The 57,671-nt window shown below is 73.9% G+C and carries 45 protein-coding genes and 1 pseudogene (1 of these 46 running past the window's edge); 34 read left to right on the top strand and 12 right to left on the bottom strand.

Going from position 1 to position 57,671, the window contains the following annotated elements:
• Positions 1–542, top strand: the 3' end of a protein-coding gene (locus AB0D45_RS09990) for an acyltransferase domain-containing protein (protein WP_362456693.1). The gene continues 1,345 nt to the left of window position 1, outside the view; only the last 542 of its 1,887 coding nucleotides appear in the window; its start codon lies off the left edge, out of view; the stop codon is at positions 540–542.
• A gap of 220 nt (positions 543–762) precedes the next feature.
• On the opposite strand, the gene AB0D45_RS09985 is transcribed toward AB0D45_RS09990, so the two are convergent.
• From AB0D45_RS09985 to AB0D45_RS09975, 3 genes are all read right to left on the bottom strand, one after another.
• The gene (locus AB0D45_RS09985) at positions 763–945 is read right to left on the bottom strand and encodes a DUF5302 domain-containing protein (RefSeq protein WP_361601847.1); all 183 of its coding nucleotides are present in this window, start codon (positions 943–945) and stop codon (positions 763–765) included.
• Positions 946–1,155: 210 nt separating this feature from the next.
• Positions 1,156–1,854: an LmbU family transcriptional regulator gene (locus AB0D45_RS09980; protein ID WP_362456690.1), complete on the bottom strand. Its 699-nt coding sequence runs from the start codon at positions 1,852–1,854 to the stop codon at positions 1,156–1,158.
• Between the two features lie 165 nt (positions 1,855–2,019).
• Positions 2,020–2,703 (bottom strand): response regulator transcription factor, encoded by a 684-nt coding sequence (locus AB0D45_RS09975; RefSeq protein WP_362456687.1) that lies wholly within the window; start codon positions 2,701–2,703, stop codon positions 2,020–2,022.
• A gap of 196 nt (positions 2,704–2,899) precedes the next feature.
• Here AB0D45_RS09975 and AB0D45_RS09970 point away from each other — a divergent pair, with 196 nt between their 5' ends.
• The 14 genes and pseudogenes from AB0D45_RS09970 (at position 2,900) to AB0D45_RS09905 (ending at position 17,585) form a co-directional block, all read left to right on the top strand.
• Positions 2,900–3,136, top strand: a complete 237-nt coding sequence (locus AB0D45_RS09970) for a hypothetical protein (protein WP_361601838.1) — start codon at positions 2,900–2,902, stop codon at positions 3,134–3,136.
• A gap of 98 nt (positions 3,137–3,234) precedes the next feature.
• A pseudogene (locus AB0D45_RS09965) lies at positions 3,235–3,593 on the top strand (transposase); the annotation flags it as partial.
• A 464-nt stretch (positions 3,594–4,057) separates the two neighbouring features.
• Entirely contained in the window at positions 4,058–4,660 is a 603-nt protein-coding gene (locus AB0D45_RS09960) for an LmbU family transcriptional regulator (RefSeq protein WP_361601835.1), read from the top strand.
• Between the two features lie 61 nt (positions 4,661–4,721).
• Entirely contained in the window at positions 4,722–5,255 is a 534-nt protein-coding gene (locus AB0D45_RS09955) for a PH domain-containing protein (protein WP_362456683.1), read from the top strand.
• Positions 5,252–6,826, top strand: coding sequence for a PH domain-containing protein (locus AB0D45_RS09950; protein WP_362456680.1), 1,575 nt, complete (start codon positions 5,252–5,254; stop codon positions 6,824–6,826). The genes AB0D45_RS09955 and AB0D45_RS09950 overlap by 4 nt, the downstream gene beginning before the upstream one ends.
• A 147-nt stretch (positions 6,827–6,973) precedes the next feature.
• Positions 6,974–7,996: an aldo/keto reductase gene (locus AB0D45_RS09945; protein WP_362456677.1), complete on the top strand. Its 1,023-nt coding sequence runs from the start codon at positions 6,974–6,976 to the stop codon at positions 7,994–7,996.
• 48 nt (positions 7,997–8,044) lie between these two features.
• Positions 8,045–8,644, top strand: coding sequence for a GNAT family protein (locus AB0D45_RS09940; RefSeq protein ID WP_362456675.1), 600 nt, complete (start codon positions 8,045–8,047; stop codon positions 8,642–8,644).
• Between the two features lie 55 nt (positions 8,645–8,699).
• Positions 8,700–9,728 (top strand): NAD-dependent epimerase/dehydratase, encoded by a 1,029-nt coding sequence (locus tag AB0D45_RS09935; protein ID WP_362456673.1) that lies wholly within the window; start codon positions 8,700–8,702, stop codon positions 9,726–9,728.
• 8 nt (positions 9,729–9,736) lie between these two features.
• Positions 9,737–11,032, top strand: coding sequence for an activator-dependent family glycosyltransferase (locus AB0D45_RS09930; protein ID WP_362456670.1), 1,296 nt, complete (start codon positions 9,737–9,739; stop codon positions 11,030–11,032).
• A gap of 9 nt (positions 11,033–11,041) precedes the next feature.
• Entirely contained in the window at positions 11,042–12,322 is a 1,281-nt protein-coding gene (locus AB0D45_RS09925) for an activator-dependent family glycosyltransferase (RefSeq protein WP_362456667.1), read from the top strand.
• Positions 12,323–12,344: 22 nt separating this feature from the next.
• Positions 12,345–13,649 (top strand): activator-dependent family glycosyltransferase, encoded by a 1,305-nt coding sequence (locus tag AB0D45_RS09920; RefSeq protein ID WP_362456664.1) that lies wholly within the window; start codon positions 12,345–12,347, stop codon positions 13,647–13,649.
• 3 nt (positions 13,650–13,652) lie between these two features.
• Positions 13,653–14,948, top strand: a complete 1,296-nt coding sequence (locus AB0D45_RS09915; protein WP_362456661.1) for an activator-dependent family glycosyltransferase — start codon at positions 13,653–13,655, stop codon at positions 14,946–14,948.
• A 53-nt stretch (positions 14,949–15,001) separates the two neighbouring features.
• Positions 15,002–16,279 (top strand): activator-dependent family glycosyltransferase, encoded by a 1,278-nt coding sequence (locus AB0D45_RS09910; protein ID WP_362456659.1) that lies wholly within the window; start codon positions 15,002–15,004, stop codon positions 16,277–16,279.
• A 31-nt stretch (positions 16,280–16,310) separates the two neighbouring features.
• Positions 16,311–17,585 (top strand): activator-dependent family glycosyltransferase, encoded by a 1,275-nt coding sequence (locus tag AB0D45_RS09905; RefSeq protein ID WP_362456656.1) that lies wholly within the window; start codon positions 16,311–16,313, stop codon positions 17,583–17,585.
• Between the two features lie 65 nt (positions 17,586–17,650).
• Here the strand turns inward: AB0D45_RS09905 and AB0D45_RS09900 are convergent, their stop codons facing one another.
• Together AB0D45_RS09900 and AB0D45_RS09895 are read right to left on the bottom strand one after the other, a co-directional pair.
• Positions 17,651–18,355, bottom strand: coding sequence for a hypothetical protein (locus tag AB0D45_RS09900; RefSeq protein WP_362456653.1), 705 nt, complete (start codon positions 18,353–18,355; stop codon positions 17,651–17,653).
• 103 nt (positions 18,356–18,458) lie between these two features.
• The gene (locus AB0D45_RS09895) at positions 18,459–19,544 is read right to left on the bottom strand and encodes a histidine kinase (RefSeq protein WP_362456650.1); all 1,086 of its coding nucleotides are present in this window, start codon (positions 19,542–19,544) and stop codon (positions 18,459–18,461) included.
• Between the two features lie 457 nt (positions 19,545–20,001).
• Here AB0D45_RS09895 and AB0D45_RS09890 point away from each other — a divergent pair, with 457 nt between their 5' ends.
• The 3 genes from AB0D45_RS09890 to sbnB all read left to right on the top strand — a co-directional run bounded on the left by AB0D45_RS09890 (position 20,002) and on the right by sbnB (position 23,759).
• Positions 20,002–21,513 carry a 4-hydroxyphenylacetate 3-hydroxylase N-terminal domain-containing protein gene (locus tag AB0D45_RS09890; protein ID WP_362456816.1) on the top strand — a complete coding sequence of 504 codons (1,512 nt, stop codon included), beginning with the start codon at positions 20,002–20,004 and terminating at the stop codon, positions 21,511–21,513.
• A gap of 106 nt (positions 21,514–21,619) precedes the next feature.
• Positions 21,620–22,660: a 2,3-diaminopropionate biosynthesis protein SbnA gene (gene sbnA, locus AB0D45_RS09885; RefSeq protein ID WP_362456647.1), complete on the top strand. Its 1,041-nt coding sequence runs from the start codon at positions 21,620–21,622 to the stop codon at positions 22,658–22,660.
• Between the two features lie 109 nt (positions 22,661–22,769).
• Positions 22,770–23,759, top strand: a complete 990-nt coding sequence (sbnB, locus tag AB0D45_RS09880; RefSeq protein WP_362456644.1) for a 2,3-diaminopropionate biosynthesis protein SbnB — start codon at positions 22,770–22,772, stop codon at positions 23,757–23,759.
• A gap of 75 nt (positions 23,760–23,834) precedes the next feature.
• Here sbnB and AB0D45_RS09875 read toward each other — a convergent pair whose 3' ends face one another.
• The 5 genes from AB0D45_RS09875 to AB0D45_RS09855 form a co-directional block, all read right to left on the bottom strand.
• Positions 23,835–24,827: a Gfo/Idh/MocA family oxidoreductase gene (locus AB0D45_RS09875; protein ID WP_362456641.1), complete on the bottom strand. Its 993-nt coding sequence runs from the start codon at positions 24,825–24,827 to the stop codon at positions 23,835–23,837.
• 69 nt (positions 24,828–24,896) lie between these two features.
• Positions 24,897–25,523 carry a dTDP-4-dehydrorhamnose 3,5-epimerase gene (rfbC, locus tag AB0D45_RS09870; RefSeq protein WP_361599464.1) on the bottom strand — a complete coding sequence of 209 codons (627 nt, stop codon included), beginning with the start codon at positions 25,521–25,523 and terminating at the stop codon, positions 24,897–24,899.
• Positions 25,524–25,596: 73 nt separating this feature from the next.
• Complete coding sequence (locus AB0D45_RS09865; RefSeq protein WP_362456638.1) at positions 25,597–26,949, bottom strand: NDP-hexose 2,3-dehydratase family protein; 1,353 nt, start codon at positions 26,947–26,949, stop codon at positions 25,597–25,599.
• A gap of 5 nt (positions 26,950–26,954) precedes the next feature.
• The gene (locus AB0D45_RS09860; protein ID WP_362456635.1) at positions 26,955–28,067 is read right to left on the bottom strand and encodes a DegT/DnrJ/EryC1/StrS family aminotransferase; all 1,113 of its coding nucleotides are present in this window, start codon (positions 28,065–28,067) and stop codon (positions 26,955–26,957) included.
• A gap of 78 nt (positions 28,068–28,145) precedes the next feature.
• Positions 28,146–28,679 (bottom strand): hypothetical protein, encoded by a 534-nt coding sequence (locus AB0D45_RS09855; protein ID WP_362456632.1) that lies wholly within the window; start codon positions 28,677–28,679, stop codon positions 28,146–28,148.
• A gap of 422 nt (positions 28,680–29,101) precedes the next feature.
• Here AB0D45_RS09855 and AB0D45_RS09850 point away from each other — a divergent pair, with 422 nt between their 5' ends.
• The 5 genes from AB0D45_RS09850 to AB0D45_RS09830 all read left to right on the top strand — a co-directional run bounded on the left by AB0D45_RS09850 (position 29,102) and on the right by AB0D45_RS09830 (position 42,461).
• Positions 29,102–29,437: a hypothetical protein gene (locus AB0D45_RS09850; RefSeq protein ID WP_361599452.1), complete on the top strand. Its 336-nt coding sequence runs from the start codon at positions 29,102–29,104 to the stop codon at positions 29,435–29,437.
• A gap of 61 nt (positions 29,438–29,498) precedes the next feature.
• A complete protein-coding gene (locus AB0D45_RS09845) occupies positions 29,499–29,714 on the top strand; it encodes an MbtH family NRPS accessory protein (protein ID WP_361599449.1) in 216 nt (71 codons plus the stop codon).
• Between the two features lie 62 nt (positions 29,715–29,776).
• Positions 29,777–34,909, top strand: coding sequence for an amino acid adenylation domain-containing protein (locus AB0D45_RS09840; protein WP_362456628.1), 5,133 nt, complete (start codon positions 29,777–29,779; stop codon positions 34,907–34,909).
• Positions 34,906–41,502 carry an amino acid adenylation domain-containing protein gene (locus tag AB0D45_RS09835; protein WP_362456625.1) on the top strand — a complete coding sequence of 2,199 codons (6,597 nt, stop codon included), beginning with the start codon at positions 34,906–34,908 and terminating at the stop codon, positions 41,500–41,502. Before AB0D45_RS09840 ends, AB0D45_RS09835 begins: the two co-directional genes overlap by 4 nt.
• Positions 41,503–41,507: 5 nt before the next feature.
• Complete coding sequence (locus tag AB0D45_RS09830; RefSeq protein ID WP_362456623.1) at positions 41,508–42,461, top strand: ornithine carbamoyltransferase; 954 nt, start codon at positions 41,508–41,510, stop codon at positions 42,459–42,461.
• Between the two features lie 59 nt (positions 42,462–42,520).
• Here AB0D45_RS09830 and AB0D45_RS09825 read toward each other — a convergent pair whose 3' ends face one another.
• The gene (locus AB0D45_RS09825) at positions 42,521–43,510 is read right to left on the bottom strand and encodes a TauD/TfdA family dioxygenase (protein ID WP_362456620.1); all 990 of its coding nucleotides are present in this window, start codon (positions 43,508–43,510) and stop codon (positions 42,521–42,523) included.
• A gap of 383 nt (positions 43,511–43,893) precedes the next feature.
• Here AB0D45_RS09825 and AB0D45_RS09820 point away from each other — a divergent pair, with 383 nt between their 5' ends.
• The 9 genes from AB0D45_RS09820 (at position 43,894) to rfbC (AB0D45_RS09780) (ending at position 54,432) form a co-directional block, all read left to right on the top strand.
• Positions 43,894–45,117 carry a class I SAM-dependent methyltransferase gene (locus AB0D45_RS09820; RefSeq protein ID WP_361599431.1) on the top strand — a complete coding sequence of 408 codons (1,224 nt, stop codon included), beginning with the start codon at positions 43,894–43,896 and terminating at the stop codon, positions 45,115–45,117.
• A gap of 43 nt (positions 45,118–45,160) precedes the next feature.
• Positions 45,161–46,033, top strand: a complete 873-nt coding sequence (gene rfbA, locus AB0D45_RS09815; protein WP_361599428.1) for a glucose-1-phosphate thymidylyltransferase RfbA — start codon at positions 45,161–45,163, stop codon at positions 46,031–46,033.
• 76 nt (positions 46,034–46,109) lie between these two features.
• The gene (locus tag AB0D45_RS09810; RefSeq protein WP_362456615.1) at positions 46,110–47,261 is read left to right on the top strand and encodes an AMP-binding protein; all 1,152 of its coding nucleotides are present in this window, start codon (positions 46,110–46,112) and stop codon (positions 47,259–47,261) included.
• Complete coding sequence (locus AB0D45_RS09805; RefSeq protein ID WP_362456612.1) at positions 47,258–48,826, top strand: aromatic amino acid ammonia-lyase; 1,569 nt, start codon at positions 47,258–47,260, stop codon at positions 48,824–48,826. Before AB0D45_RS09810 ends, AB0D45_RS09805 begins: the two co-directional genes overlap by 4 nt.
• A gap of 120 nt (positions 48,827–48,946) precedes the next feature.
• Positions 48,947–49,906 (top strand): LLM class F420-dependent oxidoreductase, encoded by a 960-nt coding sequence (locus AB0D45_RS09800; protein WP_362456610.1) that lies wholly within the window; start codon positions 48,947–48,949, stop codon positions 49,904–49,906.
• Between the two features lie 4 nt (positions 49,907–49,910).
• Positions 49,911–50,648 carry a 4'-phosphopantetheinyl transferase superfamily protein gene (locus tag AB0D45_RS09795; RefSeq protein WP_361599416.1) on the top strand — a complete coding sequence of 246 codons (738 nt, stop codon included), beginning with the start codon at positions 49,911–49,913 and terminating at the stop codon, positions 50,646–50,648.
• Positions 50,649–50,723: 75 nt separating this feature from the next.
• Positions 50,724–51,710, top strand: a complete 987-nt coding sequence (gene rfbB, locus AB0D45_RS09790; RefSeq protein ID WP_361599413.1) for a dTDP-glucose 4,6-dehydratase — start codon at positions 50,724–50,726, stop codon at positions 51,708–51,710.
• The gene (rfbD, locus tag AB0D45_RS09785; RefSeq protein ID WP_362456607.1) at positions 51,707–52,678 is read left to right on the top strand and encodes a dTDP-4-dehydrorhamnose reductase; all 972 of its coding nucleotides are present in this window, start codon (positions 51,707–51,709) and stop codon (positions 52,676–52,678) included. The genes rfbB and rfbD overlap by 4 nt, the downstream gene beginning before the upstream one ends.
• Positions 52,660–54,432: a dTDP-4-dehydrorhamnose 3,5-epimerase gene (gene rfbC / locus AB0D45_RS09780; protein WP_362456604.1), complete on the top strand. Its 1,773-nt coding sequence runs from the start codon at positions 52,660–52,662 to the stop codon at positions 54,430–54,432. The genes rfbD and rfbC (AB0D45_RS09780) overlap by 19 nt, the downstream gene beginning before the upstream one ends.
• A 208-nt stretch (positions 54,433–54,640) precedes the next feature.
• Here rfbC (AB0D45_RS09780) and AB0D45_RS09775 read toward each other — a convergent pair whose 3' ends face one another.
• Positions 54,641–55,789 carry an FAD-dependent monooxygenase gene (locus AB0D45_RS09775; protein WP_362456601.1) on the bottom strand — a complete coding sequence of 383 codons (1,149 nt, stop codon included), beginning with the start codon at positions 55,787–55,789 and terminating at the stop codon, positions 54,641–54,643.
• A 244-nt stretch (positions 55,790–56,033) separates the two neighbouring features.
• On the opposite strand from AB0D45_RS09775, the gene AB0D45_RS09770 reads away from it, so the two are divergent.
• Together AB0D45_RS09770 and AB0D45_RS09765 are read left to right on the top strand one after the other, a co-directional pair.
• Positions 56,034–57,080, top strand: a complete 1,047-nt coding sequence (locus tag AB0D45_RS09770; protein WP_362456598.1) for a methyltransferase — start codon at positions 56,034–56,036, stop codon at positions 57,078–57,080.
• Between the two features lie 21 nt (positions 57,081–57,101).
• On the top strand, positions 57,102–57,671 hold a 570-nt coding region (locus tag AB0D45_RS09765), incomplete at its 3' end, for an S-adenosylmethionine synthetase N-terminal domain-containing protein (protein ID WP_362456595.1).

Genomic DNA, 57,671 nt, shown 5'->3' with positions numbered 1-57,671 from the left:
TGACGGTGCTCGCGCACCCGGGCTTCGGGGGTGATCCGGTGCTGCCGCGCAGCCGGCAGGCCCTCGTACGGGCCCAGGCGGAGGCGGTGGCCGAGGCGGCGGGCGGGGCGCGGCCGGTGCTGCTGGGGCACTCCTCCGGCGGGTGGATCGCGCACGCGGTGGCCCGGGAGCTGCCGGAGGTCGGCGGGGAGGCGGCCGCCGTCGTCCTGCTCGACACGTACGCCCGGGACGCGGGCCTGCACGGCCTGGTGGCGTTGACGGAGCGTCTGCTGGACCCGGCGGGCCCGCTGGGCGTGCCCGAGGACGGACGGCTGCTCGCGATGGGCGGCCACCTGCGGGTGTTCGCGGACTGGACGCCCGAGCCGGCCGCGGCGCCCACGCTGCTGGTGCGCGCCTCGGCGTCCGCGGCCTCCGCGGCGGGCGGCTGGGAGTACGCGGACCACCTCGCGGAGGTGGACGGCGACCACTTCTCCCTGCTGGGCGCGGACGCGGGCGCCGTGGCGGACACCGTGGACGGCTGGCTGCGGGACGTCACCGGCTGACGGCGAACGGCCCCGGCCGGCCGGCTGCCGTTCGCGGGCCATTGTCGACGGCGGGGCCCCGGGCAGGGACCGAATGCCGGTGCGGGACGCCCGCTCGAGTGGGAATCCGGCGGAATTCCGTTCAGGTAGGGGCGGGGCGGCCGGCGGGAATACGGAGAAAGGCTGCCGCGATCCGATGGGGTATTCGGATGGCGGCAGCCCGGGCGGGGTGCGGGGTGATTCAGCCGGCCTTCCGGCGGAAGGTCCGGCTCTGGCCGTGGGGGCCGTTGTAGCCCTTGAGCTTCAGATGGCCCTCGCTGTTCGCCTGCCGGGAGCGGGAGATCCGGGCCTTGCGCTCCAGAGCCTCCCGGAACTCCGCCTTGCCGTCGCTCTCGGCGGCCTGGTTTTCCGGCGTATCGGTCACGGGTACCTCCTGCGTTCTTTTCCGGAGCGGTCTTATGGTGACATCCGCGTGCTCCCTCCGGCGACCCCGTTTCACGGTGGTCGGCGGAATTCCGGCGGAGAAAGCAGAAGGGCCCGGCCGCAACTCGGTGGGGAGTTGCGGCCGGGCCCTTCGATCAGGCGGTGCGGCCGGCGGGTTCCGCGGCGCCGTCAGTGCCGGACGGGTTCCGGCTCACCCGGCACGGGACGCGAGCACGGCCGGCTCGTGACGGGACACGGCGTGCGCGTCCTCCCCGTCCTCGAGGACCGCGGCGGCGGCGCGGTCGAGGATGGACATGGCCCAGCCCGGCAGGTCCTGCTCCATGTCCGCCGCCGCGCTGGCCCAGCGCTGGCGCCGGTCGCGGGAGACGTTCACCTGGATCCGCATGCCGATGGCGTTCCGGTCGTTCTGCTCGTCCGCCTCGCGCGCGGCCTTCACGCGGGCGCGCAGGAAGTTCCGGGACCAGTTGAGCCGCTCGGCCCGGTCCATCCAGTAGTCCTGTTCCTGCTCCGGCAGGCTCGCCAGTTCGGCGTGGTGCTGGAAGCTCAGCGCCGGCCGCCTGCGCACGGGCGCGAACCGCCGTGCCACCCAGGCGTAGTTCCTCAGCGTCTGGTAGTCGAGGTCGGTCTCCTCGACCGCCCGCCGGTAGCGGTCCGGGTAGGACGACTGGCCGTAGATGAGCCAGTCCCCGAGCCACCAGGCCGACGAGTCCGCAGCGGCGAACAATCGATGTCCAATCGTCCTCCAATCGTCCATGGATATCCCGGAAGGCATTTCCAGTACGGTTCGGCGCGCAGCGACCTGCTCGACGGCCCCGGCACGTCTCTCGACGGCCGCTTGCGCAGCCTGTCGAAAGACTCCGAACCGTTCCCTCGTTTTTACATCCCCCATGACGATCCTTCAGAGCTATCGATTCACTTGAGACAGTCCACACCACTGTACCCAGCCACGAGTGCGTCCCGTCCCGCCCGTCGGCGTCCTGTCGGGGATGAACTCGGGATTACGTGAAGATACGGCGAAGGAGATGTGTGAACCTGCGAACCGGGCCGCTCGGCGTCAAGACCGGTCCTCCGGGTTTCCGGCGTCGTGCACGAAGAGTGCGACCTGGACGCGGTTGTTGAGGCCGAGTTTGGTCAGGATGCTGGAAACATGGGTCTTCACCGTGGAGACGCCGAGATACAGCGCCTCGCCGATTTCCGCATTCGATTTCCCCTGGCCGATACCGAGGGCCACCGCCCGCTCCCGCTCGTTGAGGACCGCCAGCCGCTCCTCGGCGTCCCGCCTGCGGCTGCCGTCCGGCAGGGACACGACCCGGTCGATGAGCCGCCGCATGACGGGCGGCGACAGCACCGGCTGGCCCTGGGCCACCCGCCGGATGGCGGCGACGATCTCCGCCGGCGGGGTGTCCTTCAAGGCGAAGCCGGCGGCGCCCGCGCGCAGCGCACGGAGCACGTACTCGTCGGCGTCGAAGGTGGTCAGCACCAGCACTTCGGGGGCGTCGCTCATCGCGCGCAGCGCCTCGGTGGCCGCCAGCCCGTCCATGACCGGCATGCGGATGTCCATCAGCACCACGTCGGGACGGTGCCGGCGCGCCAGCTCGATCGCCTCGGCGCCGTCACCGGCCTGGGCGACGATGCGCAGGTCCTGGGCTCCGCCCAGCATCACCGACAGCCCCATGCGCACCAGCGGGTCGTCGTCGGCGATCAACACGTCGACCGTGGGCTGCTCGGCTGAGGTCATGCGGTGAGCATAACCGCAGCAGAACGGCCCCCGAGGCCCCCGCGCGGGGGGCGGGGCGGCGACGGCGCACGGCACGGAAGTCGAGGCGCGGAGGGCACTTTGGTCCCGTCCGGCGGCCGGACCGCGGTGCTTCGGTCGCGCCGGGATGTACCGGTGAGGGATCTGCGGCACGGACAGGTCTTCCTAGCCTGACGGCATGCCAAAATTCCTTCAGTTCGCGGGAGCCTTCCTCGTCGTCGCCGGGATCAGCGGCACCATCGACCAGTTGGCGGTACAGCCCTTCCTGAGCCCGGTGCTCAACTTCGTCAACCTGTACGTGGTCCCCCACATCTCCGCGCTCCACGGGTACGAAGTCATCTGCAACCTCTCCCTGTCGGTCCTGGGAGTCATCCTGGTCATCGTCGCCGACGGTGCCCGAAAGACCGCCGTCTGAGCCGTGCCGCACGCGTGCCACGAGTCCGGCGGACACCATCCGTAAGAACAGGACGACGGCCGCCGAACCGTGTCCTACGTGGTGAGGTGATCGCCGAGGTGGCCAGGGGCCAGGGCACGTGGAGCTGGGTGGTTCCGGACGGGCTGTGGGAGGCGGCGAAACCGCTGATCCCGCCGCCCAGGGTGCGGCCGCAGGGCGGCGGGACCCCGGACACGCCTGACGAGACCGTCTTCGCCGCGATCGTGTACGTGCTGGTCAGCGGGTGCGCCTGGCGGGCGCTGCCGCCCTGCTTCGGCATATCGAAGTCGACGGCGCACCGCCGGTTCCTGCTCTGGTCGCGGTCCGGGGTGTGGGGCCGCCTGTACGAGGCGACGGCCCCGCACGGCGACGGCTCGGACGTGTCGGTGCTGACGCGGGTGCTCCTGGACTCCGCGCGCGCCCGGTACGCCGGGGCGGGCCCCCCGTCCCGCGACGGACTCGGCCCGGGGCGCCGGATTCCGCGGTGCGCCCTGTGCCGGCACCGCCGGACCTGCCCTTCCTCCCCGGCCGGCCGGCCGGCGCACGGGGGCGGACCGCGGGTGCCGCGCGGCGGCTGACGGCTCCCGCGGCGGCCCGCGCGCGCCGCCACATGGGACACGGCCTTCGTGCGCGACTCCGGCCGCAGGGGGAACAGCGCCCGGCCCGCGCCGGGTTGTGACGCAGGGACGCCCGCGGCTGTCCCGCCGGCGGGACGCGCCGGCGGGAGGCGTCGGCGGGAGGCGTCGGCGAGCCGCACGAGCGGGACGCGAGCAGGTTCAGACCATCCTCATAGGACCGCGGATCACGATCGGACCCGCGGGTTCACAGCACCATTTACCACCCTTGCGAAAACTCGAACGCCGTACACATGGCAGCCGGGTTCAGTGAAAGGAGCAGAAAGACATGCTCGACCACGCCAAGGAGAATCCCGTCACCGTCAGCCCCTCTACGGCGTTTGGTCAGGCCATCCGAAGAAGAACGACGCTCTCCATCCCGCGTGGCATGTCGATGGAGGCCTGGAGCAGCCTCGGGCAGCAGATAGAGGCGATTTCCAATTCCTCTTCGTGGTGGCTCGGAGACTGGCTCATCTACGGTCAGAGCGAATTCCCGAACCGCTACAAGCACGCGATAGCGCAGACGTCGCTCGACTATCAGACCCTGCGGAACTACGCCTGGGTCGCCCGTAGTTTCGCACCGCACCAGCGGCTGGCCGAGCTGAGTTTCCAGCACCATGCCGAGGTGGCGGGCATGGATCCCGAGGAGCGGGGCCGGCTGCTGAGCCAGGCGGCGGAGCAGGGCTGGTCCCGCAACGAACTGAGGCGGCAGGTCCGGGCGCGCAAGTCACCGGTCGAGGAAGAGCGTCCCGTTCCGCTGAAGATCAAGCCGAACGACGATCAGCGAGAACGCTGGCAGGCCGCCGCGCAGCACACGAGGCAGGATCTCCTGACGTGGATTACCGCGGCTCTCGACGACGCCGTGGAGTCCATTCCGGCCGTCGGCAGCTGAGTTCTCGTATTCCGTGTTCCGCTCTTCTTACGAGGGCATATCGGCGGTGCACCATGACGGTATGACTGGAGCAGAGGCGCCTTCCCCGGCGCTGTCGATCGGAACGCCCCGCGACCGGATCCGCCCGCCCCGCCACCGCGTGGAGAGGCGGGCGGTCTGGTGGTGGACGATCCGGGTCGTCATCTCCACGGCCGTCGTCCTCGGGACACTGGGGCTCACGTACTGGCTCTGGGACGCGTCCCGGCCCTGGCTGGGGCCGGGGCTCGTCATCCTGGCGGCCGGCCACGCGGTCACCGCGGTGCTCATGCCGAGCCTGCGGTACCGCGTCCACCGCTGGGAGTGCACCGAGCACGCCGTGTACGACCTCAAGGGCTGGCTCGTGCGGGAGTGGCGCATCGTCCCCGTGTCCCGCATCCAGAGCGTGGACGTGGTCCGCGGCCCCGTGCAGCAGTGGCTGGGCCTGGCCACGCTCCGGGTGGTGACCGCTTCCCACGAGGGCCACGTCAAGATCGTCGGGCTCGACGCCGACGTGGTCGCGCGGACCGCCGCCGAACTCACCGCCCTCACCCAGGCCACGCCCGGAGACGCGACGTGAGCGCCCTGGACGCCGCCCGGACGGACGCGGCGGCGCCCGAGGACGACCTCGACGGGGCGCCCTGGCAGCGCCTGGACGGGCGGCTGATCTGGGTCAACCTGATGCGGCTCCTGCTGTCGCTGGCGCCGACCGTCCTGTCGGTCCTCTTCTTCGGCACCGGACGGCGCCTGTCGGACCTGTGGCCCGCGATGGCCGCCACCGGCGTCGGCGTCGTCATCAGCGTCGGCGACGTCGTGCGGTGGCTGCGCACGCGCTACCGGATCACCGGGGAGCTCGTCGAGATCAGGACCGGCCGCATCATGCGGGTCTACCGCCAGGTGCCGCGCGACCGCATCCGCGCCGTCGACCACAAGGCCCGGCTGCGCCACCGGCTCGCGGGTCTGCGCGTGGTGGTCATCAGCTCCGGCGGGGCCCGGCCGGCGCTGCGGCTCGACGCGGTCTCCAGGGAGAGCGCGCAGGCCCTGCGCCTGGAGCTGATGCGCGGCGTCCCCGACCCCGAGGCGGAGCAGACCGCGTCCTTCCGGGAGACCCCCATCGCGCGGGTGCGCTGGTACTGGATCTTCTACAACGTCATCAACATCTGGGGGATGCTGGTCGGGGCGCTGATGCTGTGGAGCCTGGACTCCATGGCGGAGCTGGTCGGCCTCGACCTCACCGGTGCGATCGGCGGCGTCGTCGACCGCCTCGCCCCCGGCCGCTGGGGCTCGTACGCGCTGTGGGGCGCCGTGGTCTTCCTGCTCGGCTTCCTCGCCCTGGCCACCGGCTTCGTGCAGGACAACTGGCACTTCACGCTGGTGCGCAGGTTCAAGGAGGACGGCAGCGAACTCATCACCCGGCAGGGGCTGATGTCCACCCGCGAGGTGCACCGCGACGACCGCCGGCTGCGCGGGGTGCAGCTCAGCGAACCGCTGTTCTGGCGCTGGATCGGTCTCACCGAGACGGCGGTCGTCTCCACCGGGCTCGCGAGCTGGTCGCTCACCGGGGAGCCCGCCAGCAGCATCCTGCCGCGCGGCCCCGTCCGCGAGGCCAGGAGGGTGGCGGCCCTGGTCCTGCCCGGCCCGGCGCGGCCCCTGGAGGCGCCGTTGCGCCGGCACCCCCGCGGCGCGCTGCTGCGCAGGCTGCTGTGGGCGGTGGCCTCCTGCACCGGGCTGTCGGGGCTGGCCGCCTGGCTGGGCGCCACGGGAGCGGTCCCCGGGTGGGTCTGGGCGGTGCCGCTGTGGGCGCTGCCGCTCGCCGCCGCCGGGGCCGTGGTCGCGTTCCGCGCCCTGGGGCACGCGTACGCGCAGCCGTACCTCGTGATGCGGCACGGCCTGTCCCGGCGTCAGACCTCGGCGCTGCGGCGGGAGGCGGTCCTCGGCCTGAGGATCCGCCAGTCCGTGGTGCAGCGGTGGCTGGGGCTGGTGAGCGTGGCCACGCCGACCGCTGCCGGACTGCGCATCTACCAGGCCCCGGACATGAGCGTCGAGCAGTTCGTGACACTGGCCGGCGAGGCCGTTCCCGAGCTGCTCGCGGAGTTTCTCGAAGGCGGCGCACGGGAGAATCGCCCCGCCCCCGCAAGTAATGCCCGGTGACAGCTCCCGGCTTTCCGGCCGATACGGAATGATCTGGGTCGGCGATCCGCCTCCCGAAGTGAATCCATGTGCCCTGCGGGCTTCCGCCCCGGCCTCTCCGCAGCAGCACGAGAGTTGTCACCACCGGATTTTATGGAGTACATAGAAATGTGGCGAACCAAGCTGACCGACGGGTTTTCCGTGAGTGCGCTCGGCCTTGGCTGCAGTTCGATGTCCCACGGCTACGGAGCCGGTCCGCGGGATGACGAGGAATCCACCCGCGTCATCCACCGGGCCCTGGAACTCGGCATCAACGTCTTCGACACGGCCGATGTGTACGGTCCGTTCAGCAATGAGGAACTCCTCGGCCGCGCGCTGGAACACCGCGGGGACGACGTCGTCATCGCGACCAAGTGCGGAATGATCGCCCAGCCCGACGGGAAGTTCGTCCGCGACGGCCGGCCCGAACACCTCCGCCGGGCCTGCGAGGCGTCCCTGCGCCGGCTTCGGACGGACACGATCGGCCTCTATCAGCTGCACCGGGTGGACCCGGCCGTGCCGATCGAGGAAACGTGGGGCGCCCTCGGCGAATTGGTCACCGAGGGAAAGGTGCGCGGCCTCGGAATTTCGCACGCCACCGGCGAGGAACTCGAGCGGATCCACGCGGTCTTCCCGATCACGGCGGTGCAGTACGAGCTGTCGGTGTGGTCGCAGCAGAACAAGCGGGACGTCCTGCCCTGGTGCCGGCGCAACGGCGTCGGGTTCCTCGCCTTCGCGCCCATCGGACGCGGCTACCTCTCCGGCCGGGTCGCGCACGAGCACCTGCACCCGGACGACTCACGGGTCCGGGACCCGCGGTTCGGGGCGGATGCCATGCGCGCCAACCGGGCCATCCTCGACGGCCTTCAGGAGATCGCCGCCCGCCACGAGGGCGCCACCGCCTCCCAGGTGGCGATCGCCTGGGCGCTGGCGCAGGGCCCGGACGTGGTCCCGATCCCGGGTACGCGGCACCTGCACTGGCTGGAGGAGAACGTGGCGGCCGCCGGCCTGCGGCTGACCGCGGCGGAGCTGAGCCTGCTCGACCAGCTGCCGACGGCGGTGGGCGACATGCGCTGGGACAGCCTCCGGGCCGGCCGCGCGCCCGCACCGCAGGCGCCGGACGCGGGGGGCGGCACGGCGGACGGGACCTGACGGCCGTCTTCCGCACGCCCACGCCTCCCCGACCGATTGGATCCCGACGTGCTCTTCCCGCACACCGCTTCCCGCCGCCTCGCGTTCCGCCCCGCCTCCACCCGCCACCACTCGGAACTCGTCCGCACCATGCTGCGCACCGGCATAGAGAGCGTCAGCCCTTCGGCGCGCGGGGAGGGCCGCGACCTGTCGAAGTGCGACGCCGCCTTCGTCGTCACCGCGCGGGGCAGCGGGGACGTCCTCGGGTTCAGCACGCTGCACGGGCTGAATCCCGCGGGGCACGTCAAGTCCGGGGTCTATCTGGACCCCCGGCGCGCCCGGCTCGGGGTCGGTTCCGAGGCGATCTACCTGACGATCAACTACGCCTTCGCGATGTTCGACGTCGACAAGGTCATCGCGCAGACCACGGAGGCCACCTTCGGCTCGGTCGGCCTGACCCCCGACAGCAGTCAGGCCACCGCGGTGCTGCGGGAGCACCTCTACTTCCGCGGGCGCCACTGGGACCTGCACACCTTCGAACTCGGGCGCGCCGAGTGGGAGCGCCACGTCGACGGCGCCCTGGGGGGCGTCCTCGGCCCCGGGCTGAGCTGGCGCCGGGCCCCCGCAGGGCCCGCCCCCGCGCCCTTGCGCCCCCGCCCCGCGGCCTGACGCCGCCGGGCGCGCCCGCGCCCGCCGCCCACCGGAACAGGATTAAGGAGAACCAGTGCCAGGTCACGCAACGGCACCGCTGATCACCGTGCTCGGTGCCTCAGGCCTGCTGGGTACGGCCGTCAGCAGGGAACTCGCACGCAGGCGCGTCCGGCTCCGGCTCGTCGGCCGCCGCCCCGTGGCGGTCCCGCCCCGGCCCGTCGCGCTGATCGAGGAACGCCGGGTCGACCTCACGCGGCCCGGCGCGGTGGCGGACGCCGTGGCGGGCTCCGACGCGGTGGTCCACCTCGTGGCGCACCTGTCCGGGAAGGGCACCTGGCGGGTCGCCGACGGCGACGCCCTCGCCGAGCGGGTGAACGTCGGGCTGGTGCACGAGGTGGTCGAGGCGGTCCGCGCCGAGCGCCGGCCGGAGCCGCCGGCGCTGCTGTTCTCCGGTTCGCTCTCCCAGTCGGCCAGCGTGCCGGCCGCCCCGGCGGACGGGGTCCCGCCGCAGTCGCTGCTGACCACCTACGACCGGCACAAGCTGGCCGCCGAGCAGGCGATCGCGGACGCCACGGCCGAGGGCGTGGTGCGCGGTGCGACGCTGCGCCTGTCGACCCTCTACAGCCTGGGCACGGACGCGACGGACCTCGACCGGGGTGTCGTCGCCGCCATGACCCGGCGTGCGGTCGCCGGGCAGCCGCTCACGGTGTGGCACGGCGGCAAGGCCAAGCGCGACCTGCTCGGCATCGACGACGCGGCCCGGGCCTTCACCGCCGCGCTCGACGCGCTCGACGCGGTCGTCGGCGGGGCGTGGGAGGTCGGCTCGGGCGAGCAGACCAGCGTCGCGGAGCTGTTCACGGCGATCGCGCGGGCCGTGTCCCGGCACACCGGGCTGCCGCCGGTGCCGGTGGTGGACACGGTGCCCGCCGAGTTCGCCCTGCCGACGGACCGGCTGGACTTCGTCCTGCGGTCCGCGCGGTTCCGGGAGCTGACCGGCTGGACGCCCCGCGTACCGCTCCGGGAAGGCCTGGACCGCCTCTGCGCCGCCGTGGCGGGAGCACAGCACGGTGTGACGGCCGCCCGCGCCGGTCGCGACTCCTAGGGGGAATCATGCGCGTACTGTTCACCTCCACCCCGGACAAGAGCCTCTTCCAGCAGATGGTGCCGCTGGCGTGGGCGCTGCGCACCGCCGGACACGAGGTCCGTGTGGCGGTCCCGCCGAAGTTCGCCGAGGTGGTCACCCAGGCGGGGCTCACCGCCGTCCCCGTCGGCAGCGACCGTCCCGTCTGGCGGCTGCCGCAACTCGATCCGGACCGGATGGAGGCGGACCGCAAGGGCCTGCCCGACCCCTACAGTGCGGCCGAGCTGGCGCCGGAGGACCTCGACTGGCAGACGATGCGGGCGGGTTACGCGCACGTCGTCGGCCAGTGGCACAAGACCGACAACTTCCCGATGACCGCCGACCTGGTGGAGTTCGCCCGGCACTGGCAGCCCGACCTGGTCCTGTGGGAGCCGCTCGCGTACGCCGGCGCGATCGCCGCCAAGGCGGTGGGCGCGGCCCACGCCCGCCTGCTGTGGAGCATCGACGTGCTCGGGCTGACGCGGGAGCGCTTCCTGCGCCTGAAGGCGTCGTGGCCGCGGGAGGAGCAGGGCGACCCGCTCGCCGAGTGGCTGGGCGGATACGCCCGCAAGTACGGCGGCCCGGGCGCGGAGTACACCGAGGACCTCGCCACCGGCCACTTCAGCATCGACCAGTTCCCCGCCTCCATGCGGATGGCCGCGGACCTGCGCTACGTGCCCATGCGGTACGTGCCCTACGGCGGGCCCGCGGTGGTTCCCCGGTGGCTGTGGGAGCAGCCCGCGAGGCCCCGGGTCGCCCTCACCCTGGGCATCGCCGCCACCAACCGCTTCGCCGGCCACGTCGCGGACGTGTCGGACATCCTCGAATCGCTGTCCGACCTCGACATCGAGGTCGTCACCACCCTCGCCGAGTCCGAGCAGCGCAAGCTGAAGCGGATCCCCGACAACGTCCGGGTCGTGTCGTACGTGCCGCTGCACGCCCTGCTGCCCACCTGCAGCGCGGTGATCAACCACGCGGGGCCGGGGACCTTCCTGACCACGGTGCTGAACCCGGTGCCCCAGATCGCGGTGCCCTGGGACTTCGACGAGCCGGAACTGGCCCGCCGGGCCGCCGCGGAAGGGGCCGTCCTGTCCGTCCGGGCCGACCGGGCCACGGGAGCGGTGGTGCGGGAGAGCCTGCTGCGGGTCCTCGGCGAGCCGTCGTTCCGGCAGGCGGCGGCGGAGCTGCGCGAGCGGTTCCTCGCCCTGCCGACGCCCAACGAACTGGTGCCCGTGCTGGAGGAGCTCACCGCCGAGTACCGCTCTCCCGTCCGTCGTTCCGAGTAAGGCGAAGTCATGCGTGTCCTGTTCGCGGCGAACCCGCACAAGAGCATCTTCCAGTACATGGCGCCGATGGCCTGGGCGCTGCGCACCGCCGGCCACGAGGTGCGCTTCGCGAGCCTGCCCCGGTTCGCCGACGTGATCACCCAGGCCGGTCTGACCGCCGTGCCCGTCGGGCGCCGCCAGAACCCGGCCCGGCTGCTGGAGCTGGTCGATCCCGCGCTGCTGGCGAAGTCGCGCGCCGGTCTGCCCGCACCCTGGGACGTCGCGGAGGACCCGTCCAAGGCGACCTGGGAGCACCTGTCCACCGGCTACGAGCTGGCGACGGGATCCCTGCGCGAGGACAACTTCCCGATGATCGGCGAGCTGGTGGAGTTCGCCCGGCACTGGAAGCCGGACCTGGTCGTCTGGGAGCCGTTCACCTACGCCGGCGCGATCGCCGCCAAGGCCGTCGGGGCGGCGCACGCCCGGCTGCTCTTCGGCATCGACGTCTTCGGCGTGGCCCGCGAGCACTTCCTGCGCGTCGGGGCGGAGCAGCCGCAGGGCGGGCGGAGCGACCCGCTCGCCGACTGGCTGGGCGGGTACGCGCGCAAGTTCGGGGGCGAGTACACGGAGGACATGGCGGTGGGCCACTTCACCATCGACCAGTTCCCCGCCAGCCTCCAGACCCGCGCTCCGGGCCTGCGGTACGAGCCGGTGCAGTTCATCCCGTACGGCGGCCCGGCCACCGTCCCGGCCTGGCTGTGGAAGGCCCCGGAGAAGCCCCGGGTCGCCCTCACGATGGGCCTGAGCGCCACCGAGGTGTACGACGGCTACACCATCGACACCCGCGACGTCCTCGACGCCCTGGCCGACCTCGACATCGAGCTGGTCGCCACCATCGCCGACAGCGAGAAGGCGGCGCTGGGCCCCGTACCCGGCAACGTCCGGCTGGTGCCCTACGCGCCCATCCACCACCTCGCGCCCACGTGCAGCGCGTTCATCCACCACGGCGGCGCCGCCACCCTGGCCACCGTCGCCCGGCACGCGGTGCCCCACCTGTCCCTGACCTACCACTGGGACCAGCCGATCCTGGGGCGCCTGATCACCGGACAGGGCGCCGGGCTCGACCTGCACACCAGCCGGGCCACGGGCGAGAACGTCCGTGCCGCGGTCCGGCGCCTGCTGGACGAGCCGCGGTTCACCGAGCGCGCCGCCGCACTGCGCGACGAGACCCTCGCCCTGCCCACCCCCAACCAGCTCGTCGCGCGGATCGAGGAACTCACCGCCCGCCACCGCGACACCACCCACGCCTGACGCACACCAGAAGGGCAGCACCATGCGCGTCCTGTTCACCACCTATCCGGAGCGAACGCACTTCCTGAGCATGGCCCCGCTGGCGTGGGCGCTGCGCACCGCCGGACACGAGGTCCGCTTCGCCAGCCAGCCCAAGTTCGCCGACGTGATCACCCAGGCCGGCCTCACCGCCGTGCCCGTCGGCCGCGACCGGGACCTGTGGCAGATCCTGTCCCGGGACCCCGACTGGCTCGGCCGCTCGGACCGGGGCGGGATGCCCCTGCCCTACGACGTCGCCGAGCGGCAGCCCGGCGACATCACCTGGGAGTACCTCAGCGAGGGGTACGCCACCCAGGTCGACCGCTGGCACAAGAGCAGCAACGTGCCCATGGTGACGGAGCTGGTCGAGTTCGCCCGGCACTGGAAGCCGGACCTGGTCGTCTGGGAGCCGCTCACCTACGCCGGCGCGATCGCGGCCCGGGCGGTCGGGGCGGCCCACGTCCGGCTGCTGTTCGGCACCGACATGTACGGCGTGGCCCGCGACCACTTCCTGCGTCTGCGGGCCGAGCGGCCGGAGCGCGGGCGCACCGACCCCTTCGCCGACTGGCTGGGCGGCTACGCCCGCCGGTACGGGGGCGAGTTCGGCGAGGACCTGATCACCGGCCAGGCGACCGTCGACCTGGTCCCTGAGTGCCTCCAGCACCGCGCGGACCTGGACTACCTCCCGCTGCGGTACGTGCCGTACGGCGGTCCGGCCGTGGTGCCCGGGTGGCTGCACGGCGCCCCGCGCAAGCCCCGGGTGGCCCTCACCCTGGGACTGAGCACCACCGGGCACGGTGGCGAGTACGTCGTCGGCGTGCAGGACGTCCTCGACGCGCTCGGCGAACTGGACATCGAACTCGTCGCCACCATCGCGGAGGCCGAGCAGCGCAAGCTGACCCGGATCCCGGCCAACGCCAAGGTGGCCTCCTTCCTGCCGCTGGACGCGCTCGCCGCCACCTGCGACGCCGTCATCCACCACGCCGGTTTCGGCACCCTCGCCACGACGGCGCTGCGCGGACTGCCGCAGCTGATCCTGCCGTGGGACAACGACGGCCCCGCGCTGGCCTCCGGCGTCGCCCGGACCGGTGCGGGGCTGGTGCTCAACCCGCGCGAGGCCTCCGGCGCGGACGTGCGCGACGGGCTGCGCGCGCTGCTGTCCGAGCCGGAGTTCCGCCGGGGCGCCGCCGGGCTCCGCGACCGGATGCTGGCGATGCCCGCGCCCAACGAGCTGGTGGGCGTGCTGGAGCGGTTCACGGCCGAGCGGCGTGAGCGCGCGACGGCGGCCACCGCCCCGCTCGGAGCGTGAGCCGTGCGCGTCCTGTTCGTCGCCAATCCCGAACGCGCGCACGTGCTGGCCATGGTGCCGCTCGCGTGGGCGCTGCGCACCGCCGGACACGAGGTGCGCTTCGCCGGCGCCCCCTGGTTCTCGGACGTGGTCACCCAGGCGGGGCTCACCGCCGTCCCCGTCGGCCGCGACTACGACCTGTGGGAGCTGCTGCGCCGCAGCATGCACACCGTCGAGGACTGGTCGTACCGGCCCGAGTTCGGCCTGCCCGCGCCGTACGACGTGGTGCAGGACCCGGAGCGGGCCGACTGGCGCCACCTGACGGAGGGGTACGCCGGGATCATCCACCAGTGGCACAAGCCGGCGACCTTCCCGATGACCGCGGCCCTGGTCCGCTTCGCCCGCGCCTGGCGTCCGGACCTCGTCCTGTGGGAACCCCTGGCGATGGCGGGTCCCCTCGCCGCCCAGGCCTGCGGCGCCGCCCACGGCCGGCTGCTGTGGAGCGTCGACGCCTTCGGCAGGACCCGGGAGGAGTTCCTGCGGCTGCGGGACGCGGGGCCCCCGGCCGAGCGGTCGGATCCGCTCGCGGAGTGGCTGGGCGGCCATGCCCGGCTGTACGGCGGCGACTGGTCCGAGGACCTGGCCACGGGGCACTTCACCATCGACCAGCTCCCCGCGTCCCTGCGGCCGGCGAGCGCGCTGCCCACCCTGCCCATGCGGTTCGTGCCCTACGGCGGGCCGGCGGTGGTGCCGCGCTGGCTGTGGGGCGCGCCGCAGCGGCCGCGGGTGGCGCTGACCATGGGGATCAGCTCCGCCGCGCACGGCGCGGGCCACGGGTTCGACGTCCAGGACGTCCTCGACTCGCTGGCCGACCTGGACGTCGAGGTCGTCGCCACCGTCGGCGAGGAGCAGCGCGAGGAGCTCTCCCGGGTGCCGGACAACGCCCGTCTGGTGTCCTACGTCCCCCTGCACGCCCTCGCGCCGACCTGCGACCTGGCCGTCCACCACGCCGGGTACGGCACGTTCCTGACGATGGCGCAGCACGCCGTCCCGCAGCTGCTGCTGCCCTGGGACTTCGACGGCCCCACGCTGGGCCGGCTCGCCGCCGCGCAGGGCGGCTCCCTGGCCATCGGGGCGGAGCGGGCGACCGCGGCGTCGGTGCGCGAGGCCGTGGTGCGGCTGCTGGGCGAGCCCGGCTTCCGCGAGCGGGCGGCGGCGCTGCGGGAGGAGTCCCTCGCGCAGCCGGCGCCCAACGAGCTGGTGCCCCGGCTGGAGGAGCTCACCGCCGCGTTCCGCTCCTCCGCCCGCCGCTCCGCCTGAGCCCGCGCGCCCCGCGGCGCCCCCTCCCGTCCCACACCCGGAAGGCAGCACTCATGCGCGTCCTCTTCACCGTCCTCCCCGAAAAAACGATCTTTCTGAGCATGGTCCCGCTGGCCTGGGCGCTGCGCACGGCCGGCCACGAGGTCCGGGTGGCCTGCCAGCCCAAGTTCGCCGACGCGGTCACCCAGGCGGGGCTCACGGCCGTCCCCGTGGGCCGCGACAGCGACCTGTTCCGGGTCGCGCGGCTGGACCCGGAGGAGCTCGAAGCGGCGCGGGCGGGGCTGCACGCGCCCTGGGACGCGGTCGAGGACCCGGCGAAGGCCGCGTGGGAGCCCATGCTGAACGGCTACTACGACGCGGTGGCCAAGGGCTTCAAGCCCGACAACTTCCCGCTGGTCTCCGGCCTGGTGGAGTTCGCCCGCCACTGGAAGCCCGACCTGGTGGTCTGGGACCCGCTGACCCAGGCCGGCGCGATCGCCGCGAAGGCCGTCGGTGCCGCCCACGCCCGCCTGATGTTCGGGCTGGACGTCTTCGGCGCGGCCCGCGAGCGGTTCCTGCGGCTGAAGGCGGAGCGGCCCGAAGGGGAGCGCACCGACCACCTCGCCGACTGGCTGGGCGGCTACGCCCGCAAGTACGGGGGCGAGTTCAGCGAGGACATGGCGACCGGGCACTTCACCATCGACCAGTTCCCGCGCAGCCTCCAGGTGGAGGCCGAGGACCTCGACTACCTGCGCATGCGCTTCGTCCCGTACAACGGCACGGCGACGGTCCCCAAGTGGCTGTGGGCCGGGCCCTCCAGGCCGCGGGTGGCCCTGACGATGGGGCTCACGGCCACCGACCACTACGACGGGTACACGATCAGCACCCAGGACGTCCTGGACTCGCTCGCCGACCTCGACATCGAGCTCGTCGCCACGCTCTCCGAGGCCGAGCGGGCCGGGCTGCGGCACGTGCCGGAGAACGCCCGGCTGGTGTCCTTCGTACCCCTGCACGCGCTGGCGCCGACCTGCTCCGCCGTGATCCACCACGCCGGAACCGGCACGGTCGCCACCATGGCCGGGCACGCCGTTCCGCACCTGTCGGTCCCGTACCACTTCGACGAGCCCCTCCTCGCCCGGAAGATCGTCGAGCAGGGGTCGGGGCTGGAGCTGGCGCACGACAGGGCGACGGGAGCGGCGGTCCGCGAGAACGTGCTCCGCCTGCTGGAGGAGCCGCGGTTCGCGGCGCGCGCCGTCGACCTGCGCGAGGAGATGGCGGCCCTGCCCGCCCCCAACGAGCTCGTCCCCCTGCTGGAGGAGCTCACCGACCGCCACCGCACACCCGCCCGCTGACGCCGCGCGGCCGCCGAACGAGAGACGAAGCATGCGCATCCTGTTCACGTGCTATCCCGAGCGCACCCACTTCCTGCTCATGGCCCCGCTCGCGTGGGCGCTGCGCACCGCCGGCCACGAGGTACGGGTGGCCTGCCAGCCGAAGCTGACCGACGCCGTCACCCGGGCCGGGCTGACGGCCGTGCCCGTCGGCAGCGACCGCGACCTGTGGCAGGTCGCCGGCCGGCTCAAGGGCAGCGGGGCGCGGCTGGCCCCGGGGCTGGCCGAGCCGTACGACGCGGCGGAACGCGCCGCCGGGGACATCACGCTGCCGTGGCTGCGCGAGGCGTACCGGGTGCGGATCGAGGCGGCGCACAAGATGACGAACGCGCCGCTGGCGCCGGGGCTCGTCGAGTTCGCCCGGCACTGGAAGCCGGACCTGGTGGTCTGGGAGCCGCTGACCTTCGCCGGTGCGATCGCGGCCGAGGCCGTCGGCGCCGCCCACGCCCGCATGCTGATCGGGGCGGACGTCTACGGGATCGCCCGGCAGCGCTTCCGGCGGCTGCGCGACGCCCTGCCGGAGGGCGAGCGGGGCGACGACCCGCTCGGCGCGTGGCTCGACGGCTACGCCCGGCGGTACGGGGGCGGGTTCACGGAGTCCATGGCCACCGGCCGGTTCTCCATCGACCTGCTGCCCCCCTCGCTCCAGGTGCACGCCCCCGGCCTCGACTACCGGTCGCTGCGCTTCACCCCGTACGGCGGGCCGGCGGTCGTGCCGCGCTGGCTGTGGGAGCCGCCGCGCCGCCCCCGCGTGGCCCTGACGCTCGGCCTGACGGTCAGCGACCACGGCCTCGCCTACCCGGTGGACGTCCAGGACATCCTCGACCACGTCGCCGACCTGGACATCGAGCTGGTGGCGACGGTGAGCGAGAAGGCCGCCAAGGAGCTGCGGCGGGTTCCCGGCAACGCCCGGCTGGTGCCCTACGTACCGATGCAGGCGCTGCTGCCGACCTGCGCGGCGGTGATCCACCACGCCGGGGTGGGCACGCTCACCACGGCGGCGTTCTACGGCGTGCCCCAGCTCGCCCTGCCCTGGGACGTGGACCAGCCGCTCCTGTCCGGCCGGCTGGCCGCGCACGGCGCGGGCCTCACCACGCACGCGACCCGGGCCACGGGGCCAGCCGTCCGCGCGGGCCTGCTCCGGCTCCTCGGGGACCCCGCCTTCGGCGCCCGCGCCCGCGACCTGCGCGAGGAGGTGCGGGCGGCGCCGCACGCGAACGCGGTGGCGCGGGAGCTGGAGGAGTGGGTGGCCGCCGGCGCCCGGTGAGCCCGGCGCCCGGTGAGCCGGCGCCCGGTGACCCCGGGCGGCCGTCCGGCCGGGGCCACCGCCGGTCAGCGCGCGAGCCGGCGCCAGTACTGGCGCTTGCTGCGGTCGCACACGACGAGGTCGAGGCGCTGGAGGTCGCGGCGCAGTTCCTCGAGTTCCTCCGCCGAGCCCGGCTTCTTCAGGAACTGCTGGCGGGCCTTGAACAGGGCGTGCGCCTGGGCGGGCAGGTGGGGGCTCTCCGGCACCCACAGCTGGAACTCCGCCTTGTGGGGGTCCTCCTCCGCCCAGGCGTAGCCGTGCCCGGTGAAGGCGTCGGCGAGCCGGCGCCGGTCCTGGTCGCAGTCCTCGCGCGCCAGTTCCTCGGTGCCGTGGCCGAGCAGGACGAGCTGCTTGCCGTCGCGGAAGGCCATGGCGATGTCGGAACCGGCGAATTCCCGCGACTCTCCCTTGCGGGTGAACAGCACCCGGGTGTCGGACACGGTGACGGACAGCTCGCTGAACTTGACGAGGAAGCCGGCGATCAGGCCGGCCAGGCCGCCGAGGACGATCGCCCCGATGGTCAGACCGGGTTCGGGGATCGCGGAGACCAGTTTCGCCGGGCCCTGCATGGGCGCCCAGGGCAGGGTCACCACCCACTTCGCGAGCGCCTTGGCCAGCCAGCAGATCCCGGCTCCGACCAGCCCGAAGACCAGGCAGACGAGCACTTGGCCCCAGAGCGGTTCCGAGACCTCGGTGGATTCGCCCGCCTTCGGATTCAACTCTTTCGCCACTGCTGGACTCTCCTGTTCGTTGATCGGTCACGCCGCGCTCGCGGCGTTCTGTTGCGGTGCGCGTTCGCTGCGGGGTGCCGTCCCGTACCGGGGGAGGCCGGCGCTACGGCCAGGGCAGCCGCGCCGTGATCCCCCAGCCGCCGTTGCCGGTGGGGCCGTACTCCAGCCGTCCGCCGGCGAGCGACACCCGCTCGGCGAGCCCCGCCAGCCCGTGTCCGGCGGGGCCGCGCGCGACGCCCGCGGGCCGGGTGCCGGGGGTCGGGTTGGTCACCTCGACGGTGAGGCCGTCGCCCTCTCCCCCGGTCACGTGGACGCTCGCGGGGGCTCCCGGCGCGTGCTTGCGCACGTTGGTCAGGGCCTCCTGCACGACCCGGTAGGCCGTGCGGCCGATGAGGTCCGGGACCGCCTGCGGGATCTCCTTGAGGAGGCGTACCCGCATCCCGGCCGTGCACGATTCCGCGACGAGCCGGTGCACGTCCCCCAGCGTGGGCTGGGGGCGTTCGCCGGTCTCCGGTGCGCGCAGCACCGTCAGGACCTCGCGCAGCTCCTGCAGCGCCTGGTGCGCGCTCTCCCGGATCACCCCGGCCGCCCGGGCGATGTCCTCGCTGGGGGCGTCGGGCCGGTATTCCAGCGCGCCGGCGTGCAGGGTGAGCAGCGACAGCCGGTGCCCGAGTACGTCGTGCATCTCCCGGGCCACCTCCTCGCGGGCCCGCATCTGTGCCTGCTCCGCCCTCAGCTGTGCCTCGGAGGCCACCCTGACGAGCAGTTGGCGCCGGTGGTGGACGAACAGCCCCCACCCGACGGCACACCCCTGGACGATGGTCCCGAAGACGGCGTAGTGGAACGCCGACATGGCGGGGTCCGGGCGCAGCAGGGAGTCGCCGACGACCGGCAGCAGGCTGGCCGCGTAGACGATCGCGGTGGTCCGCGGCTTGCGGTGCACCGCTACGGAGAACAATGCCGCGAGCATGGCGCCCGAGACCATCTCGAACGGCACCGAGAGCGCCATCAGTACGCAGGCGACCTCGACCGGCCTGCTGCGGCGCAGCCACAGCAGGACGCAGCCGAACGCGCCGGCCATCTGCTCGACGTGCATCCAGTTGAACCCGGGCTCCGGGGTCACCTGGGTGCGGCTCTTCGCGATCGCCACTCCGTAGGCCACCGCGAGCAGGAACAGGGCGGTGTCCACGATCCAGTCCCGTGGACTCCGCCGAACGGGCTGAGAAGCAGTCGTGGAGTGAGGCACGGTTCGGACTTTACCGTCGTGATCTCTTCCCGCCGGAGGTCCGGCCGGTGGACGATACCTTGGTCGGACTGTTGGAGACGTTCGTCTCGGACGAGGTCGCAGGACGGCGTCACACACGTCCTCCCCCCGTCTCGCCGGCGGGACGCGGAACGCGCCGGCGGGCCGTCGCGCCAGGCCGTTTCCCGCTCCCCGTTCCCGTCGCCGCGCCCCCGGAGTCCTCGGCCGGGGCGGCGGACGGGCCTGTCCGGCCACGCGGTCCGCACGGACCTCCCCCCGTCCGGACGGCTCCCGCGCAGCACCGGCGACGCAGCCCTTCAGGCCGGCCACTTTTTCCCGAGAGAAGGCCCAGTTGACGAACACACCAGGTCCGACGAGCGACGCGCCCAACGATGTCCGCCCGATGAACGGGGCGGAGTACCTGGAGTCCCTGCGGGACGGCCGCGAGGTGTACATCCACGGAGAGCGGGTGCGGGACGTCACCGCGCACCCGGCGTTCCGCAACAGCGCCAGGTCCGTGGCGCAGCTGTACGACGCGCTGCACGAGCCGGAGTCCAAGGGCGTGCTGAGCGTCCCGACCGACACCGGCAACGGCGGGTTCACGCACCCGTTCTTCAAGACCGCGAGGAGCTCCGGGGACCTGGTGGCCGCGCGGGACGCCATGGTCGCCTGGCAGCGGCGCGTGTACGGCTGGATGGGCCGTACCCCGGACTACAAGGCGGCCTTCTTCGGGACCCTCGACGCGAACGCGGACTTCTACGGGCCGTTCGCCGGCAACGCCCGGGCCTGGTACCGGCGGGCGCAGGAGCGGGTGCTCTACTTCAACCACGCGATCGTCCACCCGCCGGTGGACCGCGACCGGCCGGCCGACCGGACGGCCGACGTGTGCGTGCACGTGGAGGAGGAGACCGACGCCGGCCTGATCGTCTCGGGCGCCAAGGTCGTGGCCACCGCCTCGGCGATCACGAACGCGAACCTGATCGCCCACATGGGTCTGCCGCTGCGTGACAAGCGCTTCGCGCTCACCTTCACGATGCCGATGGACTCCCCCGGGCTGAAGCTGTTCTGCCGGACCTCCTACGAGATGCACGCGGCGCTGCTGGGCAGCCCGTTCGACTACCCGCTGTCGAGCCGGCTGGACGAGAACGACTCGATCATGGTGCTCGACCGGGTGCTGGTCCCGTGGGAGAACGTGTTCATGTACGACGCGGCCGCGGCCAACTCGTTCGCCACCCGGTCGGGGTTCCTGGAGCGGTTCACCTTCCACGGGGTCACCCGCCTCGCCGTCAAGATCGACTTCATCGCCGGCTGCCTGCTGAAGGCCGTCGAGGTGACCGGGACCTCCGGCTTCCGCGGCGTGCAGGCGCAGATCGGCGAGGTCCTCAACTGGCGCGACATGTTCTGGGGGATGTCGGACGCGATGGCGAAGTCGCCCACGGAGTGGGTGAACGGAGCCGTGCAGCCGAACCTCAACTACGGCCTCGCGTACCGGACGTTCATGGGCATCGGCTACCCGAGGATCCGGGAGATCATCCAGCAGGTCCTCGGCAGTGGTCTGATCTACCTCAACTCCCACTCCAGCGACTGGAAGAACCCCGAGATCCGGCCCTACCTGGACCGCTACCTGCGGGGCTCGCGCGGGGTGGAGGCCGTCGACCGGGTCAAGCTGCTCAAGCTGCTGTGGGACGCGGTCGGCACGGAGTTCGCCGGACGGCACGAGCTGTACGAGCGCAACTACGGCGGCGACCACGAGGGCATCCGCGTGCAGACCCTGCTGAGCTACCAGGCGCGCGGGCAGGCCGACGCCCTGAAGGGCTTCGCGGACCAGTGCATGGCGGACTACGACCTCGACGGATGGACGCGGCCCGACCTCCTCGGGCCCGAGGACCTGCCCCGCCCGGCCACCGGGTACTGACCGTGCCCGGTACCCGCGGGCGATCTCCCGGCAGGCGGTCCTCGCCCGCCGGGATCCCACGTACGGCACGACGTACAGCACGACGTTCTCAGGGCAGGGGGAGCCGGTGACCGCGCACACGCTCAAGGGGATCCTGGCGACGGTGGGGAACACGCCCCTGGTCGAGCTGGAGCGGATCTCCGCCGACCACGGACTGCGGGTCCACGCCAAGATGGAGCGCTTCAACCCCGGTGGCAGCATCAAGGACCGCTCCGCGCTGGCCATGCTGCTGGAGGGGCTGCGCACCGGTGAGGCCGTGCCCGGCAGGACCACGGTGATCGAGTCCAGTTCGGGGAACCTCGCGATCGGCCTCGCGCAGATCTGCTGCTACCACGGGCTGCGGTTCATCTGCGTGGTGGACCCGCGCACCACGGAGCAGAACCTCGCGATCCTGCGGGCCTACGGGGCCGAGGTGGAGGTCGTCGGCGTGCCCGACCCCGAGACCGGGGAGTTCCTGCCCCAGCGGCTGCGCCGGGTCTCCGAGCTGGCGGCGACCGTGCCGCACGCCTACGTGCCGGGCCAGTACTCCAACCCGCTCAACCCCCGGGCCCACCTGGAGACGATGCGCGAGATCGACCAGGCGCTGCGCGGCTCGGTGGACTACGTGTTCTGCGCGGCCGGCACCACGGGGACCCTGGGCGGATGCGCGGCGTACGTCCGCAGGCACGGCCTGGCCACCACGGTCGTCGCGGTCGACGCGGTGGGCAGCAGGCTGTTCGACTCGCCGGTGTCCTGCTCCCGTCTGATCCCGGGGCACGGCGCCGCCGTGGTGCCCGCCGTGTTCGATCCCACGGCCGCCGACCGCGTGGTGCACGTCAGCGACCTCGAGGCGGTGGCCGGCTGCCGGCGGCTGGTGCGGCGCGAGGCCGTCCTCGCCGGGGGGTCCTCCGGCGCCCTGGTCGCCGCGCTGGAGAAGCTGGCGCCGGAGATCCCGGCCGGCTCGACCTGCGTCCTGATCCTGCCGGACGGCGGGGACCGCTACCTGGACACCATCTACTCGGACCACTGGGTGCGCCGGCACTTCGGCGAGGTCCCGCTCCCGGCGCCGGCCGCGCACGACGCCGGCGACGCGTACGCGGCGCTGCGCGCGGCGACGGCTTCCGGCTGAGCGGGGGCCGCGCGGACGCCGCGCCCCCGCCCCGGTCACGCACGAGGCCCAGGTCCCGGCACGGGCCTGGGCCTCGCCCTCACATCCCCTCGGTACGAAGGAGACTCCCTTGCTGGTCATCGGTCATGGTGAAGTGCGCGACGTCATGCGGGGGCAGGAGGAACGGATCCTCTCGCTGGTCGGCGACACCTACCGCCTGCACGACGAGGGCCGCACCGCCCTGCCCCGCTCGGTGTTCCTGCGCTTCCCCGACAGCCCCCGCGACCGCATCATCGGCCTGCCCGCCTACCTGGGGGGTGAGGACGCGGTGGCCGGGATGAAGTGGATCGCGAGCTTCCCCGGCAACATCGCGGCCGGCCGGGAACGGGCGAGCGCGGCCATGATCCTCAACTCCACCGTCGACGGCCGCCCGGAGGCCCTGATCGAGGCCTCCCTGATCTCGGCCCGGCGCACCGCTGCCTCCGCGGCGCTCGCCGCCGCCCACCTGGTCACCGGCCCGGAGCCGCACGGGATCGCCCTGGTCGGCTGCGGCCCCATCAACCGCGAGGTGCTCCGCTTCGTGAAGGTCCGGCTGCCCATGCTGCGCGAGGCCGTGCTGTTCGACACGGACCGCGCCCGCGCCGAGGCCTTCGCCGCCGAGGCCGCCGCGGACGCGCCGGACCTCGCGTTCAAGGTGGTGGAGCAGGCGCGGGAGGCGCTCGGCTCCCACCGGCTGGTCTCCCTCGCGACCTCCGCCGGCGAGCCCCACCTGGACCTGTCCGCGTGCCGGCCGGGGGCGACGGTCCTGCACGTCTCGCTGCGCGACCTGACCGTCGAGGCGATCCTGGGAGCCCAGAACGTCGTCGACGACGCCGACCACGTGTGCCGGGAGCGGACCTCGCTGCACCTGGCCGAACTCGCCTCGGGCGGAAGGGAGTTCATCGACACGACGATCGGGTCGCTGCTGCGCGGCGGATCCGGCTTCCGCAGGGACCCGGGGCGGACCGCGGTGTTCTCCCCCTTCGGTCTGGGCGTGCTGGACCTCGCCCTGGCGCGCTGGGTGCGGGACGAGGCCCGCGCGCGGGGCGCGGGCACCCGCGTCGACGGCTTCCTGCCGTAGCGGGCCGTCCTTCCCGCACGCACGCGTACGGCCGGTGCCCCGCCCTTCCGGGCGGGGCACCGGCCGTCGTACGGCTCAGACCTCGACGACGAGCGCGTGCGCGCGGATCTCCTCGACCAGCGCGGCCTGGCGCAGGGAGCCCTCCTGGTGCTCGCGCACGTCGAGGCCCCTGAGGACGGCGCCCGCGAAGGTGTCGACGACGTTCGCGAACTGGTGGTCGGCCGGCAGGACGAACTGCTCCTGGTGGTCCTGGCGCTCGACGCGCATCACCGGCTGGTACGTCTCCGGCGGTGTGAAGGCGCGGTCGAGGACGATGCGCCCGGTGCTCCCCGAGAGGCTGTAGGTGTTGCGGTACGAGTGCTCCATCCCGAAGGTGAGCCGGGCGGGCACTCCCTCGGGCGTGCACAGCAGGACGCTGCCGGACAGCACCACGCCCCGGCTCCGGTCGTGCCGGAACACCGCGCCGACGACCTTCAGGTCGCTGCCGAGGAAGTACTGGGCCGCCCGCACCGGATAGCCCCCGAAGTCGAGGAAGGCGCCGCCACCGACCGCGCGCTGGTAGCGGATGTCGCCGGCGGGCTTCGGCGGGATGGTGAACGCGCTGGTGAACTCGCGCACCTCGCCGATGGCGCCGTCGGCCAGGGCCTTGCGCACCGCCGTGTGCTGGGAGTGGTAGAGGAACATGTAGTTCTCCAGCAGGACCAGCCCGCGCGCCCGCGCGTCGGCGACCAGCCGGACGGTGTCCTCGCGGCTCGCCGTCAGCGGCTTCTCCACCAGGACGTGCTTGCCCGCCTCCAGCGCCCGGGAGACCCACTCGGCGTGCAACCGTCCGGGCAGCGGTAGGTAGACGGCGTCGACGTCGTCGCGTTCGAGCAGCGCGTCGTACCCCTCGACCGGCACCCCACCGAACCGGTCGGTGAACCGGACGGCGGACTCCCGGCTCCGGCTGGCGATCGCCGCGACCTCCACGGCCGGGTTGCCCTCGACGGCCGGGAGCGTGCGCCGCCAGGCGATGTCCGCGCACCCCATGATCCCGATGCGCAGTCTGTCGCTCGTGCTTTTGAACATGTGGAAGAACTCCGCTCAGCATGGGGTGAGAAGACGGGCGCCCGGTGGGCCGGGACGCCCCGTGGGGCGTCAGCCCTTGATCGCGCGCTGCTTCAGCGCCTCGTAGTGGGCGAGGCACTCCTCGTAGGTCGGGAGCATGCCGAGGGACACCGCCTCCGCCAGGGTCGGCGCGGCGGCGTCCTTCTCCGACATGACGGGCGGTTCCTCGATCCCCCACGGGATCCCGATGTCCGGGTCCAGCGGGTTGACCTCGATCATCGTGCCGGGGATGTACGCCTCCGAGCACAGGTAGTTCATGCACGCGTCGTCGGTCAGGGACAGGAACGCGTGGCCGATGCCGTCGGCGAGGTAGACGGCGGTGCCGGACTCCTCGTCCTGCGGGGTCATCTCGTACATGCCGAAGGTGGGCGAGCCCACCCTCAGGTCCACGGCGACGTCGAGGACGGCGCCGCGCACGCAGGTGACCAGCTTCGCCTGGCCGGGCGCGAGCGAGGTGCTGTGGATGCCGCGCATGGTGTTGCGGCAGCTGACGGAGTAGTTCGCCTGCCCGACGGTGAACGGATAGCCGATGATCTCCGTCAGGATCTCGGCGCGGAAGGCCTCGTAGAAGGATCCGCGCCGGTCCGGGTACTTGTTGGGGACGATCCGGTAGGCCCCCTTGATCTTCGTTTCGGTTACTCGTGCCGCATCAAACATGGCCCCACCCGTCTCGGAGTTTCGCGCGCGTTCACATCACCCAGCCCGTCCGGCCCGCCCGGTCGGCGCCCGCTCAGCACAGGCTGAGCAGACAGGTGAGCAGGGACCGGGCCTCGATGTTGAGGTAGTGCCCGTGGCGGAGCAGGCCGGTCAGCTCACGGACCGTCATCCAGCACAGGTGGGGCGGTACGGCGGCCGGGAAGTCCTCGCCCACCTCGATGATCTGGTAGCGCGTGCCGGCGTGGTGGAAACGGCCGCCCTCCTCCGACAGGACGCGGTCGTAGCGCGTCGTGCCGCCGTCCGGGAGCAGGGCGTCGCGCAGGAAGGGCTCCTGGACGGCGTCCACGTCCTGGCCCGGGTGCAGGTGCACCGTCGGCGCCATCTCCACCTGGTCCATCAGGCCGTACTCGGGCCGGGCGCGCACCAGGAGCCGGAGCGTCCCGTCGACCGTCCTGGCGACGAACGCCGCCCGGCCCTCCCCGCGCGGGTGGAGCAGGGGCTGGGTCCACCGTGCGACCTCGCGGTTGCCGGCCGTGACCTCGACGGCGATGATGCGGAAGCTCTCGGCCGACTCGTCGGTGATCTCCCAGTCGTCGCGCTTCCAGCCGGCGACGTCGGCCAGCGGGATCAGCCGGGCGGTCCAGTCGACGCCGGTCTTCGCCTCGTTGAACCAGCTGAGGATCCTCTGCGCGCCGTCCGTGCCGAAGCGGCCGTCCGTCGCGGGCCCGTCCCGGTAGGAGCGCACCAGGGCGTCGCGGAAGGAGTCGCCAGTGGGTGTGCGGGCGTCCTCGGGGACCAGGAACGGCATGCAGGACAGCACGGTGCGGGCGTCCATGTTGACGAGGTGGTCCACCGCCATCAGTTCGCGGACGAGGTCCAGGGGGAGCCAGCGGAAGTCCTCGTGCTCCGGCACGTCCCCGGTCGCGAGCACCACCATGTTCCGGTTGCGCTTGCGCCAGAACCAGGCGCCCTGCTCGGACTGGAGCACGTCCACGAGCACCCGGCCGCGGTCCGGCCCCGTGAAGTGCTCCAGGTAGCGGGTGGAGGTCCCGCGGTGCACCTTCATGTAGTTGCTGCGGGTCGCCTGGACCGTCGGGGAGAGCTGGAGCGTGTTGGAGTTCCCCGGCTCCATCTTGGCCTGCATCAGGCAGTGCAGGACGCCGTCGAACTCCTTGACGAGGATGCCGAGGATGCCGATCTCGGGCTGGTGGATGACCGGCTGCGACCAGATCTCCGTGCCGCCGTCGCGGACCTGGAGCCCTTCGACCGTGAAGAACCGGCCGCTGGTGTGCCCGAGGTTGCCGGTCAGCGGGTCGAACTCCCACGCGTCCAGGGCTTCGAGGGGGATGCGACGGACCGAGAACGCACCGGCCCGGTGGCGTTCGGCCCACCAGGCGTGGAACTCGGCGGTGGACTTGAGGATCACCGGGCTCAGAGCCTTCCCAGGACGTCGGACACCGCGTCGATGACCCGCTCCTGCTCCTTGTCGGAGAGGGAGGGGTACATGGGCAGGGAGAAGATCTCGTCCGCCACGCGGGTCGTGACCGGCAGCGCGTCCGCGGCGTACCCGAGGTGGGCGAAGCCGGACTGGGTGTGCACCGGCCACGGGTAGCTGATGTTCAGCGCGATGTCGTGCTCCGCCTTCAGCTCCTCGATGATCCTGTCCCGCAGCGGATGGCGCACCACGTAGACGTAGTAGACGTGCTCGTTGCCCGGTGCGGTCTTCGGGGTGATCAGGGCGGTGCCCGCGAAGGCCTCCTCGTACCGCTGCGCGATGGCCCGGCGCCGGGCCGTGTAGGTGTCGAGGCGGGTCAGTTTGCGGCGCAGGATCTCGGCCTGCACCTCGTCGAGGCGGCTGTTGTAGCCGGGGGTCTCGACGACGTAGTAGCGGTTCTCCATGCCGTAGAAGCGCAGCCGGCGCAGGCGGGCGTCCACCTCCGGGTCGTCGGACACCGTGGCGCCGCCGTCCCCGTAGGCCCCGAGGACCTTGGTCGGGTAGAAGGAGAACGCGGCGGCGGCGCCCATCGTGCCCGCGAGCGTGCCGTGGTGGCGGGCGCCGTGCGCCTGCGCGCAGTCCTCCAGGATCACCAGGCCGTGGGCCTCGGCCAGCGCCCGCAGGGGCGCCATGTCCACGCACTGCCCGTACAGGTGGACGGGGAGCAGGCAGCGGGTCCGCTCGGTGATGACGCCGGCCACCTGGTCCACGTCCATCAGGTACGTGTCGGGGTCGATGTCGACGAAGACCGGCACGGCACCGACGGCGTCGATGGCGATGACGGTCGGCGCGGCGGTGTTCGACACCGTGATCACCTCGTCGCCGGGGCCGATGCCCAGGGCGCGCAGGCCGAGCACGATCGCGTTGGTCCCGTTGTCGACGCCGACGCAGTGGGCGAGGCCGTGGTAATCGGCGAACTCCCGCTCGAAGGCGCTGACGCTCTTCCCCAGCACCAGTTGCCCCGAGCTGAACACCGTGTCCACCGCGTCAAGAATGTCAGCGCGTTCTTCGTCGTACTCGGGCAGGTAACCCCATACATGCTGGGTCATCGCGGCACGTCACCTCCAACAGGGTGGTCGTCAGGATTGCAAGAGCCGGCCGTGGCAAGCACCCCGGCCTCCGGGGGTTCAGACGATTTTCTCCAGGAGAGCCACGCCGTGCGTATTCCAGTCGTCACGGTGAATTGCGAGGACGTGGACGTCCCACAGCCTTCCGTGGAAATACGTCTGCTCGGGCAGGATCGCCTCGGTCCGCACCATGGCTTCGTGGGCGTCGCCGAATCCGATGGCACGGATGTCCGGCGACGTGCGGTGAATGTACACCTTCCGGGTGCGCCACATGGAGAACGCGAAGTTCGCGGTCAGCGCGTGGACGTCGCCGCTGATTTCTCCGGCCGTGTCGCCGGTGAGGTGGACCTCGATCCGGAGGTGGCCCGCCGGATTGACCGCGGAGACGGTGCTGAGCCCGACGACCTCGTCCGTGTCCTTGTCACGGACGAGGAAGCACGCCGCCAGCCCCTGCCCGAAGGTCTGGGTGAAGACGTCGAGCACGGGCAGCCCGGCGGTTCCCAGCCGGAGCAGGACCTCGTACGCCGCGGCGGCGTCGTCGGCGCCGGCCGGGCGCAGCGCGACCCGCCGGGTCTCGGTGTGCGGGAAGAACATGGGGCACTCGCCTCTTTCGCGGTGGTCACCGTCGGCCGGTGTCCGGCCGCGTCCCTCGGGAATGCGTACCGCCGGAAAATGCGGTCGGCAATGCGGAAGCCCGCGGCGTCTCATCGGCCTGGGCGAGGGGAATCACCGGACCGTACGCACGCACGGCGACGGGGGTCAAGACTTCCCGGGAAGAGCCGGGCCGAAAGCGGACCGACCGGCCGCGGCAGCCGGGGGCGGGACGCCGAAACGGCCTGCGGTGTCTCGCCGGCGGGACGCCCGCGGGCAAAGCGGGGATCCGCGCATTGACCCTGTGGCGGGCCCCGAACTACGGTCGGACCCGGTCAGCGGCAGGCCTCGAATTCCGTCCGGCAGACGCCCGACCGACCTCGGACAGTTCATCCGCGTACACCCTTGAGGAGCGTAATCCGAACATGATCCTGGACAATGAGACCGTCGCGGAAGAAACCCCGACCTTCATCGAGGAATTCACGGAACTGATTCGCCGGACGGCCGCCACCATCTGCGCCGAGCAGCCCGACGTCCCCGAGCCGGAAGAGCTGCGCGACCTCGATTCCTTCTCGATGGTCCAGGTCCTGCTCGACCTGGAGAACGAGCTCGACCTGAAGGTGCTGGAGGGGCTGGAGGGGTTCGACGGACGGACCTTCCAGGAGATCGCGGAGCACATCACCGAGATCGCCCACCGTGCGGGCACCTACCCCGAGTTCGAGGCGAACGTGCGGCGGATCGTCCACGCGGACTCCGACTGACCCCGGGCGTCCGACCGCCTCCCGCCCCCATCCCTGTCCCGCCCGAGCCTGGGAAGACCACATGGACGACCAGAACAACGACCGCGCCTACCTCGTGGTCCACAACGACGAGGAGCAGTTCTCGATCTGGTGGGCCGACCGGCCGCTGCCGGCCGGCTGGTACGCCGAGGGGACGGAGGGCAGCCGGGAGGAGTGCCTCAGCCGCATCGAGGCGGTGTGGACCGACATGCGTCCGCTGAGCCTGCGCCGCCGGATGGAGCGCTCCGCCGCCGGCTGAGGAGTCCGCCGGCCTTCCCCCTGCCCGCCCCTGTCCGGGGCGATTTCGCCGAAGGAGCATCTGTGAACGACGGGACGCTGCCGGCCCCCGCGCACCGGTCGCCCGTGCGACCCGACCCGGCGGGCGCGCCGGACCCGCTCCCGCTGCTCGCCGAGCTGGTCGTGGCGCAGGCCGCCGCCACCCCCGACGCGCTCGCGGTCGACGGTGCGACCGCCGGCACGGGTTCCCTGACCTACCGGGAACTGGCCCGGCGGTCCGCCCGGCTGGCGGGGCGTCTGGCGGCCCTCGGCATCGGGCCGGGGAGCCTGGTCGGGGTGTCGCTGCGCCGGAGCCCCGATCTGGTGGTGGCCCTGCTGGCGGTGTGGCGGGCGGGCGCCGGCTACGTACCCATGGACCCGGACCACCCGGCCGAGCGCCTGTCCTGGACCCTCGCCGACACGCGGACGCCGCTGGTGCTGACCGAGCGTGCCGTCGCCGCGGCGTTCCCGCGCCGCGGGGGCACCCGCCTGCTGGTGCTCGACGAGCCCGGCGGGGCGGACGAAGTTGCGCAGCCGACAGGCGAGTTGCCCGGCGCCGCAGCCGCCGGCGACCCGGCCTACGTGCTCCACACCTCCGGCTCCACCGGCCGCCCCAAGGGGGTCGTCGTCCCGCACGGCGGGATCGCCAACCGGGTGCGCCACCTGGCCTCCCGGCACGGTCTGGGCCCCGGCGACCGGATGCTGCTGAAGACCACCGTCGGCTTCGACGCCGCCGGTCTGGAGCTGTTCGCCCCGCTCGTCAGCGGCGGCACCGTCGTCCTCGCGCCGCAGGGCGTCGAGCGCGACCCGGCCGCGATGCTCGACGCGGTGGCCGCCGGCCGCGTCACGGTCCTCCAGGCCGTGCCCTCGGTGTGGAACGCCCTGGCCAACGCCCCGGGCTGGGACGGCTGCCGTTCCCTGCGGCTGCTGTTCAGCGCCGGCGAGCCGCTCCACGCGGAGCTGTGCCACCGGCTGCTGGAGCGCGCGCCGCAGGCGGAGATCTGGAACACCTACGGGCCCACCGAGTGCTCCGTGGACATCACCGAGCACCGCTTCGATCCCGCCGTGACCGCGGGTCCGGTGCCCATCGGGCGCCCCATCGGGGGGCTGAGCGCGCTGGTGCTGGACCCGCAGGGCCGTCCCGTCGGACCGGGCGGCACCGGAGAGCTGTACGCCGGCGGGGCCGGCGTCGCCACCGGCTACCTCGGGCGGCCCGCGCTGACCGCCGAGCGCTTCGTCCCCGACCCCTTCGGCCCGCCCGGCGCCCGGCTGTACCGCACCGGCGACCTCGTGCGCCGCTCGGCCACCGGCGAGCTGGAGTACCTCGGCCGGCTGGACCGGCAGATCAAGGTCAACGGCGTACGGATCGAGCCCGGGGAGGTCGAGGCCGCGCTCCTCGCCCACCCGCGCGTGGACGCGGCCGTCGTCGACGCGGTGGCCGACCGCGACGGCGGGCACCGGCTCGTGGCCTGGATCCAGCCGCACGGCACCGCGCCCGACGCCGCCGAGCTGCGGGAGTTCGCCCGCCGCGTCCTGCCGGAGCAGCTGGTTCCGCGCGTGTTCACCGTCGTGGCCTCCTTCCCGCGGACCGCCAGCGGCAAGACCGACCGGGCCGCTCTGCCCGCGCCCGGCGCGGACGGCGCCGCACGGCCCCACGTGCCGCCGCGCACCCCCGCCGAGCAGGCCGTCGTCCAGGCCTGGGCGCAGACGCTGGACGTGCCCGCCGAGACCCTCGGCGCCCACGACGACTTCTTCGCGGCCGGCGGCTCCTCCCTGCTGCTGGGGCGGCTCGCGGGACGGCTGACCGCCGCCTCGGGCCGGCGGATCGAGCTGCGCGCCCTCTTCTCGGCCGTCACCGTGGCGGAGCAGGCCGCCCTCCTGGACGGTGCCGGGGACTCCCCCGCGCCGGACGGCTCCCCGGACCGGGGGCCCGCCCCGGTGGAGGAGGACGCCGTGGGGCGCGTCCCGCGCGGCGACGCGCTGCCGCTGTCGAGCGGGCAGCAGGGCCTGTGGCTGCTGGAGCGCATGCGGCCCGGCAGCCCTGAATGGGCCGAGCTGGTGTGGATCCGGCTGCCCGCCGCATGGACGGCGGGAACCATCGGAACCGCCCTCGGGCTGCTGGCGGACCGGCACGAGATCCTGCGCACCCGCTACGCGCTGCGCGACGGGCAGCCCGTACAGCTCGTGGACGGTCCCGGCCGGCCCGTGGACCTGCGCGTCGCCGACGCGGCCGACGCCGACGCCCTGCGCGGGCTCGCGGCCGGGGAGCTGGAACGGGGCTTCGACCTGGAGCACGGGCCGGTGTGGCGCGCGCTGCTGGTGCGCACCGACGACGGGGGCCAGGTCCTGTTGCTGGCCGTCCACCACATCGCCTGCGACGGCTGGTCCTCGGTGCTCCTGGACCGCGACCTGCGCGCCCTGGGCGAGGCCGTCCACACCGGCCGGCGGCCCGCGCTCCCCGAGGTCGGCGCGCAGTACGCGGACCATGCCGCCTGGCAGCGCCGCCGCCTTGACGCGGCCGCGGCCGGCGGCGCCGACCGCGACCTGGCGTACTGGAAGGCGGCCCTGGCCGGCGCCACGCCCCTGGAGCTGCCGGCGGACCGGCCGCGCCCCGCCGAGCGCGACGGGCGGGGGGCCCTGCGCACCTTCGTGGTGCCGGCCGCCCTGACGGGGCGGCTCGCCGACCTCGGCCGGGAGTCGGGCGCCACCCTCCACCAGACGCTGCTGGCCGGCTTCGCCGCGTTGCTCGCCCGGCTCACCGGCCGCGCGGACGTCACCCTCGGCATGCCCGTCGCCGGCCGGGACCGGCCCGAAGTCGCCGACACCGTCGGCTACTTCCTCAACACCCTGGTGCTCGACTGCCGGCTGGACGCCGGCCTGCCGGTCCGCGACGCGCTCGCCTCGGTCCGCGAGACCGTGCTGGACGCCCTCGCCCACCGGGACCTGCCCTTCGAGCGCCTCGTGCGGGAGCTGCGGCCGCCGCGCGACCCGTCCCGCACCCCCCTGTACCAGGTGATGTTCGACTTCCACGAGGAGGGACGCACCGGGACCGCGCTGCGCGCGGACGACCTGGACGCGTTCGCCGCGGCCTGGTGCTCCGCCCGCACCGACCTGACCTTCGTGGTGCAGCGGCAGGCGGACGGCACCCTGCTGGGCATGGTGGAGTACGCGACCGCCCTGTTCGACGCGGCCACCGTGGACCGGCTGGCGGCCTGCTGGGTCCGGCTCCTGGAGTCCTTCGCCGACTCCCCGTCGGCCCCGCTGGCCGCCGCCGAACTGCTGCCCGACGCCGAACGCGACCGCCTGCTCGCCCTCGGGGCGGCCGCGCCCGCGGCAGCCGGCGAGCCCGACGGCTGCGTCCACGCCGCGTTCACCGAGCGGGCGCGCAGGACCCCGGACGCCACCGCCGTCGTGTGCGGCGACGAGCGGTGGACCTACGCCCGCCTGCGGGAGCGTGCCGACTGGTTCGCCCGCCGGCTGCGCGCCCTGGGCGCCGGCCCGGAGACCGCGGTCGCCGTGATGCTGCCGCGGACCCCCGATCTGATCGCCGCCCTGCTCGGCGTCTGGCAGACCGGAGCGGCGTACGTGCCGCTGGACCGGACCGCGCCCGACGAGCGGCTGGCGTACGTGCTGGGCGACTGCCGGGCCGCCGTACTGGTGTCGGACGAGGCCGGCCGGGCGCGCCTGGCCCCCCGTCACCCGGGTGCGGTGCTCACCGTCGACGGCCCCCCGTCCCCGGCGGCCGCCGCTCCCGCCTCCCCGCCCCCGGGCGACCCCGGCGACCCGGCGCGCCTCGCCTACCTCGTCTACACCTCCGGTTCCACCGGCCGTCCCAAGGCCGTGGGCGTCGAACACCGGGCGCTGCTGCGCCTGCTGCGCGCCTGTGCCGACCACCTGGACTTCGGCCGCGGGCCGGACGACGCCTGGCTCGCGCTCGCCCCGGCCACCTTCGACATCTCCTTCACCGAACTGGTGATGCCGCTGGTGTCCGGCGGACGCGTGGTCCTGGCCGGTGACGGGGAGGCCGACGACCACGCGGGCCTGCCCGCGCTGATCGAGCGCACCGGTGTCACCCACCTCCAGGCGGTGGCCCCGCAGTGGCGCATGTTCCTGGACGCCGGGCTCGGCCACCGGCGGCTCGTCGGGCAGACCGGCGGCGAGCCGTGCCCGCCCGACCTCGCCCGGGAGCTGTCCCGCCGCCTCAAGCGGTTCGTCAACGAGTACGGTCCGACCGAGACCACCGTCGCCGCGACCCGCTGGGAGATACCGCGGGACGTGACGACCGTCGCCATCGGGCGGCCGTACCCGCACGCCAGCGCCCGCGTCCTGGACGCGCTGCTGCGCCCCGTGCCCCCGGGCGCGACCGGTGAGCTGTGCGTGGGCGGACTCGGGGTGGCCCGGGGCTATCCGGGCCGGCCGGGCCTCACCGCGGAACGCTTCGTGCCCGACCCGTACGGTCCGCCGGGATCCCGGCTGTACCGCACCGGCGACCTGGCCCGGACGCTCGCGGACGGCACGCTCGTCTTCGTCGGCCGCGCCGACGGCCAGGTCAGGATCCGCGGCCGCCGGGTGGAGACCGGCGAGGTGGGCGCGGTGCTGGCCGAACACCCCGGCGTGGCCCAGGCGGTGGTCGTCGCCCACGGGACCGGGGACGCGGCCCGGCTGGTCGCCTACTGCGTCCCCGCCGGCGCGGCGCTGCCCGCGCGGGGCGAGCTGCTGGAGCACTGCGCGCGCCACCTGCCCGCGTACATGCTCCCGACGCTGGTCGTGCCGCTCGCGGCGCTGCCCCTGACCCGGCACCACAAGGTCGACCTCGCGGCGCTGCCCGCGCCCGACCTGAGCACGGCGACCGACGACGAGCCGTACACCGCCCCCCGGGGGCCGCTGGAGGAGGGCATCGCCGCGATCTGGCGCGCGGTGCTGGCCGGACCCGACGGGCGCGCGCCCCGGATCGGCGCCCGCCACGGCTTCTTCGCCCTGGGCGGGGACTCCGTCCGCGCCGCCCGGGTCGTCGCCCGGATCCAGGAGGAGTACGGGGTGACGCTGCCGCTGCGCGCCCTCTTCGACCGGCCCACCGTCGCCGGACTGGCCGAGGCCGTCGAGGACGCCGTACGGCGCGAGATCGCGGAGCTGAGCGATGCCGAGCTGGACGCCGCACACAGGGAGTACCACGCATGACCGAAGCCACCCCGCCCCCCGCGGACGCGTCCGCCGCGTCCGCCGCGGCCCTGCGCGAGGAGCTCCTGCGCCGCCGGCTGTCCGGTTCCGCTCCGCGCGCCCGCCGGGGCATCCCGCGGCTGCCCCGTGAGGAGCCGCTCGCCCTGTCCGCCGGACAGCGCCAGATGTGGTTCCTGCACCAACTGGACCCCGCCGGACCGGAGTACCTGCTGCCGGTGGCGTACCGGCTGCGCGGGCCGCTCCGGGCGGACCGGCTGCGCCGCGCCTTCGACCTGCTGTGCGAGCGCCACGAGATCCTGCGCACCCACTACGTGCTGGTCGGGTCGGAGCCCCGGCAGGTGGTCCGGGCCCCGGGCCCCGCCGACTTCACCGAGACCGGACGCGGGCTGTCCGCGGACGGACGGGCGGCGGCGGTCCGGGAGATCGTGGAGGAGGAGTCGCTGCGGCCCTTCGACCTCGCCGCGCAGGCACCGCTGCGCGTGCGCCTGGTCCGCTTCGCCGAGGACGACCACCTGCTGGTCGTCGTCCTCCACCACATCGCCTGCGACGCCGCCACCCGCCCCCTGCTGCTCGCGGAGCTGTCCGAGCTGTACCGGGCGCAGGCCGAGGGGCGCGCCCCCGCCCTGGCGGCGGAGCCGGTGCAGTACGCCGACTACGCGGGCTGGCTCAACGCGGAGCAGGACGGCCCGGAGGTCGGCCGCGCGCTCGACTGGTGGCGCGCCCACCTGGCCGGACTGTCCTCCCTCGACCTGCCCACCGACCGGCCGCGCCCGGCCGTACGGTCCTGGGCGGGCGCGCTGGAGGACTTCACGGTGCCCGCCCCGGTCGCCGGGCGGCTGGCCGCCCTGGCCGGCGAGGGCGGCGCCTCCTCGTTCATGGTGCTGCTCACCGCCTTCCAGGTGCTGCTGTCGCGCTACGTCGGGACGCGCGACATCGCCGTCGGCACCTCGGTGTCCGCGCGGATCCGCCCCGAGCTCGCCACGATGGCCGGCTACGCCTCGGACAGCCTGGTGATGCGCGCCCGCTGGGACGGTGACGAGTCCTTCGCCCGGCTGCTGGAACGCAACCGGGACACGGTGCTGGCCGCCTTCGACCACCGCTCGGCCCCCTTCGACCGGCTGGCCGACGCCCTGGAGCCGGACCGCGACCTGTCCGCCACCCCCGTGTTCCAGGTGATGTTCGACCTGACCCGGGCCGACGCCGCCGAACCCCTCGACCTTCCCGGGGTGACGGCCGGGCCGGTCGGGGTGCCCGGCCGCACCGCCCGTTTCGACCTCACCGTCCACCTGGAGGAACAGGGCGACGGCTCCCTGCGGGGCTCGCTGGAGTACGCCACCGCGCTCTTCGACGCCGCCACGGCCCGCCGGATCACCGGCCACTACACCCGCCTGCTGGGCGCCGTCGCCGCGTCCCCCGGCAGCCGGGTCTCGGAGCTGGACATCTTCGACGCGCACGAGCGCGCCCTGCTGCTGGACGGCCCGGCCGAACCCCTGGCCACCCGTACGCCCCTGGACCCCGGGGCGCTGCGGCCCGTGCACGAGACCGTCTCGCGCCGGGCGGCGGCGACGCCCGGGGCGGTCGCCGTGGTCCACGGCGGGCGCCGCGTGACCTACGGGGAGCTCGACGCGCTGGCCCATCGGATCGCCCGGCGGCTGCGCGGGCTCGGCGCGGGGCCGGAGAGCACCGTCGGTGTGCTCCTCGACCGCGGCCCCGAGCTGGTGGCCACCCTGCTGGCCGTCTGGCGCACCGGCGCGGCGTACGTCCCCCTCGATCCCGGCTATCCGGACGAGCGCCTGGCGTTCATGCTCGCCGACACCGGCACCCGGCTCGCCGTCACCGAACTGCGGTACGCGGACCGGCTGGCGGGTACGGCCGCCCGTCCCGTGGTGCTCGACGACGACGCCGAGCGCGCGGTCGTCGGCGGCCTCGCCGCCACCCCCGTCGAACCGCCGGCCGGCGGCTACGACATCGACCACCTCGCCTACGTGATCTACACCTCCGGCTCCACCGGCCGCCCCAAGGGCGTGCTGGTCACCCACCGGGGGCTCGCCAACTACCTGGGCTGGACCGTCGACGCGTACGCGAGCGCCGGGACGGGCGGAGCCGCGCTGTTCTCCTCCGTGGCCTTCGACCTCGGCATGCCCGACCTGTTCACCCCCCTGATGACGGGGCAGCCGGTCCATCTGCTCGACCAGGACTTCGACATCACCGAGCTGGGCCGGCTGCTGCTCCAGGAGGCCCCGTACGCGTTCCTCAAGCTCACCCCGGGCCATCTGGACCTGCTCTCCCGGCAGTTGTCCCCCGAGCAGCGCCGGGACCTGGCCCACCTGGTGATCGCCGCGGGCGACTCCTTCACCGGACGGCTGGCCAACCGCTGGCTGGAGCCGGAGGGCTCCGGCGGCCGGCGGTTGGCCGCCGAGTACGGTCCCACGGAGATCACCGTCGGCAACTCGGCGCACTTCGTCGGCGGCCGCGTGGACTCCGAGCTGGTCTCCATCGGCCGGGCCATCCCCAACACCACCATGCGGGTCCTGGACGGGGACCTGCGCCCGGTGCCGATCGGCAGCGTCGGCGAGGTGTGCGTCGGCGGCGTCGGCCTCGCCCGCGGCTACGCGAACCGGCCCGGCCTGACCGCCGAGCGCTTCCTGCCCGACCCGTACGGCCCGCCCGGCTCCCGGCTGTACCGCACCGGCGACCTCGCGCGCGTCATGCCGGACGGCGACCTCGACTTCGTCTCGCGCGCCGACCACCAGGTCAAGCTGCGCGGCTACCGGATCGAGCCCGGCGAGATCGAGACCGTGCTGACCTCGGACCCCGCCGTGGCCGAGGCCGTGGCCCTGGTCCGGGAGGACGCGCCGGGCGACAGGCGCCTGGTCGCCTATCTGGTGCCGGCCCCGGGCGCCGGCTCCGCCGCGCTCGCTCCGGCCCGGCTGCGCGGGCTGCTGGGCGCGCGCCTGCCCGAGTACATGGTGCCGTCGGCGTTCGTCACGCTCGACGCGCTGCCGCTGACCGCCAACGGCAAGCTCGACCGCACCGCCCTGCCCGCCCCCGGGCGCGCCGCGACCGCCGTCGGCGAGCACGTCGCCCCGCGCGACGAGGACGAGCGGGTCATGGCCGGGGTGTGGTCCGAGGTGCTGGGCCTGGAGCGGATCGGCGTCCACGACAACTTCTTCGACCTGGGCGGTGACTCGCTGCGGGCCGTCGCGCTGGTGGGGGCGCTGCGCGAGTCGGGCCGCCGGGTGGCGGTCCGCGACGTCTTCGAGCACCGCACGGTGGCCCGGCTCTGCCGGGCGCTGCGTCAGGACGCGGCGGCGGGCGCGCCGGCCGGGGAGGCGGCCTTCGAACCGGTCGCCCCGTTCGCGCTGCTGTCGGCCGGCGAACGGGTCGCGCTGCCCGCCGACGCCGTCGACGCCTATCCCGTCTCGCTCACCCAGGCCGGGATGTTCGTGGAGCTGTTCCGCGACCCCGAGGTGAACCGGTACCACAACGTCACCTCGTTCCGGATCCGTGACGGGCGGCCCTTCGACCCGGTGGCCTTCCGCGCCGCGGCCGACCTGGTCGTCGCCCGGCACGAGGTGATGCGGACGTCCTTCGTGCTCGGCGGCCCCGAGCGGCCGCTGCAGATCGTGCACGCCCGCGGGGCGATGCCGTACGTCCACGACGACCTGCGGCACCTGCCCGAGGACGAGCGGTGGCCGGCGCTGGCGGCCTTCGCCCGCGCCGACCGCGCGCGGCTCTTCGACGTCTCGTGCGCGCCGCTGATGCGGATGGCCACGCACGTGCTGGACGACGACGGCTGGTGGCTGTCGATCACCGAGTGCCACCCGGTCATCGAGGGGTGGAGCTACCACTCGCAGCTGATGGAGATGCTGAGCGCCTACGGGCGGCTGCGCGACGGGCAGGAGCCCGATCCGGCACCGGCGGCGCCGGCCGTGCGCTACGCCGACTTCATCGCGGCGGAGCTGCGCTCCCTGGCCGGCGAGGAGGACCGGGTCTACTGGCACGGACTCCTCGACGCGTACGAGAAGTTCCGGCTGCCGTCGGGCTGGTCGGGCGGCCGGAACGCGCCGGCCGGGCGGTACCGCCTGGACCTGCCCCTGCACGCCCTGCGGCCCGGGCTCCAGGCGCTCGCCTCACAGACCGGCGTGCCGTACAAGAGCGTGCTGCACGCCGCGCACGCGAAGGTGCTGAGCCTGCTGACCCGCCAGGACCGCTTCCGCGGGGGCATGGTGGCGGACGCCCGGCCCGAGGTCAGCGGGGCGGACCGGGTCTCCGGCATGTACCTCAACTCGGTGCCCTTCCCCTACGAACGCGGCGCCCGGACGTGGGGCGAGCTGGCCCGGCGGACCTTCGCCGCCGAGATCGCGCTCTGGCCGCACCGCCGGTTCCCGATGCCCGCGATGCGCCGCCCCGGCGGTGACCCCCACCTGGTCGACGTGCTCTTCCACTACCTGGACTTCCACCAGGTCGACACCGATCTCGTCGACACGGCCGCCACCGTCGACGACAGCCCGAACGAGTTCCCGGTGGTGGTCGGCACCCCGCTGCGCGACCACCTCACCATCGCCTCCGACACCCGGACCCTGCGGCGCGACCGTGCCGACCGGCTCGCCCGGCTCTACCTCGCGGTCCTGTCCGACATGGCCGCCGGGGGTGCGGACGGCGACGCCCGGCGCGGGTATCCCGAGGCCCCTGAGCTCGACGCGGGCCGGCGCGTGCTGCCCGCCGGCCCGGACGCGGCCGCCCCGGAGTTCGAGGACACCCCGGAGTTCGAGCCCACCGCGGAGTTCGAGCCCGCCCCGGAGTTCGAGGACACCCTCGCCGCCTTCGAGGCGCAGGCCGCCCGTACCCCGGGGGCGACGGCCCTCGTCACCCTCGACGGCCGCCTGACCTACGCCGAGCTCGACTCCCGGGCCGGACTGCTGGCCCGGCGGCTGCGCGGACTGGGCGTCGGTCCCGAGGACCGGGTGGGCGTGCTCCTGGACCGCGGGGCGGACCTGGTGGTGGCGCTGCTCGCCGTCTGGAAGGCCGGGGCGGCGTACGTGCCGTGCGATCCCTGCACGCCGGACGCCCGGCTACGGGCGGTGTTCGCCGGCGCCGGCTGCCGGCTGGTGGTGACGGAGAGCGCCCACGCCTCCCGCACCGCCCCGTGCACGCCGGTGCTCGCGGCCGGAGCCGCCGAGGACGGCGCGGCTGCGCCGCAGCCGCCACGGAGCCCCGCCCGCGACCTCGACCCGGGCCGCCTGGCCTACGTCCTGCACACCTCCGGCTCCACCGGCGAACCCAAGGGCGTCGCCGTCGACCACCGGGCCCTGGCCCACTACCTGCGCTGGGCCGCGGCCGCGTACGCGGGAGCCGGGACGGGCGGTGCCCCCTTCTTCACCTCCGTCGGCGCCGACCTCGGCGTCCCCGCCCTGTTCGTCCCCCTGCTGACCGGCCGGACCGTGTACGTACTGCCGCAGCGGTTCGAGCCGGACGAGTTCGCGAAGCTGCTGGCGTCCTGGGCCCCGTACGCCTTCGTCGGCATGACGCCGGGTCATCTCGCGCTGCTGGAGGCCCACCTGGACGACGCGCAGCTCGGCGCGCTGGCCGGGCTGCTGGTCTGCGCCGGTGACGCCTACCCGGCCCGGCAGGCCGAGCGGGTCGCGGCCCGGATCGCGGCCGCCGGCGGGCGGATGCGGCTGGCCGCGGAGTACGGGCCGACCGAGGCGACCGTGGCCGCGGCGGCGTACCGCCTGTCCGGACCCGTCGGCCGGGCGCTCGTACCGCTGGGCTCCGCGCTGCCGGGCACGACGCTGCGGCTGCTGGACGAGGACCTGCTCGCGGTGCCCGACGGCGTCGTCGGCGAGGTGCACATCGGCGGCCCGGGCCTGGCCCGCGGGTACGTGGGCCGGCCCGGCCTGACCGCCGAGCGCTTCGTGCCCGACCCGTACGGCCCGCCCGGCGCCCGGCTGTACCGCACCGGTGACCTCGCCCGGGTCCTGCCGGACGGGCGGCTGGAGTTCGCCGGCCGCGCGGACCGGCAGCTCAAGGTCGGCGGCCACCGCGTCGAGCCCGCGGAGGTGGAGGCCGTGCTCGGCGCCGACCCGCGGGTGCGCGAGGTCCTCGTGGACGCCGTCCCCGGGCCCTCGGGCGGGCAGCGGCTCACGGCCTGGGTGGTGCCGGCCGACGGGGCCGCCCCGCCGGCGGCGGAGCTGCGGGCCCGGGTGGAGGCCGCGCTGCCGGCCCCGTTCGTCCCGGCCTCGTACCGGATCGTGGACGCCCTGCCCCTGACGGCGAACGGCAAGTACGACCGCGCGGGCGCGGCGGCGGCCGGGGCGCGGCGCGAGACCACGGTCGTCCGGGCTCCGTACGCGGCGCCCCGCACGGCCACCGAGCGGCGGCTGGCCGAGGCGTGGCAGCACGTGCTCGGCCTCGACCGGGTCGGCGTCCACGACCGCTTCCGCGACCTCGGCGGTGACTCGCTGGCCCTGCTGCGGGTGCTGTCCGTCGCCGGGGCGGCCGGCCTCGTCGTCGATCCGGGCACCGCCCTGCGCCATCCGACCATCGCCGAGCTGGCCCGTGCCCTCGGCCCCACCACGGAAGAGGACTGATGTCCATGGACCGGCGAAGCGTCCGCCACCTGATCTCCCTCGACGACCTCACCGACGCGGACCTGCGCCATCTGGTCGAGCGCGGTGCCCGGTTCTCCGCCGGCGGCGGCGGTTCCGTCCGGCCGCTCGACGGCGCCGTCACGGGGATCTACTTCGCCAAGACGTCGACCCGTACCCGCACCGCCTTCTCCGCGGGGGCGCTGCGCCTCGGCTCTTCGCTCGTCACCTACGGTCCGGGCGACCTCCAGACGAACACCGGGGAGACGAGCGAGGACACCGGCCGGGTGTTCTCCCGGATGCTGGACGTCCTGGTGGCCCGGACGGCCGGGGACCCGGCGGAGATGCGGGCCTGGGCCGCCCAGAGCCGCATGGCCGTCGTCAACGCGATGAGCGCCGAGGAGCACCCCACCCAGGCGCTGACCGACCTGACGACGATGACGCGGCACTTCGGCCGCGTCGAGGGCCTGCGCGTGCTCTACCTCGGCGAGGGCAACAACACGGCGGCGGCGCTGGCGCTGGCGCTGACCCGCTACCCGGGGGTGGAGTTCGAGCTGCGTACGCCGCCGGGGTACGGGCTCACCGCCCCGATCGCGCGGAAGGCCGCCCGGCAGGCCGCGGCGGCGGGGGCGCTGTTCCGCGAGCGGCACACCATGGAGGCGCTGCCCGCGGACTTCGACGTCGTGTACACCGCGCGCTGGCAGACGACGGGCACGACGAAGGCGGACCCGCGCTGGCGCGAGGTGTTCGCCCCGTTCCAGGTCCGCGAGGAGCTGTGGGAGACCAGCCCGAAGGCGGTGTTCATGCACGACCTGCCCGCCCACCGGGGGGACGAGGTGACGGCGGAGGTGCTGGACGGGCCGATGAGCATCGCCTTCGACCAGGCCGAGAACAAGATGCACAGTGCGATGGCGGTCCTGGAGTGGTGCCGGGGGGCGGAGCCGGCGGCGGACGGCGCCTGACCGTACGCCCTGCGGCCGTCCCGGGGACGGCAAGGCCCGGGGGCCTTGCCGTCCCCGGTTCAGTCCAGCACGCTCCCGCCGCCGCGGCGGTCGGCGCGGGAGCGGCGGTGGTCCACGACGGCGTAGACGCGGTGCAGCCAGCGGTCCGTGCCGTCGTAGCGGGGTGTGAAGGCCGTACGCCCGTGCACGCTCAGGCGGTTGTCGACGACGGCCAGGTCTCCCGCGGTCAGGGCGAAGGCCTGCGCGGTGCCCTCGAAGGCGGTGCGCAGCTCCTCCATGGCCTGCTTCGCGTCGCCGTCGAGGGGGTGGGTGCTGTTGAAGTCGACGACCACGTCGTGGTCCTCGGGCGCGCCGCGCAGGATCGGGCGGGGCGACGGCGGCAGGTCCCGGGAACCGCCGAAGGAGGGCGGCGCCTCGGTGACGAAGCGCTCCTGGGACAGCACCTCGCGGGCCTGCCGCGACAGCAGCGGCAGGGCCCGGCGGACGGAGGCGGTGCGCAGCCGGGCATCGCCCGTCGGGTCGGTGCGCACGCACAGCAGGCCGACGTAGTCGGGGCGGTTGCGGTGGAAGGCGTTCTCGGTGTGCATCTCCAGGAGGACCGAGCCGGCGTTGCTCTGCTGCCGTTCCCGGCCGGGGACCGGCACCACGTCCTGGACGAGGGCGCCGGACTTCTCGTTGCGGTAGGCGATGACCTCCCCGAGCTGGAGCATGATCATGGCGATGGCGCCCGTCGCGGTGGTCGCGGAGCGCCGTACGGAGCCGGGCCGGGTGGGGGTGGCGGGCAGCTGTTCGGGGACCGGGAGGTTGCGGACCAGCAGCACCCCGTCGGGTCCGGCGTCGTGCCGGAACTCCCGTACGGCGGCCTGGAGCCGCGACGGCAGCCGGGCGGAGGCGGCGCGGGCCGCCGCGAGCCATTGCGGGGCGTCCAGGGCGCCGGACGCGGCGCGGGCGAGTTCCGCGGCCACGTCCGCGATTTCCTCGCGCTCGGCATCGGTGATCACCAGCGCCGATTCGGGCGGGGCGGGAAGATAACGTGTCTCTGTTGTCATTGTCGCTTGCCTTCTCACTGAAGCCGCGCGCGAGGACCGCCGGCGCGGACTCCCTCGGGATTCGGCCCCGATCCGGCGATTTCTGCGGATCTCCTCTTGCGGACCGTACGCGCGGACGGGGACGCAGCGAGGATAGGCAGCGGGGACGCCGGTATGACAGGCCGTTTCGCGATTTCGTGAACGGGCCGGGCGGGGCCGTCGGGTAATGCCGTGCGCGGCGGTTTTTTTGTCCCGCCAGCGAGACACCGGGCCATGTACGCGCTTCCACCGCGCACGATTTCTGAGGCAGACTCACCGGGACCCGCTTCGGACGGCGCACAGAGAACGCTCCGAAGCTTCTGCATTCGTGTGGCCGGCCGCCGGTCGGACTTCCAGGAGCATGTATGTCGAGCAAGTTCCACTGCCGTATCTGTGCCGCTCCGGTACAGAGTTTCTTCGACTTCGGGCGCCAGCCCCTGTCGGACGCCTTCCTCCCCGTGGACGCGGATCTCGGCCAGGAGTTCTTCTTCCGGCTGGACGTCGGCGTCTGCGAGTCCTGCACCATGGTGCAGCTGACGGAGGAGGTTCCGCGGGACCGGATGTTCCACGAGGCCTACCCGTACTACTCGTCGGGCTCCGCGTACATGCGGACCCACTTCGAGGACCTCGCCAAGCGCCTGCTGTCCACCGAGCTCACAGCGGACGACCCGTTCATCGTCGAGCTGGGCTGCAACGACGGCGTGATGCTCAAGGTGATCGCCGACCACGGCGTCCGGCACCTGGGCGTGGAGCCCTCCGGCGGTGTCGCGGACGTCGCCGCGGAGAAGGGCGTCCGGGTCCGCAAGTCCTTCTTCGAGGAGGCCACGGCGCGGGAGATCCTCGCCGAGGACGGCCAGGCGGACGTCATCTACGCCGCGAACACCCTGTGCCACATCCCATACTCGATCCTGCCTGGCGTGCGCGCCCTGCTGAAGCCGACCGGGGTGTTCGTCTTCGAGGACCCCTACCTCGGGGACATCGTCGAGCGGACCTCCTTCGACCAGATCTACGACGAGCACTTCTACTTCTTCACGGCGCGGTCGGTGCGGGAGATGGCCCGGCGCAGCGACCTGGAGCTGGTGGACGTCGAGCGGCTGTCGGTGCACGGCGGCGAGGTGCGCTACTTCCTGGCGCCCGCCGGACAGCGCCGGCCGTCCGAGGCCGTGGCCGCGCTCATCGCCGAGGAGGAGGAGCGCGGGCTGGCCGACCCGGCCACGCTGCGCGCGTTCGGCGAGCGGGTCCTGAAGATCCGCGACGACCTCAAGGCGCTGCTGGAGCGGCTGCGCGACGAGGGCAGGACGGTGGCCGGCTACGGCGCGACGGCCAAGAGCGCCACGGTGACCAACCTCTGCGGCATCGGCCCCGACCTGGTCCCGTTCATCTGCGACACCACCCCCGCCAAGCAGGGCCGTCTCAGCCCGGGAACGCACATTCCGGTGAAGCCGCCGACGGCGTTCTCCGAGTCCTACCCGGACTACGCGCTGCTCTTCGCGTGGAACCACGCCGAGGAGATCATGGCGAAGGAGCAGGAGTTCCGTGACGCCGGGGGCAAATGGATCCTCTACGTGCCCGACGTGCACATCGTGTGAGCCGGAATTCCGATCGCCCCCACCCTGACGAAAGAGAAGAGACATGAAGGGAATTCTTCTCGCGGGCGGCAGCGGGACGCGTATGTACCCCTCGACGCTCGCGACTTCGAAACAGCTTCTCTCGGTCTACGACAAGCCCATGATCTACCACCCCCTTTCGGTGCTGATGCTGGCCGGCATCAGGGAGATCCTGGTGATCTCGCAGCCGACCAGCATTCCCGCGCTGCAATCGCTGCTGGGCGACGGCGCGCACCTGGGCCTCACCATCACCTATGCGGAGCAGCAGGAACCGCGCGGTATCGCGGAAGCACTCATCATCGGTGCGGACCACGTCGGGGACGAGCCCTTCGCGCTGATCCTCGGGGACAACATCTTCCACGGCGCCGGATTCCCGCGGCTTCTGCGGGAAGCGCAGGAAAGCCTGGACGGATGCACCCTCTTCGGCTATCCGGTCTCCGACCCCGAGCGGTACGGGATCGCCGAGACCGACTCCGAGGGGATGTTGGTGTCACTGGAGGAGAAACCGCTCAAACCGCCCTCCGACAACGCGGTCACCGGCCTGTACTTCTACTCCCCCGAAGCGGTGGAGATCGCCCGCGGGCTCACCCCCTCGGACCGCGGCGAGCTGGAGATCACCGACGTCAACCGGGCGTTCCTGAAGGAGGGCCGGGCCCGGCTCATCCGGCTGGGACGGGGCTTCACGTGGCTGGACGCGGGGACGCACGACTCGCTGCTGGCGGCCAGTCAGTACGTCCAGGTCATCGAGGCGCGCCAGGGCGTCCGGGTGGCGTGCATCGAGGAGATCGCGCTGCGCATGGGCTACATCGACGCGGAGGACTGCCACCGCCTCGGCGTGCGGATGAAGAGCTCGCAGTACGGCCGGTACCTGATGCAGATAGCCGAGGTGGCCGCCTGACCGCGGCCCGGTTCCCGTCTCCGCGTCCCGCCCGTGCGGCGGGGCGCGGGCGGGACCTCAGTACAGGGGAGTTCGGGTGGAGTATCAGAAGCTGACGCCGGCGCGCGCGCTGGCCCTCGGGGCGGGCGCGCCGCCGGAGGTCGCCGACCGCGCCTGGTGCGTGCGCTGGGACGAGGTGCCGGACGCCGCCCGTACGGTCCTCCGTACGCTCCCGGCCGCGCTGGAGTTCCACACCTCCGGCAGCACCGGCCCCAGCCGCCGCTGGCTGCGCGCCCGCGGCGACGCCTGGCGCGAGGCCGGCATGCTCGCGGAGTTCGTCCGGCGGGACGCTCCGCAGGCGGTGGTCTCCTTCGCCCCGCCGGTCCACGTGTACGGCGCGCTGGCCACCGTGCTGCTGCCCGCCCGGCTGGGCGTGCCGGTCTGGTACCGGCCCGGCTACATCGGGGGGCTGCCGGACACCGGCGCGCGGCGGATCGTGGTCGTGGCCACGCCCTGGATCTTCTCCCTGCTGCTGCGGCACATGGACCGCGTCCGGTCCCTGGAGCACGTCACCGTCCTGTACAGCAGCGCGATGCTCCCGGCCGACGCCGCGGTGTTCCTCCGGGAGGCCGGGCCAGGGCGTGCGGCGATCGTGGAGCTGCTGGGGTCGACGGAGACCGGCGGGGTGGCCGTGCGCCGCTGGAGCGAGGGCGAGCCGCCCGCGTGGACCCTCTTCCCCGACGTCGCCTTCGCCGGCGGCGGGAGCGGTCCGGCTCCGGACGGCCGCACCGGCGGCGGCGCGGCGGACACCGCGGTCCCCCTGGTGATCCGCAGTCCGCGCCTCGCCCACCGGCCGGGCGAGCCCGCGCCGCACGAGTGGACGACCGGCGACCTCGTGGAACCGGTGGACGGACGGACCTTCCGGCTCCTGGGGCGCACCGGCCGGCTGGTCAAGATCAACGGCCGTCGGATCAACCTCGACGAGGCGGAGCACACCCTGCGCGCCCGCCTCGACTGCGCCGACCTGGCGCTCGTACCGGTCGACGACACCATGATCGGCGAGCACGTCGACCTGTACGTGGTGCCCCGGCCGGGCGCCGCGTCCGCCGGCACCGACCTTGCCGCGGTGCGCGCCGTCCTGGGTGCCCGCCCGCGCACGACACATGTGGTGCCCGCCCTCGGCCGGTCCGCGATGGGCAAGTTGCAGCACCTCACGACCTCACACTCACCGACAGGGATACCAACGTGACTCAGACCCCCGTCCCGGCCGACCGCGACGTCCTCGACATGCCCTCCCTGGACGCCATCGTCGAGGCCGCCTCCTGGACCGCGAAGCTCGGCCCGCTGACCGACGCGGACGTGGCCCGGATGCGGGAGAGCGGCGCCGTGGTCGACCGGTACCTCGCCGAGGGCAAGCCCGTCTACGGGCTGACGCAGGGCTTCGGTCCGCTGGTGACGCACTCGGCCAAGTCGGAGATGGAGCAGGGGAACTCGCTCATCTCCCACCTGGGCACGGCGCAGGGCCGGCCCGTCGACCCCGACGCCTCGCGGCTGGTCTTCTGGCTGCGGCTGAACAGCATGCGCAAGGGCTTCTCCGCCGTCTCGCCCGATTTCTGGGAGCGGCTGGCCGACCTGTGGAACGCGGGCTTCACCCCGGTGATCCCCCGGGACGGCACGGTGAGCGCGAGCGGTGACCTCCAGCCGCTGGCGCACGTGGCGCTGGCCTGTTCCGGACAGGGCGAGGCGTGGGTGCGCGACGCGCGGGGCGCCTGGTCCGTGCGCCCGGCCGCCGAGGCCCTCGCCGAGCTGGGCGCGCAGCCGCTGGAGTGGCCCGTCCGCGAGGCCCTCGCCTTCGTCAACGGGACCGGGGTCGGGCTGGCCGTCTCCATCCTCAACCAGCGTTCGGCGCTGCGGCTCGTGCGGGCCGTGGCGGCCCTGACCGCCCGGCTGACGGTCCTGCTCGGGGGCAACGCCGAGCACTACGAGGAGGGCGTCGGCCTGGCGCGCGGCCAGGTGGGGCAGCTGCGCGCGGCCCGCTGGATCCGCGCCGACCTGCCCGGGGACCACCTGCGCGACGAGCGCCGGCCGCTCCAGGAGCCGTACAGCCTGCGCTGCGCGCCGCAGGTGCTCGGAGCGGCGCTGGACCAGCTGGAGGCGGCCGGCGAGTTCCTGCTCCGCGAGGCCAACGGCTGCACCGACAACCCGATCACCTTCGAGGGCCGGGTGCTGCACGGCGGCAACTTCCACGCCATGCCGGTGGGCTTCGCCTCGGAGCAGACCGGGCTGGCCATGCACATGGCCGCCTATCTGGCGGAGCGCCAGCTGGCCCTGCTGGTGAGCCCCACCACCAACGGCGACCTGCCCATCATGCTCACGCCCCGCGCCGGCCGCGGCGCCGGACTGGCCGGGGTGCAGATCAGCGCCACCTCCTTCATCTCGCGGATCCGGCAGCTGGTCACCCCGGCGTCGCTGACCACGCTGCCCACCAACGGCTGGAACCAGGACCACGTGCCCATGGCGCTGAACAGCGCGAACGGCGTGGGCGAGGCGCTGGAGCTGGGCTGGCTCGCCGTCGGCTCGCTCGCCCTGGGCGCGGCCCAGCTGGCGGTGATGACCGAGCGGGAGGCGCAGACCGCGGGCGTGTGGGCCGAACTCGCCGGGATCTCCCCGGCCCTGGAGGCCGACCGCCCCATGGCCGGCGAGGTGCGCGCGGCCGCCGTCCTCCTGCGCGACCACGCGGAGGGCCTCCTCGGCGCCGACGCGGAGCGGCTCCTCGGCGCCGACGCGGAAGGCCTCCTCGGCGACGCCGCCTGAGGAGGGGCGCAGGCCCCCGCCGGCCCCGTTCCCCCGCGGGGCCGGCGGGGCACGCCCCGCCCCGCCGGCCGCCCGCCGCGTACCTCCGCATCCACCGCACACGAGACTGGAGACGACCCGATGACCCGCTGGGGGATCACCCTCCCACTGACCGGCGTACCCCTGCCGGCGCACCGGGAGCTCGTCGAGCGGCTCCCCGACCTGGGCTACACCGACGTGTGGACGGCCGAGACGGCGGGCACCGACGCCTTCACCCCCCTGGCGCTGGCCTCGCAGTGGTCCTCGCGGCTGCGGCTGGGCACCGCCGTCGCCCCGGTGTTCACCCGCGGGCCCGCCCTGCTGGCCATGACCGCCTCCTCCCTCGCCGACTGCGCGCCCGGCCGGTTCGCCCTCGGCATCGGGGCGTCCTCGCCCGGCGTGGTGCGGGACTGGAACGGGCTGGAACACACCCAGCCCTACGCCCGCACCCGTGACACCCTGCGGTTCCTGCGCTCCGCCTTCACCGGCAGGCCCGTCAACGCGCAGTACCCCACCTTCTCGGTCCGCGGGTTCCGGCTGGAACGGCCGCCGGCCACTCCCCCGCCGGTGCTGCTGGCCGCGCTGCGCCCCGGCATGCTGCGGCTCGCCGCGGCCGAGGCGGACGGGGCGATCACCAACTGGCTGGCACCGCACGACGTGCCGAAGGTCAGGGCCGAGGTCGGGCCGGAGACCGAGCTCGTCGCCCCGGTCTTCGTGTGCGTCACCGAGGACGCCCGCGAGGCCCGGCGCCTGGGCCGCATGATGATCAGCAGCTACCTGACGGTCCCCGCCTACCGGGCGTTCCAGGACTGGCTCGGGCGGACGGAGCCGCTCGCCGCGATGCACCGGGCCTGGGACGCCGGCGAGCGGTGGCGCGCGGTGATGGCCGTACCGGACGAGGCGGTGGACGAACTGATCGTGCACGGCAGCCCCGAGGAGTGCCGGGCGCGGATCCGCGCGTACGCGGAGCACGGGCTCGACACTCCCGTGATCGCGCTGCTGCCCTCCCAGGGCGGCGATCCCGTCGCGCAGGTCGAGGCGCTCGCTCCCGGGCGGGACTGACGGCGTGCTCCCACTGATCGTTCCGGCCGGTGTCGAGACCGCCGAATGCCACGAGGACGAGCCGGCGCCCGTGCTGTTCCCCGAGGAGCGGGCGCTGGCGGCCGGCATGGGCGCCGCCCGGCGCCGCGAGTTCGCCACCGTGCGGCACTGCGCCCGGCGCGCGGGCCTGCGGATCGGCGTCCCGCCCGCTCCGCTGCTCACCGGTCCGAGGGGCGCGCCCCGGTGGCCGGACGGGGTCGTCGGCAGCCTCACGCACTGCCGGGGGTACCGCGCCGCGGCGCTGGCCCGGGCCGGCGACGCGCGTGCCATCGGCATCGACGCCGAGCCGCACCGGGCGCTGCCGGACGGCATGCTGGACCGCATCGCGCTCCCCGAGGAGCGCGCGGAGCAGCGCGGCCTGCGGGCCCTGGACGCCGGGGTGTGCTGGGACCGCCTGCTGTTCTGCGCCAAGGAAGCCGTGTACAAGGTGTGGTCCCCGCTGACGCGGGCCTGGCTGGGCTTCCACGAGGCTTCGGTGAGCATCGCGCCGGCGACCGCCGCCCCGGCTGCCGGCACGACGGCGGGCACGTTCCGCGTACGCCTGCTCAAGGCCCCGCCGGACGGCGCCGCGGGCCGCGTGCCGCCCGTCCTCGAAGGCCGCTGGATCGCCTCCGGGCAGCTGCTCCTCACCGCGATCGTGGTGCCGGCCGGTCCCCCGGCCCGTACCGCCGGTGCAGCGCGCGGGGGCCGCCCCCGCGCCTGAGCCCTCCGCCGACCCTTCCCACCCTTCCTTCCCCACCGGTCCGTGCCGGTGCTCACGACAAGGTGCGCATGCCCCATGACGACCCGGATGCTCGTCACCGGGGGAGCCGGATTCATCGGCTCCCACTACGTCCGTACGCTGCTCGGCCCGCAGGGTCCCGGCGACGTGTCCGTGACCGTGCTCGACAAGCTCACCTACGCCGGCTGCCCCGCCAACCTCGACCCCGTGCGCGCGCATCCGGGCTTCTCGTTCGTGCACGGCGACATCTGCGACCGGAAGGTCGTACGGGACCTCATGGCGGAGCACGACCAGGTGGTGCACTTCGCCGCGGAGTCCCACGTCGACCGTTCCATCGAGGGCGGTGACGAGTTCTTCCGCACGAACGTCCTGGGCACCCACACCCTCCTGTCCGCCGCCCACCAGGCGGGCGTGGACACCTTCGTCCAGGTCTCCACCGACGAGGTGTACGGCTCGATCGACGAGGGCTCCTGGCCCGAGTCCCACCCCCTGCGGCCCAGCTCCCCGTACTCGGCGAGCAAGGCGGGCGGGGACCTGGTGGCGCTGTCGTACCACCACACCCACGGCCTGGACGTGCGCCTCACCCGCTGCTCGAACAACTACGGGCACCACCACTTCCCCGAGAAGGTCATCCCCCTGTTCATCACCCGGCTCCTGGACGGTGACACGGTCCCGCTGTACGGGGACGGCGGCAACGTCCGGGACTGGCTGCACATCGACGACCACGTCCAGGGCATCGAGCTCGTACGGACCGGGGGGCGCGCCGGGGAGGTCTACAACATCGGGGGCGGCACCGAGCTGTCCAACCGCGAGCTCACCGAGCTGCTCCTGGAGGCCACCGGCCGGAAGTGGGAGGAGGCCGTGGAACACGTCGCGGACCGCAAGGGGCACGACCGCCGCTACTCCGTCGACTGCACCAAGATCCGCGAGGAGCTCGGCTACGCCCCCCGCGTGCCGTTCGCCGAGGGACTCGCCGACACCGTGCGCTGGTACCGCGACAACCGCGCCTGGTGGGAGCCGCTCAAGGCCCGGGCGGCCCTGTGACGGCACGCGGGGCGCGGCCCTGGCTGGTGACCGGCGCCGGGGGCATGCTCGCCCGGGACCTGCTCGGCCGGCTGGCGGACGCGGGGATCGACGCCGTCGCCGCCGGCCGCGCCGAACTGGACGTCACCGACCCGGCCGCGGTGCGCGCGGCGTTCGCCGCGCACCGCCCCGCCCTGGTCGTCAACTGCGCCGCGTGGACCGCGGTGGACGCCGCCGAGGACCACGAGGCGCAGGCGCTCGCGGTCAACGGCACCGGGCCGCGCCTGCTGGCGGGGGCGTGCCGCGCCGCGGGCAGCCCGCTGTTGCAGCTCTCCACGGACTACGTCTTCGACGGCCTGCGCCGCGAGCCGTACCCGGAGCACGCGGCGGCCGCCCCGCGCAGCGCGTACGGACGCAGCAAGCTGGCCGGCGAGCGGGCGGTCCTGGAGCTGCTGCCGGACACCGGCTACGTGGTGCGGACCGCCTGGCTGTACGGCGCCGGCGGCGACAGCTTCGTCCGCACGGTGATCGGGCTGGAGCGCGAGCGGCCGACCCTGGACGTGGTCGAGGACCAGTGGGGCCAGCCGACCTGGACGGCCGATCTGGCCCGGCAGCTGGTGGGGCTGGGCCGGCGGGCGCTGGCCGGCACCGCCCCGGCGGGCGTCTACCACGGCAGCAGCGGCGGCCGGACGACGTGGTTCGCCTTCTGCCGGGAGATCTTCCGGCTGCTCGGCGCCGACCCGGAGCGGGTCCGTCCCACCACCGGCGACCGCTACGTACGCCCGGCGCCCCGGCCGGCCTACAGCGTGCTCGGCCACCAGCGTTGGCACGCCGCGGGCATGGCGCCGATCCGGCACTGGCGGACGGCGCTGGCCGAGGCGCTGCCGGCGATGGGCCACGGTCCGGCGCTCCGCCCCGTGACGGCGGGCGCGCCGGAGGAACGCGACACGCACGAGAAAGCCGAGATCACATGCGACCCCTGCGCATAGAAGGTGCCTGGATCCACGAGCCCGAGGTGTTCGCCGACGAGCGCGGCAGCTTCCACGAGTGGTTCAAGGGCGACGCCTTCCGTGCGGCCACCGGGCTGGACCTCCCGCTCGCCCAGGCCAACGTCTCCGTGTCCCGGCGCGGCGCCCTGCGCGGCATCCACTTCGCGGAGGTCCCCCCGGGGCAGGCGAAGTACATCACCTGTGTGCGCGGCGCGGTCCTGGACGTGATCGTGGACGTGCGCACGGGGTCCCCGACGTTCGGGCAGTGGGAGATGGCCCGGCTCGACGACACCGGCCGCCGGGCGGTCTACCTCTCCGCGGGGCTCGGGCACGCCTTCCTCTCCCTCACGGACGACGCCACCGTGGTCTACCTGTGCTCCGAGGGCTACGCGCCCCACCGCGAGCACGGCATCCACCCGCTGGACCCGGACCTCGCCATCGACTGGCCCGCGGACCTGGTGCCCGTCCTGTCGCCGAAGGACGCGCGGGCCCCCTCGCTGGCCGAGGCGGGCCGGCGCGGCCTGCTGCCCGCCTACGGCGCACGGCCCCGCCCGGCGCGGCGGCCCGCGCACGTGGCCATGTTCAGCGTGGCCGCCCACGGGCACGTCAATCCCAGCCTGGAGGTGATCCGCGAACTCGTCGCCCGCGGCCACCGCGTGACGTACGCCGTCCCGGAGTCCTTCGCCGACGTCGTCGCCGCCACCGGGGCCGAGCCGCGCACCTTCACCACCACGCTGCCCGCCGCCGGCGCGCCGCACGCGTGGGAAGGCGGACTCGTCGACCACCTGCGGCTGTTCATGGCCGATGCCGGCCGGGCCCTGCCCCAGCTGCTGCGGCTGTACCAGGACGACCGCCCCGATCTGGTCCTGTACGACCCGATGGCCTACGCGGCCCCCGTGCTGGCCGGCCGCTGGGGGATCCCGGCCGTCCAGCTCTCCCCGCACGCCGTCGCCTGGGAGGGCTACGAGGAGGACCTGGCGGCGGGGCGGGTGGGCGCGGCCCACACCTGGCTCGCCAACGACGGCGTGTCCATCGGCCCGGGGCGCGTCGCCCGCCGCCCCGAACGCTGCATCGCCCTGGTCTCGAAGCTCCTCCAGCCGCACGCCGACCGGGTCGACGGCTCCGTCTACTCCTTCACGGGCCCCTGCCGGGGCGCCGGCGGGCACCCGGACGACGGCTGGACGCGCCCGGCGCACGCCGAGCGGGTCGCCCTGATCTCCCTGGGCACCCTGTTCACCCGGGCCGGCGACTTCTACCGGGCGTGCGTCGCGGCCTTCGCCGACCTGCCGGGATGGCACGTCGTCCTGCAGATCGGCTCCGGTACCGACCCGGCGGAGCTCGGGGACGTCCCGCCCCACGTCGAGGTGCGCACCTGGGTCCCCCAGGCGGCGGTGCTCGCCGAGGCCGACGTCTTCGTCACGCACGCGGGCGCGGGCAGCGCGCACGAGGGGCTCCTCCACGGGGTGCCGATGGTGACCGTTCCGCGGGCCGTCGACCAGTTCGGGAACGCCGAGATGCTGGAAGGGCTGGGCGTCGCCCGGCGGCTGGCGGTGGACGACCTCACGCCGGACGCCCTGCGCGCGGCGGTCCTCGCCCTCCTCGCCGACCCCGGGCTCCCGGAGCGCTTCGCCGGGATCCGGCGCCGGCTGGCCGCGGAGGGCGGCGCCTCCCGCGCGGCCGACCTGATCGAGGACGCCCTCGCCTCCCCGCCGCCGCCCTCCGGCTCCCCCGCCCGTACCGCTACCCGACCGTGACGCCGGGGTCGCTCTGATCAACCCGCAGCGGATCCTGTGCCGGCAGCCGCGGCGGTGTCGGACGGTTCCGCGGTGAAGGCCGTCTTCCTGAGCGGAGAGGCCCGGCGCAGGCTCCGGCGGCGGCCGCGGTCTCGATGGTGCGGCCGATCCTGGTAGTGAGGGCGGCCGCCGTCCGCCCAGGTCGACGGGGGACGGCGGAAGAACCACATCAGCCACATGGGTGTGCTCCGGTTCCGAGGAGGGGGAGGGGGAGGGAGAGCGGCAGCAGCGCACGGTCGAGGGCCTCGGCGGTCAGGAGGGTGCCGCGGGCCGCGAGGTAGCCGTCGGGCCTGATGAGGAGCCAGCCGCCGGGCGGGGTGCCCAGCGCCGTGCGCAGCCGCCGGCCCGGGTCGGGGAGGGAGGCGGCGTCGCCCAGGATCCGCACCGACAGCCAGGCGCCGTACTGGGCGCCGGCCGCGGCAGCCACGGTTTCCGGCGTGCCCTGCGGCCCTGCTCCGCCCGCCGCGAGCAACAGGGACCATCTCGGATCCCTGAGTTCCGCGCGCAGGACGTCGCAGGCCGGCCCGGCTTCGGTGACGCGCGACCCCGGCCCGGGGGCCGGGGTCGGTTCGGGTCCTGCCACCCCGACGTGGTAGCCCGAGATGAACTCGACGGCGCTCCTGGTGGTCAGGGAGCTGTCGCGGTAGGCGAGCCCCAGCCCCGAGCGGCGGCCCAGTGCCGTGCGCCGCAGGGCGGGGACGCGGTCGGCGAGGGCCAGGAGCCCCGGCCGGGGACCCGGGTCGGCGGAGAGCTCCTCCTCGTAGCTGTGCAGCAGCCGCGGACCTGCGTGGCCCTGCTCGACCATCGCGAGTTTCCAGGCGAGGTTGTACGCCTGCCGGATACCGGTGTCGGGGTCCCGGTCCGCTCCGGCCGTGAAGCGGCGGCCGGCGTGGCCCGGGGGCTCCGCGGACCCGTCGCAGGTGACCAGCCATGACGCGTCGGGGGCGTACGGGGGCCGCACGCCCCATTCGACGCCCACCCCGAGGGCCGCCACGGCTTCGCGCAGCAGCGCCCCGAGGAGCGCCCGGTCGATGACGACGGTGTACGGGTAGCGGGTGGGCAGCGCCGAGTAGTCCGCGTCGAGCCCGCTCGTACGCCCGTTGAGGAGGACGCCGTCCACGATGCCCATCTGGTCGAGCACTTCCAGGGTGCGCGGCCGGAGGTCCACCGGGTGGCCGGCCGCGGCCGGTCCGGCAGCGGCGTCGACCACCCGTACGGGCAGTCCGCGGCGGGCCAGTTCGTGGGCGACCGTCAGGCCCGCGGCGCTCGCGCCCACGACGAGTGGCCGGCGTCGCGGCTGCTCGGTCACCGGGCTCATCCCCTCTCCGTTCCACGGCCGGCGGGGTGCCGAGCCGCCATGAGCGTGAGCAGGGCCGCTCAACGGAAGACCGAGTACCCCTCGATGCGCGGTGGAGCCGCGGGGCGGTCCGCGGAGCTGCGGGACCGGGCCGCGGGAAATCTGTTCGGGATCTGGTCTGTACCGGGCAGGCCGGTTCATCGGCGGTGACCATCGGGGTGCGTCTCGATCCCGGTGGCGCAAGGAGACCAGTCAGGAGGCGACCGTGTACGAGTTGAGCGCGGAACAGCGGGAGGCGGCAGCTGCCGTACGGCGGTTGCTCTATGCCCAGCTTCCCTCTCGTGCGCTGGTCGTCGTGGCGCAGCTGGGTGTTCCCGACCTGCTCGCCGAGGGGCCCTTGGACATCTCCGCCATCGCGGAGCGGACCGGGACGGACGCTGTCGCGCTCGCCCGGCTGCTGCGCGGTCTCGCCGTGTTCGGCCTGTTCGAGGAAGGCGTCGGCCAGGTCTACTCCCTGACGCCGCTCGGTGAGGCCCTGACGTCCGGGCACCCGGCTTCCGCGCTGCCGTCGGCGACCCTGGTCGCAGGGCAGTTCGGCGAGGCCTGGGACCGGTTGCTCGAGACCGTGCAGTCGGGGCAGTCGCCCTTCGAGCGCAGCCGGGGCGTCTCACTGTTCACCCACATGGAGCAGGACGAGGAGCTTCGCGCCACCTTCGACGACTCCCAGGGCCGCGGGCTGGCCCTGGAGCTGGACGAGATCCTGCGTTCGATCGACTTCTCGGTGTATCCCACGGTCGTCGACGTCGGCGGCAGCGACGGCACGTTCCTGCGGAAGATCCTTGCGGCGCACCCCTCCATCAGGGGGGTCGTCTTCGATCTGCCCAGCTCGACGTCCCTCCAGGCGGAGCGCACCGCCCCGGATCCGCTGGAGGGCCGCTACTCCGTGGCCACGGGGGACTTCTTCGACAGCGTCCCCGAGGGCGGCGACCTGTATCTGCTCTCGCACATCCTGCATGACTGGGACGACGAGAGGGCGGTCCGGATCCTGCGCACCTGCCGCGCCGCCATGGCGGACGACGCGACGCTGATGGTCGTGGACCTGATCGCCGCGGACCGCGGGCAGCGGGACGAGCGGCTGCACACCGCAGCCCTGATGGATCTCTACATGCTCTCGCTGTTCGGCGGAAACGGCGGCCAGGAGCGCACCGCGGCCCAGGTCGAGGTCCTGCTGGACAAGGCTGGTTTCCGGATCACCCGTGTGGACGCCCTTCCCAGTGGCATGAACGTCATCCGCGCGGTCCCCACCGCCTGAAAAATCCTGGAGGAATCCGTCATGGGACGTCTCTTCACTTCCGAGTCGGTGACCGAGGGTCATCCCGACAAGATCGCCGACCGGATCAGCGACACCATTCTCGACGCGCTCCTGCGCGAGGACCCGACCTCCCGGGTCGCGGTCGAGACCCTGATCACCACCGGCCAGGTCCACGTCGCCGGTGAGGTCACCACCAAGGCCTACGCGCCGATCGCGCAGCTCGTGCGCCAGGCCGTCCTGGACATCGGCTACGACTCGTCCGCGAAGGGCTTCGACGGCGCCTCCTGCGGTGTGTCGGTGTCCATCGGGGCGCAGTCCCCGGACATCGCGCAGGGCGTCGACACCGCCTACGAGCAGCGCGTCGAGGGCGACGAGGACGAGCTCGACCGGCAGGGCGCGGGCGACCAGGGGCTGATGTTCGGCTACGCCTGTGACGAGACGCCCGAGCTGATGCCGCTGCCGATCCACCTCGCGCACCGGCTCTCGCGCCGCCTGTCGGAGGTCCGCAAGGACGGGAAGATCCCCTACCTGCGGCCCGACGGCAAGACGCAGGTCACCATCGAGTACGACGGGGACAAGGCGGTCCGCCTG

This window comes from Streptomyces sp. NPDC048352 (assembly GCF_040651895.1).
Lineage (GTDB): Bacteria > Actinomycetota > Actinomycetes > Streptomycetales > Streptomycetaceae > Streptomyces.
Note: the sequence above shows the minus strand (reverse complement) of the source record. Positions and strands in the feature narration are given on the sequence as shown.

Bases quoted from the DNA above. Each gene is read 5' to 3' on its own strand.
- rfbB (WP_361599413.1), top strand. From the start codon at position 50,724: ATGACGACCCGGATGCTCGTCACCGGGGGAGCCGGATTCATCGGCTCC.
- AB0D45_RS09930 (WP_362456670.1), top strand. From the start codon at position 9,737: ATGCGCGTACTGTTCACCTCCACCCCGGACAAGAGCCTCTTCCAGCAG.
- AB0D45_RS09775 (WP_362456601.1), bottom strand. From the start codon at position 55,789: ATGAGCCCGGTGACCGAGCAGCCGCGACGCCGGCCACTCGTCGTGGGC.
- AB0D45_RS09975 (WP_362456687.1), bottom strand. From the start codon at position 2,703: ATGACCTCAGCCGAGCAGCCCACGGTCGACGTGTTGATCGCCGACGAC.
- AB0D45_RS09905 (WP_362456656.1), top strand. From the start codon at position 16,311: ATGCGCATCCTGTTCACGTGCTATCCCGAGCGCACCCACTTCCTGCTC.
- AB0D45_RS09945 (WP_362456677.1), top strand. From the start codon at position 6,974: ATGTGGCGAACCAAGCTGACCGACGGGTTTTCCGTGAGTGCGCTCGGC.
- AB0D45_RS09875 (WP_362456641.1), bottom strand. From the start codon at position 24,827: ATGTTCAAAAGCACGAGCGACAGACTGCGCATCGGGATCATGGGGTGC.
- AB0D45_RS09960 (WP_361601835.1), top strand. From the start codon at position 4,058: ATGCTCGACCACGCCAAGGAGAATCCCGTCACCGTCAGCCCCTCTACG.
- AB0D45_RS09825 (WP_362456620.1), bottom strand. From the start codon at position 43,510: ATGACAACAGAGACACGTTATCTTCCCGCCCCGCCCGAATCGGCGCTG.
- AB0D45_RS09835 (WP_362456625.1), top strand. From the start codon at position 34,906: ATGACCGAAGCCACCCCGCCCCCCGCGGACGCGTCCGCCGCGTCCGCC.
- AB0D45_RS09850 (WP_361599452.1), top strand. From the start codon at position 29,102: ATGATCCTGGACAATGAGACCGTCGCGGAAGAAACCCCGACCTTCATC.
- rfbC (WP_362456604.1), top strand. From the start codon at position 52,660: ATGCGACCCCTGCGCATAGAAGGTGCCTGGATCCACGAGCCCGAGGTG.
- rfbC (WP_361599464.1), bottom strand. From the start codon at position 25,523: ATGTTTGATGCGGCACGAGTAACCGAAACGAAGATCAAGGGGGCCTAC.
- AB0D45_RS09925 (WP_362456667.1), top strand. From the start codon at position 11,042: ATGCGTGTCCTGTTCGCGGCGAACCCGCACAAGAGCATCTTCCAGTAC.
- AB0D45_RS09980 (WP_362456690.1), bottom strand. From the start codon at position 1,854: ATGGGGGATGTAAAAACGAGGGAACGGTTCGGAGTCTTTCGACAGGCT.
- AB0D45_RS09920 (WP_362456664.1), top strand. From the start codon at position 12,345: ATGCGCGTCCTGTTCACCACCTATCCGGAGCGAACGCACTTCCTGAGC.
- AB0D45_RS09845 (WP_361599449.1), top strand. From the start codon at position 29,499: ATGGACGACCAGAACAACGACCGCGCCTACCTCGTGGTCCACAACGAC.
- rfbA (WP_361599428.1), top strand. From the start codon at position 45,161: ATGAAGGGAATTCTTCTCGCGGGCGGCAGCGGGACGCGTATGTACCCC.
- AB0D45_RS09855 (WP_362456632.1), bottom strand. From the start codon at position 28,679: ATGTTCTTCCCGCACACCGAGACCCGGCGGGTCGCGCTGCGCCCGGCC.
- AB0D45_RS09910 (WP_362456659.1), top strand. From the start codon at position 15,002: ATGCGCGTCCTCTTCACCGTCCTCCCCGAAAAAACGATCTTTCTGAGC.
- AB0D45_RS09820 (WP_361599431.1), top strand. From the start codon at position 43,894: ATGTCGAGCAAGTTCCACTGCCGTATCTGTGCCGCTCCGGTACAGAGT.
- AB0D45_RS09860 (WP_362456635.1), bottom strand. From the start codon at position 28,067: ATGACCCAGCATGTATGGGGTTACCTGCCCGAGTACGACGAAGAACGC.
- AB0D45_RS09970 (WP_361601838.1), top strand. From the start codon at position 2,900: ATGCCAAAATTCCTTCAGTTCGCGGGAGCCTTCCTCGTCGTCGCCGGG.
- AB0D45_RS09830 (WP_362456623.1), top strand. From the start codon at position 41,508: ATGGACCGGCGAAGCGTCCGCCACCTGATCTCCCTCGACGACCTCACC.
- AB0D45_RS09955 (WP_362456683.1), top strand. From the start codon at position 4,722: ATGACTGGAGCAGAGGCGCCTTCCCCGGCGCTGTCGATCGGAACGCCC.
- AB0D45_RS09890 (WP_362456816.1), top strand. From the start codon at position 20,002: ATGAACGGGGCGGAGTACCTGGAGTCCCTGCGGGACGGCCGCGAGGTG.
- AB0D45_RS09800 (WP_362456610.1), top strand. From the start codon at position 48,947: ATGACCCGCTGGGGGATCACCCTCCCACTGACCGGCGTACCCCTGCCG.